Genomic DNA, 56322 nt, shown 5'->3' with positions numbered 1-56322 from the left:
GCCGAGCGAGATCCAGTCCTGGTGTCGAGGAAGGGCGAAGCGCTTTCGCAATCGCCATGGGACGAATTCGCGTTCGCCGCAGTTCAAGGGGGAGTTGTCGCTGGCGGCGATCGGCCGGCGCCCGTTCGCAACAGAAAATTGGGCAGAACCTGCCGGAACCCGGGCTTTTCAGCCCGTCGGACGTGGTCGGAGTGGAGAGATTCGAACTCCCGACCCTCTGGTCCCAAACCAGATGCGCTACCAGACTGCGCTACACTCCGTCCGTCCCGGCGATGGGGAGATACACGCATCCGCCCTCTGCCGCAACAGGAAATGGGCGTCTTCAAGCGCTTGTCGCGGGAAATGGCGGGCTACTGCGCCTTGCGCAGGGAATCCATCAGCGCGTTCTCGACGCGGTTGCCCGCGCGGATGCCGAGACGCCGGACGGTGCCGCCGTTCAGTTCCAGCACGTAGTCGATCGGCCCTTGCGAATCGATGATCGATTCGGAATGCGGCTCGGCGTTCTCCTTGATCGCGCGCACCTTGCCGTCCCTGGCGATGAACAGCATGTCGAGCGGCAGATAGGTGTTCTTCATCCACATGAAAACCTGCCGCGTCTCGCCGAAGGCGAAGAGCATGCCGTGGTCCGGCGCCATCTCGCGGCGGTGCATCAGCCCCTGCTCGCGCTGGCGCGGCGTGATGGCGAGCTCCACCGTGAAGGCGTGGCGCTTGCCGTCCTTCGTGACGATCGTCAGCGGCTGCGTGTCGAACGTCTCCGCCGCAAGGACCGAAAGGGAAAAACAGAAGAAAAGCGCCAGGGCGGCGCTTGCGAGGCGCGCGAAACCGGCCGCCCGCGCGAAAAGGCCCATTAGTGGGCCCTGTTGCCGGGAACCGGCATGTCCGGATGGATCTCCGCCGCCATCAGGCCCTTCTCGCCGTCGCCGAAGCGCACGAGAACGACCTGGCCGGGGCGCAGCTCCGTCAGGCCGAAGCGGCGCAGCGTCTCCATATGGATGAAGATGTCCTCCGTGCCCTCGCCGCGCGTCAGGAAGCCGAAGCCCTTGGTGCGGTTGAACCACTTGACCAGCACGCGCTCCAGCCCGCTCGACGGGGTGACCTGCACATGGGTCTTGACCGGCGGCATCTGCGAGGGATGCACGGCCGTCGTCTGGTCCATGGAAAGGATGCGGAAGGCCTGGTAGCCGCGGTCGCGCTTCTGGATCAGCGCGACGACGCGCGTGCCCTCCAGGACCGTCTGGTAGCCGTCGCGGCGCAGGCACGTGACGTGCAGCAGCACGTCCTGCATGCCATTGTCGGGCACGATGAAGCCGAACCCCTTGGCAACGTCGAACCACTTGATGACCCCGGTGATCTCGATCAGATCGACGGCGTCATTGCTCTGGTCATCACGGCCCGTGATTTCCTTTGAAGACACCCTATCCGCCATGACCTGCCAGCCCCTCGTTTACGCGTCACATGAGTTACGGTTAACTGATTCTTGATAACCAGAATAACATTGTCCCGATGCGAATGCGCAAGCCCCTTTGAAAGTTTTGCCGGTCCCATTGGTAGGCTGCAAGGCTTGCCTGAGGCTGACAAAACCCTACTCTTTCGGACGATTCCACATTCAGAGGATATTCCAATGCGTTATCTCCACACGATGGTCCGCGTCAAAGACGTCGACACGTCCCTGCACTTCTATTCGACGCTGTTCGGCCTCAAGGAAGTGCGCCGCTACGAGAACGAAAAGGGCCGCTTCACGCTGATCTTCCTCGCCGCGCCCGAGGATATCGAGGCCGCGCGGGCGAACGCCGCGCCCTGCCTCGAGCTCACCTACAACTGGGACAGCGAGGATTATACCGGCGGGCGCAATTTCGGCCACCTCGCCTACGAGGTCGACGACATCTATGCGACCTGCCAGAAGCTGATGGACAACGGCGTCACCATCAACCGCCCGCCGCGCGACGGCCACATGGCCTTCGTGCGCTCGCCGGACGGTATTTCCATCGAGATCCTGCAGAAGGGCGAAAGCCTGCCGCCGGCCGAGCCCTGGGCCTCCATGGGCAATACCGGCGCCTGGTAGGCGAGAGCCGGACGCAAGCTCCGGGCAAAGCTTGCGCCCTATCATCCGTGCAACGATCATCGTTCCGCCGTATTTGACCGGAAATCTCTTGCCCATCCGGTCGATCGCCAGCGAGAGGGGTGCTTTGGCCGATTCGGGCCGGACAGCTTCCCGTTCTGCGTTTCACGGCTTTACGCGCTTTCGGCCTTTACACCACCGGCCGAAACGTTAACATCGCAGCAACCGCAACCTGGCCTATGGCTTTTCTCGATTGCGGTTGCGACTGTTTGAAGAAACGGCCCCATCGGCGGCAAGACCGAGGGCACGAACGTCGAAAGCGGGGGAAAGCCTTTGCAGGACATGCAGGGAAAGTGGCCAGGCCTGAAGGCGCTGCGGTATGGATTGCTGCTGGCCGTTTCGGTCGCCACGCTCTCGGGCTGCGTTTCCGCAGTCTCCACGGATATGCGCGCGGACAGCATGGGCGCGCAGGAAAGCGAAGATACGGTTGCCGAAGGCAGCACGGACGAGACCACCACGCCCGTGGTGAGCGCGGGCGCTGCCGGCCGGACGACCGGGGACATCCCTGTCGATGTCGCCGCGGCGGTTGCGGCGGACCAGCAGGTCGCGGGCGATGCCGCCGCCGAGCGGGCGGGCCTCGTCCTGCAGCCGACGACGCTGAATGCCGGCAGGGCCAGCATCTACGGCAACGGCAGCGAGGCGGTCGCGACCGGCAATGCCTATGCGACGCAGACCGCGGGCGCCAATGCCGCCGTCAACAGCCTCTATGCCACGACCGGCGCCGCACAGGCGGCCGACCAGTCCGGCCGCCTGCCGGTCGAGGACATGCCGCCGGTCGGATCGACCGGCCAGCAGCCGCTCGCCACGCTCGGCGACGAGCAGGCGGAGATCACGCTGCCGGAAAACGGGCCGATCCCCAAGACCGCGCGAACGGCCCTCACCGCGGAAGCCGCCGCGGGCAACGCGGCCGACCTCGCGCTTGCGCCGGCGGACGACGGCGCCGCCGGCCAGGCGACCGCGACCGACATCAAGAAGGACGAGCCGCGAAAGACCGTGACGCTCGCCTCGCTCTTCGCCAACAAGCGCGAGGCCAAGCCGCAGTTCGACGGCGATCGTTTTGCCGAACAGCCGCGCCGCGTGCTCAACCGGGAAAGCGCGAACGCCACCCGCAAGGCCTCGCTCGGCACGCTGCCCGGCGTTTCGGTGGCCAGTTCCATGTTCTCGACGGATCATTCGGAGGCCGAGGAGGTCGAGGACGACGGTCCGCAGTTCAAGGAAGTCGCCTCGCTCGCCGGCCTCGCCCGGCTTGCGCCGAACGGCCTGTGGCTGCAGACGGAGAAGGTGCGCACCGGCTGTTTCAAGCCGGAACTGCTGCAGGTGCTGAAGACGATCGAGAAGCATTACGACAAGCCGATCATCGTGACATCGGGCCTGCGCGACCTGAAGGTCAACCGCGCCAAGCAGTCGCTGCACACGCGCTGCGAGGCGGCCGATATCCAGATTTCCGGCGTCAGCAAATGGGAGCTTGCGGAATATCTACGCAGCATGCCGGGCCGCGGCGGCGTCGGCACCTATTGCCACACCGAATCCGTGCATATCGACGTCGGCCCGGAGCGGGACTGGAACTGGCGCTGCCGGCGGCGCAAGTAGGCGGCGCCCTAACCCTCTGTGATCGATGCCTTTTCGCATGAAGAGCCGCCCCCGGGCGGCTTTTCATTTTTTTGTCACAACGGCTTTTTTCCGGCTTGCAGAAGGCCAAACGCCCTTCTATAAGACGCCCACCGCACGCGCCCTTCGTCTATCGGTTAGGACGTCAGATTTTCATTCTGAAAAGAGGGGTTCGACTCCCCTAGGGCGTGCCACCCCCTCCCCCTGAAATGAATTGCCGCCGATTGTTCGACGCTCAAGGCACCGTGGTGCCCGCAGGGCGTGCGGAACGAAGCATGGCCAGGAACGTTTACGATCCACGGCTGCGATCTTACGCGGCCGGGCGAGAGGCCCCGTCGAGCTTGGCCCAGCGCTCCGGGGTCTCGAACCGCGCGGGGTCGCGCCGCCCGCCCGGCCCAGCTGCCGGACGAGCGGCTGCGTGTTGCCCACGGGGCAACGGGGCTGAGCCAGCGGGCGCCACCGGGAGGGTCGAACGGCGGCAGCCTCAGGTCCTCAGCACACAGATATATGGGAAGGCGCCCGCCGGATTGCCAGTCGTCAAATCGGGATGCCGGCAAGCCGCGCCGGCAGGCCGGCCCCTGCCCCTCGGGCGGGCTGGCCCGCATGGAAACGACGGCCCCCGTCTGCGTCTTTCCTGCCCTGTGAAAAAGTTGCCGCCGACGCGATTTTCCGTCTTGCGAATCCGGTCGGGCCCGACTAGATAACGCCCACCGCACGCGCCCTTCGTCTATCGGTTAGGACGTCAGATTTTCATTCTGAAAAGAGGGGTTCGACTCCCCTAGGGCGTGCCACCCTCCTTTGAGACATATCGATCAAAGTCCCGAAGTGCTTGCGGGGGGCAGCGCGACGACCGGCGGCCATGTTTCTTCAAGCCGCGGGAAAAATTGAAAATTCCTGCATTTGGGGCTTGCGCAAATCAGCGGCCCCGACTAGATAACGCCCACCGCACGCGCCCTTCGTCTATCGGTTAGGACGTCAGATTTTCATTCTGAAAAGAGGGGTTCGACTCCCCTAGGGCGTGCCACCCCTCCTCGTTATTCGACAATCGAGACCGTCCCGTCAGAACGCCTTTGCGGCGTCCAGAACGCGGAACTGTATGCGCCGGCTGCCCTGCCAGCTATCGGCGGAAAGCGTGCCGGCGATGTGCACCGCCTGCCCGCGCTGCTGCATCAGGAAAAGGCCGAGATCGGTTTCCGCCGCGCGGAAGGCCATGGCGCCGAGGCGCCCGCCATCGGGCCCTTCGAGCTCCAGGCGCAGGTGATTGACGCCGACGGGCCTGACGTCGCGCACCCGGTGCGCCGGCAGCGCGAAGATCGGCTGGGGATGGCCGGAGCCATAGGGGCCGGCCTGCTCCAGTTGGTCGGCGAGCGCCAGCGTCGCGCCGCCGGCGCTCAGCGCCCCGTCGATCTTCAGCGTTTCCACGGCCACCAGGTCGCGCACGGTCCGCTCGGCGCGTTCTTCGAAGAAGGCGCGCAGACGGCCGAGCTTTTCCCGCTCCACCGTCAGCCCCGCCGCCATGGCATGGCCGCCGCCCTTGACGAGGATGCCCTCCTCCACGGCGGCGCGCACCATGCGGCCGAGATCGAAGCCGCTGATCGAGCGGCCGGAGCCGGTGCCCTTGCCGGAGGGATCGAAGGCGATGGCGAAGGCGGGGCGGCGGAATCGGTCCTTGAGGCGCGAGGCGAGCAGGCCGACCACGCCCGGATGCCAGCCCTCGCGGGCCGTCAGGATGACGGAGGCGCTTTCGCCGGTGCCGTATTCCGCCTGCGCCTCGGCCTCCGCCTCGGCCAGCATGGCGGCCTCCATGGCCTGGCGCTCGCGGTTGAGGTCGTCGAGCTGCTTTGCGATTCGCTCGGCCTCGCCCGGCTCGTCGATGGTGAGAAGCCGGCTGCCGAGCGCCGCATCGCCGATGCGCCCGCCGGCATTGATGCGCGGGCCGACGAGGAAGCCGAGATGATACGGCGTCACCGGCCCGCCGATGCCCGCCTGCTTCAGGAGCGCCGTCAGCCCGGCATTGCCGAGATGGCGCGCGGCGACGAGGCCCTTGACCACATAGGCGCGGTTGAGCCCCTTCAGGGGAACGACGTCGCAGACGGTGGAGAGCGCCACGAGGTCGAGCATGGCGAGGAGATCGAAGGTCTTCGCCCGCGCATCGCCCCTTTCCCGCATGACGCGCTGCAGCGCCACCAGGACGAGGAAGACGACGCCGGCGGCCGACAGGTGCCCCTGCCCCGACAGGTCGTCCTCGCGGTTCGGATTGACCAGTGCATGGGCCGGCGGCAGCGCCTCGCCCACCTGGTGGTGGTCGATGACGACCACGTCGACGCCGCGCGCCTTCGCTACGGCAAGCGATTCGTGGCTGGTCGAGCCGCAGTCGACCGTGACGATCAGCTCGGCGCCGCGCTCGATGAGCTGGGCGATGGCATTGGGGTTCGGGCCGTAGCCCTCGAAGATGCGGTCGGGGATGTAGATTTCCGCCTGCACGCCGAAATGCGCGAGGAAACGATAGAGGAGCGCCGAGGAGGATGCGCCGTCGACGTCATAGTCGCCGAAGATCGCGACGCGCTGGCGCCTTTCGATGGCCAGCGCCAGCCGCTCCGTGGCCGCCTCGCAGTCCATCAGGCTGTAGGGTTCGGGCATCAGGCGGCGCAGCGTCGGGTCGAGGAACTCGACGGCGCCTTCGAAGGGCACGCCCCGCCCCGCCAGCACGCGCGCGATGAGATCCGGCAGGCCATGGCTCTGGCTCATCGCCAGCGCCCGGTTCTCCCCCGCCTGGTCGAGCCGCGCCACCCAGCGCTGGCCGGTCACCGAGCGCTCGACATTCAGGAAGGCCCGGCTGACGGGGTCGGCGTTTTCCAGCATGCTCATGGCGGCTCCGGCAACGAGAGCTTTTCCGCTTTTCTCCGGTTCGCGAAAACGCTCTATCTCCTTGTTTTGCCGCATTTCCGGACGCAAAACCGCTTCGCACTTTTGCTGGAAATGCTCTGGACTGCAGACAAGTCGCGAAGACCTTTCCCTCGAAAACCTCTCCTCCGTCATCCTCGGGTCAAGCCCGAGGATGACGGAGCGTGTGGCACAGGTTACCGAAAACCATTGCCGAGGTCTTCGATAATCTTGTGCCGCGTCAAGAGGATCCCAAATCAGGCCGTCTTCGGCCGCTCGATGCGGATCACCTGCGGCTCGCCGACAAGATAGCCCTCGCCCTTGACGGACCCCACAGCCTTGCGGACGGAATCCTCCATCGTCGCGTGGGTGACGAGGATGATGGTCTTCGGATCGGTCGATTCGGTCGTCGACTGCGCGCGCTGCACGATGGATTCCAGCGATATGCCGTTTTCCGCCATATGCTTGGCGATGCTGGCGAAGACGCCGGTGCGGTCTTCCACCGAAAGGCGGATGAAGTAGCCGCCGTGGTGCTTGCGGATCTGCGCGCGCTTGTAGGGGGCAAGCGAGGCGGCCGGGCGACCGAGCGCCGGCACGGTCTGCGCGCCCGGGCGGCTCTTGGCGATGTCGGCAATGTCGCCGAGCACGGCCGAGGCCGTCGCATTGCCCCCGGCGCCGGGACCGACCATCAGCAGCTCGCCGAGAATGTCCGATTCGATCGCCACGGCATTCGTCACGCCGTCCACCTGCGCGATGACGCTGTCGAGCGGCACCATGGTCGGGTGCACGCGCTGTTCGACGCCCGTATCCGTCTTCTGCGCAACGCCGAGCAGCTTGATGCGGTAGCCGAGATCGGCGGCGGCGCGGATGTCGTCGATGGAGATGTTGGTGATGCCTTCGAGATAGATGTCGTCGGCCGAAATCTTCGTGCCGAAGGCGAGCGTCGTCAGGATCGACAGCTTGTGCGCCGTGTCGTTGCCTTCGATGTCGAAGGCGGGATCGGCCTCGGCATAACCGAGGCGCTGGGCTTCCTTGAGGCACGCCTCGAAGCTGAGGCCCTCCTTCTCCATCTTGGTCAGGATGTAGTTGCAGGTGCCGTTCATGATGCCGTAGACGCGGGAAATCGTGTTGCCCGTCAGCGACTCGCGCAGCGCCTTGATGACCGGAATGCCGCCGGCGACGGCCGCCTCGTAGTTGAGGATGCAGCCGTTCTCCTCGGCGATGCCGGCAAGCTCCACGCCATGGGCGGCGAGCAGCGCCTTGTTGGCCGTCACGACATGCACGCCGCGCGAAAGCGCCGCCTTGACCGCGGCATGGGCCGGATCGCCGGCCCCGCCCATCAGTTCCACGAAGACGTCGATCCTTGCCTCGCGGGCGAGCGCGACCGGATCGTCGAACCATTCGGCGGCCGAAAGATCGACGCCGCGGTCGCGGCCCTTGCTGCGGGCCGTCACGGCGGCGATCTCGATCGGCCGGCCGCACGTCGTCTGAAGCATGTCCCTGCGTTCGACGAGAATCTTCGCGAGCGAGGCACCAACGGTTCCCAAGCCCGCAATGCCGATCTTCAGGGCATCAGCCATGGTCATGTCCTATAACGTTTTGGAAGAAAGCCCTCCGCAGAGACGCGGAGGGCGGATTTTTCAGCGATGGGCGTTCAGCGAGATGACGTTGTGCATCGTCTCGTCCGCCGTGGAGAGGAACTTCTTGATGTTGCGCGCCGCCTGGCGGATGCGGTGCTCGTTCTCGACCAGCGCGAGGCGGACGTAATCGTCGCCCTGCTCGCCGAAACCGACGCCCGGCGCCACGGCGACATCCGCCTTCTCGACGAGCAGCTTGGAGAATTCCAGCGAGCCGAGATGGCGGAACTTTTCCGGGATCTTCGCCCAGGCGAACATGGTGGCGGCCGGCGGCGGCACCTCGAATCCGGCCTTGCCGAAGGTGTCGACCATCACGTCGCGGCGGCGCTTGTAGACGTTGCGCACTTCCGCGATATCCGAGCCGTCGCCGTTCAGCGCATGGGTCGCGGCCACCTGGATCGGCGTGAAGGCGCCGTAGTCGAGGTAGGACTTGACGCGGGTCAGCGCGGCGATCAGCCGCTCGTTGCCGACGGCAAAGCCCATGCGCCAGCCGGGCATGGAGAAGGTCTTCGACATGGAGGTGAACTCCACCGCGATATCGATGGCGCCGGGCACTTCCAGAACGGAGGGCGGCGGCGCGTTGTCGTCGAAGTAGATTTCCGAATAGGCAAGGTCGGAAAGCACGATGATGTCGTGCTTCTTCGCAAACGCGATGACGTCCTTGTAGAAATCGAGCGAGGCGACATGCGCCGTCGGGTTCGAGGGATAGTTGATGATCAGCGCCAGCGGCTTGGGGATCGAGTGGCGCACGGCCCTTTCGAGCGGCGGGAAGAAGCTCTCGTCCGGCTCGACCGACATGGAGCGGATCACGCCGCCGGCCATCAGGAAGCCGAAGGCGTGGATCGGATAGGTCGGGTTCGGGCAGAGGATGACGTCACCCGGCGCGGTGATCGCCTGCGCCATGTTGGCAAAGCCCTCCTTGGAGCCGAGGGTCGCGACGACCTGCGTCTCCGGGTTCAGCTTCACGCCGAAGCGACGGGCGTAATAGGCGGCCTGGGCGCGGCGCAGGCCCGGAATGCCCTTGGACGAGGAATAGCGGTGCGTGCGCGGGTCCTGGACCACCTCGCAGAGCTTGTCGACGATGGCCTTGGGGGTCGGCAGGTCGGGGTTGCCCATGCCAAGGTCGATGATATCGGCGCCACCCGCTCGCGCGCTTGCCTTCAAACGGTTGACCTGTTCGAAAACATACGGCGGCAGACGCCGGACCTTGTGAAACTCTTCCATCTTCAACCCCGTTAGGCACGAAGCCCCTCCGGCGGCCTTGCCGGACGGCGCAAAACTCCGTGCGAATCAAGAAATCGGATACGGACGAAAGCGTTCGAAATGAAGGCGCTCCGCCCGGCCGACGGCCAATTGGCCGTCATCCGCTTTGCTGCCAAACGGCAAGAAACGCAAGCGCTAATTCGTCTTCTCGATTTGCGAAAGCGCCGCCTTGCCATGGCCGTCGCGCAGCGCCTGCAATTCGGCGAGCTGACGGCGGTATTCGGCTTCCGAGATCGCGCCCGAGCGGCGGCTGCCCGAGAGCGCCGTCAGGCGCGCGCTGTAGCTGGCCGCCTCCTCGTCGCTCATCTGCTGCGTCTCGGCGCTGACGATCGCCGTGATGTCGGGATAGACGTCGGCCCGGTTCGCGCCGGCATTCACCGTCGCGGTCGACGTCGTCTCGCTCGAGGCGCAGGAGGCGAGCGCCGCCGCGGCGGCGGCCATGAGAAGAGCGGCGCGCAAGCGCCTGATTTCGAACGCCATGTGGCTGTATGCTCCTGTCGAAACGACCGGTTCCCGATATTGCCTTGTGCGGCTGTCAGGCCCTTGTAATCTGTTTCGTAGAGAATGTAAAAATACAAAAGTAACAATAAAATCGGGAGGGAACCATGGCCGACGAACGCAAGGCGAATGAACGCGATGCGGCCGGAAACAAACCCGGTTTCCAGCCCTTCGACCCCGCGACGATCGAGCCCTACATCGTCAAGGATCCCGAGGCGCTGACGGTCAACTTCGCGCGCACCATCGAACAGCTCGGCAAGGCCGCCTCCGCCTGGCTTGCCCCGCGCGAAAGCGGCGAGAAGGTCGACACGGTTTCCGAGCCGATGGTCGACATGGTGAAAACCCTCTCCAAAGTCTCCGAATACTGGCTGACGGACCCGCGCCGCACGCTGGAGGCGCAGACGCTGCTGCTCGGCAGCTATTTCAACATCTGGTCGCGCACGCTGGGGCGCCTTTCCGGCGAGGCGCAGGACGCCGCGCCCGATCCGCACGGCAAGGACAAGCGCTTTGCCGACGAGGACTGGGTGAAGAACCCCTTCTTCGATTTCCTGCGCCAGGCCTATTTCGTCACCTCCGACTGGGCGGAGAAGCTGGTCACGGATGCCGAAGGGCTCGACGAGCACACGCGCCACAAGGCGGGCTTCTATGTGAAGCAGATCGCCAGCGCGATCTCGCCGAGCAATTTCGTCACCACCAATCCGCAGCTCTACCGCGAGACGGTGGCTTCCAACGGCGCCAACCTGGTGCGGGGCATGAAGATGCTGGCCGAGGACATCGCCGCCGGCCGCGGCGACCTGAAGCTGCGCCAGACCGACACGAGCAAGTTCGCGATCGGCGAGAACATGGCGCTGACGCCGGGCAAGGTGCTGGCGCAGAGCGATGTCTGCCAGGTCATCCAGTACGACGCGACGACGGAAAAGGTGCTGAAGCGCCCGCTGCTCATCTGCCCGCCCTGGATCAACAAGTTCTACATCCTCGACCTCAACCCGGCGAAGTCCTTCATCAAGTGGGCGGTCGACCAGGGCCACACGGTCTTCGTCATCTCCTGGGTGAACCCGGACGAGCGGCATGCGACCAAGGACTGGGAATCCTATGCCCGCGAGGGCATCGGCTTCGCGCTCGACACGATCAGCCAGGCAACCGGCGAGGACGAGGTGAACGCCATCGGCTATTGCGTCGGCGGCACGCTGCTTGCGGCCACCCTCGCCTTGCACGGCCAGGAGGGCGACAAGCGCATCCGCACGGCAACGCTCTTCACCACGCAGGTCGACTTCACCCATGCCGGCGACCTGAAGGTCTTCGCCGACGAGGAGCAGATCGACCTCATCGAGCGCGGCATGAAGACGACCGGCTATCTCGACGGCTCGAAGATGGCGACCGCCTTCAACATGCTGCGCGCCTCCGAGCTGATCTGGCCCTATTTCGTCAACAACTACCTGAAGGGCCAGGATCCCATGCCCTTCGACCTGCTCTACTGGAATTCGGATTCCACGCGAATGCCCGCCGCCAACCACTCGTTTTACCTGAGGAATTGTTATCTCAACAACACCCTTGCCAAGGGCGAGATGACGCTTGCCGGCAAGACGCTGTCGCTGAAGGACGTCAAGATCCCGATCTACAACCTCGCCACCAGGGAGGACCATATCGCGCCGGCGAAATCGGTCTTCGTCGGCAGCAAGTTCTTCGGCGGCAAGGTGACCTATGTGATGGCCGGCTCCGGCCACATCGCCGGCGTCGTCAATCCGCCGGACAAGATGAAATACCAGTACTGGACCGGCGGGCCGGTGAAGGGCGAATTCGAGGACTGGGTGGAAAAGGCGAAGGAAACGCCCGGCTCCTGGTGGCCGCACTGGCACGACTGGATCAAGGCGCAGGACGACCGCATGGTGCCGGCACGCAAGACCGGCGGCACGATGAACTCGATCGAGGAGGCGCCCGGCTCCTACGTGCGCGTGCGCGCCTGATCGTCGACGCCCCATGAAGTTCGATCCGCCGCTCGTTTCCGGCACCCTTGTGCAGCGCTACAAGCGCTTCCTGTTCGACGCCATCCTCGACGACGGCTCGGCGATCACCGGCTCCTGCCCCAATACCGGCTCGATGCGCGGCCTGACGGCGCCGGGCTCGCGCATCTGGATGTCGCAGAGCGACAGCCCGACGCGCAAGCACCGCCATCGCCTCGAACTGGTGGAGGCGGATAACACCGTCGTCGGCATCAATACGGGCCTGCCGAACCGGCTGGCGGAGGAGGCGATCCGCGCCGGCCTGGTCGCCGATCTCGGCACCTATCCCGTCCTCGAGCGGGAGAGGAAATACGGCCGCAATTCGCGCATCGACATCCTCCTGTCCGGGCCGGACCGGCCCCTTGCCTATGTCGAGGTGAAGAACGTGCATTTCCGCCGCGCCGCCGGCCTTGCGGAATTTCCCGACACGGTGACGGCGCGCGGCGCAAAGCACCTCGAAGAACTCGGCGACATGGCCGAGGCCGGTTTCCGTGCGGTCATGCTCTATCTCGTCCAGCGGGAGGATTGTTCGCGGTTCCGCATCTGCGCCGATCTCGACCCCGTCTATGCGGCCGGCTTCCGCCGGGCGCTTTCGCGCGGCGTCGAGGCCTATGCGGTCAAATGCGCCGTTACATCCCAGCAAATCCGGCCCGTGGCGTCGATCGCCATGGACGAACCCGGTCTGGCTGATCTATGAACATGCGGACAGACTAGCGAAAGTTCGACCATGGTGACCTATATCGACGCGACCTCCGCGCCGCTGAAGAATACGGGCGTGATCCGCCTTTACGACGCCGAGGCCTTTGCCGGCATGCGCAAGGCCTGCCAGCTCACGGCGCGCTGCCTCGACGAGCTCTACCCGCTGGTCAAGCCGGGCGTTCCCACCGATGTCATCGATCGCTTCGTCTTCGAATTCGGCATGGACCACGGCGCCCTGCCCGCGACGCTGAACTACCGCGGCTACACCAGGTCGAGCTGCACCTCGATCAACCACGTCGTCTGTCACGGCATCCCCAACGAGAAGCCGCTGCGCGAGGGCGATGTCGTCAATATCGACGTCACCTTCATCCTCGACGGCTGGCACGGCGATTCGAGCCGCATGTATCCCGTCGGCGAGATCAAGCGCGCCGCCGAGCGCCTGCTCGAAGTCACGCACGAATGCCTGATGCGCGGCATCGCCGCCGTCAGGCCCGGCGCGCGCACCGGCGCCATCGGCGAGGCGATCCAGGCCTATGCCGAGGCCGAGCGCTGCTCGGTGGTGCGCGATTTCTGCGGCCACGGCGTCGGCCGCCTCTTCCACGACGCGCCGAACATCCTGCATTACGGCCGCGCCAACGAAGGGCCGGAAATGAAGGAGGGCATGATCTTCACCATCGAGCCGATGATCAATCTCGGCCGCCCGCATGTGAAGGTGCTCTCCGACGGCTGGACGGCGGTGACGCGCGACCGCTCGCTCTCCGCCCAGTACGAGCACACGGTGGGCGTGACGGCGGATGGCTGCGAGATCTTCACGCTTTCGCCCGGCGGCCTCGACCGCCCCGGCCTTTCCGCTTAAGGCCGCCCATGACGGGATCGCGCGGACGCACGGACTCGACACACCCCGATGGGACGGGGAACGCCCCGACGACCGCCGACGACCTTTTCGATGCGCTCGACGAGCGGGGCCACTTCTTCGAACGCCCCACCCATGCGACGCCCGCCAAGGCCCTTCCGGCAGCGGAAGACAAGCACTATCACGGCCACCGCGAGCGGCTGCGCCTGCGCTTCCGCGACAGCGGCGACGGGGCGCTCGCCGATTACGAGATCCTCGAACTCCTCCTCTTCCGCCTCATCCCCCGCCGCGACACGAAGCCGGTGGCAAAGGCCCTGCTCGACCGCTTCGGCACGCTGGCCGGCGTCTTTGGCGCGACGCCCGCCCTGCTGCAGGAGGTGAAGGGCATCGGCGAGGCGGTGGCGCTGGACCTGAAGCTCGTCTCGGCCGTCGCCCAGCGCACGCTGAAGAGCGAGATCCGCAACAAGACCGTGCTCGCCTCCTGGTCCTCGGTCATTCAATATTGCCACGCCGCCATGGCGCACGAGCCGCGCGAGCAGTTCCGCATCCTCTTCCTCGACAAGCGCAACACGCTGATCGCCGACGAAGTGCAGGGCCACGGCACGGTGGACCACACGCCGGTCTATCCGCGCGAGGTGGTGCGCCGCGCGCTGGAACTGTCGTCGACGGCGATCATCCTCGTCCACAACCACCCGTCCGGCGACCCGACGCCGTCGCGCGCGGACATCGATATGACGAAGACGATCGTGGAGACCGCCCGGCCGCTTGGTATCACGGTGCATGACCACATCATCATCGGCAAGGACGGGCATGCCAGCCTCAAAGGGCTGAGACTGATCTGAAAGGAAAGGCGGCGCCCTGTGGGGAACCGCCGAATCGCGTTACAAAACAACGAAATCGGGTGAGCGTTCCTTCATCCGATTGAAACGGTTTGCTGCCACATTCGGTTGACGAAAATTTGCACGGCGAAGACAATTGCTGCATCGCAATATGATTCTTCCCGCAAAAGGCTGGGGCCATCTTACATGCAGGAATATGATCTCGTCGTCGTGGGCAGCGGCCCCGCAGGCCGCCGTGGCGCCATCCAGGCGGCAAAGCTCGGGCGCAAAGTCCTCGTCATCGAACAGGGAAAACGCGTCGGCGGCGTTTCGGTGCACACCGGCACGATCCCCTCGAAGACGCTGCGCGAGACCGCGCTGAACCTGTCCGGCTGGCGCGAGCGCGGCTTCTACGGCCGCGCCTACCGCGTCAAGCAGGAGATCAGCGCCGACGACCTGCGCCGCCGCCTGCTCATCACGCTCGACCACGAGGTGGAGGTGCTGGAGCACCAGTTCGCCCGCAACCGCGTGCAGCACATGCGCGGCAAGGCGAAGTTCGTCACGCCGGAGACGATGGAGATCACCAGGGACGACGGCGAGACCGTTCACGTCCAGGCCAAGAGCATCATGCTGGCCGTCGGCACCAAGCCGTACCGCCCGGAAAGCATCCCCTTCGACGGCGTCAGCGTTCTCGACAGCGACGAGCTCCTTGATATCAAGGACCTGCCGCGCTCCATGGCCGTCATCGGCGCCGGCGTCATCGGCATCGAATATGCCACGATCTTCTCCGCGCTCGACACGCAGGTCACCGTCATCGATCCCAAGCCGACGATCCTCGATTTCATCGACAGGGAGATCGTCGAGGAATTCATCCACGATCTGCGCGACCGCAACATGAAGCTCATCCTCGGCCAGAAGGCCGACAAGGTGGAGAAGCTGGAAAACGGCAAATGCGAGATCACGCTGGACAACGGCCGCCACGTCACCTGCGACATGGTGCTTTATGCCGCCGGCCGCGTCGGCGCGACGGACAGCCTGAACCTCGCCGCAGCGGGCCTGACGGCCGATTCGCGCGGCCGCCTCAGCGTGAACCCGGAAACCTTCCAGACCGACGTGCCGCATATCTACGCCGCCGGCGACGTCGTCGGCTTCCCGAGCCTTGCCTCCACCTCCATGGAACAGGGCCGCATCGCCGCCCGTGTCGCCGTCGGCGCCATCGCCAAGGAGCCGCCGAAATATTTCCCCTACGGCATCTACGCCGTGCCGGAAATCTCGACCTGCGGCCTGACGGAGGAAGAGGTGAAGGAACGCGGCATCCCCTATGAATGCGGCATGGCGCGTTTCCGCGAGACCTCGCGCGGCCACATCATGGGCCTCAATTCCGGCCTGTTGAAGATGATCTTCTCGCTGAAGACGCGGCGCCTGCTCGGCGTGCACATCGTCGGCGAAGGCGCGACGGAGCTCGTCCATATCGGCCAGGCCGTCTTGAACCTGAAGGGCACCGTCGAATATTTCGTCGAGAACACCTTCAACTATCCGACGCTCGCCGAAGCCTACAAGATCGCCGGCCTCGACGCCTGGAACCGCATGGGCGACCTGTCGCAGGCGAAGTGATCCTTCGCCGGCCAAGACGATCGGTTCACATGCCGATGCGGACCCGCATCATGCGTCCGGGTTCGCAGGAAACGCGCGGGAGGAGCGGCACGCATGAGGATCCTGTCGCTGAACGTCTGGGGCGGCATGCTGCACGCGTCGCTCATCGACTATCTCAGGGCCGTCGATGCCGATGTCTATTGCCTGCAGGAGGTCCCGCGGGCCATCGCCGCGCGGTCGGCATGGCTGACCTATCGCGATGGCGCGGTGGAACTCCAGCAGCGCGCCAATCTCTACCGGGATATCGCCGCCGCCCTGCCCGGCCATGACGGCTTCTTCGCGCCGGCCATGCGGGGCGAGCTGACGGATGACGACCGTCCTTGCTGGCAGGAATTCGGCCTCGCCACCTTCATCCGCCAGGATATCGCCGTGATCGGCCAGGCGCTCGATTTCGTGCACGGCGCGTTCTCCCCGCACGGTTTCGGCCCCCACCCCCGTCCCCGCAATGCCCACGCCTTCCGCCTCTACGACTATGCCGCGGACCGCGCGCTCACCGTCGCGCAGCTCCACGGCCTTCGAACCGTCGACGGCAAGGGCGACACGCCGGAGCGCGCGGCGCAGGCCGAAGCCCTCGCCGCCCTCATCGCGCGCCTGCAGCACCAGGACGAAGGCCTCGTCCTCTGCGGTGATTTCAACCTGCTGCCGCAGAGCCATACCTTCAAGACACTCGCACAGATCGGCCTCACCGACCTCGTCACCACCCGCGGCTTCACCGACACGCGGACCTCGCTCTACACGAAGCCCGGCCGCTATGCGGACTACATGCTGGTGAACGCGATGGTCCGCGTTGCCGATTTCACGGTGGTGGAATCGCCGGAGGTATCGGATCATCGGGCGCTGCTTCTCAGCACCGGCTGAAACCATGTCCCGGTTTCCTCCTGGAGGCGCCGGTACCGTGGCAACTGTGTTCAGGCGAAGTCTGTCTTGTCGCGCTGCTCTCATCGAACACACATCGAGAAACACTTTCGCAAAAACCGATGATCCGCTACACCTCCTGCCAACGATTGCAGGAGGTTACAGCATGGCAAAGGTTGCATTCATCGGTCTCGGCGTCATGGGCTATCCCATGGCGGGGCACCTCAAGGTCAAGGGCGGCCATGAGGTCGCGGTCTACAACCGCACCTTCGCCAAGGCGGAGACATGGGCCGCCCAATTCGGCGGCAAGGCCTTCCGCACCCCGGCGCAAGCCGCGGAGGGTGCCGATTTCGTCTTCACCTGCGTCGGCAATGACGACGACCTGCGCTCCGTCACCACCGCCGAGGGCGGCGTCTTCGACGGCATGAAGCCCGGCGCCGTCCTCATCGACAACACCACCGCCTCCGCGGAGGTCGCGCGCGAACTCGACGCCGCGGCCCGCGAAAAGGGTTTCGCCTTCCTCGACGCGCCCGTCTCCGGCGGCCAGGCCGGCGCGGAAAACGGCGTCCTGACGGTCATGTGCGGCGGCGATAAGGACACGTTCGACAAGGCGCGGCCGGTCATCGACGCCTATGCCCGCATGGTCGGCCTGATGGGCCCGGCAGGCGCCGGCCAGCTTGCCAAGATGGTCAACCAGATCTGCGTCGCCGGCGTCGTGCAGGGGCTCGCCGAGGGCATCCATTTCGGCATGAAGGCCGGGCTCGACATGGAGGCGGTCATCGAGGTCATCTCCAAGGGCGCGGCCGGCTCCTGGCAGATGGACAATCGCCACAAGACGATGATCGCCGGCAAGTACGACTTCGGCTTCGCCATCGACTGGATGCGCAAGGACCTCGGCATCGTGCTTTCGGAAGCCCGCCTCAACGGCGCGAAACTGCCCGTCACCGCGCTGATCGACCAGTTCTACGGCGACGTGCAGGACATGGGCGGCAATCGCTGGGACACGTCCTCGCTGCTCGCGCGCCTTCAGAGGAAATGACGTGGCGCTCCGCCGCGCCCTCGTCTCCCTGATCGCCGGGGCCGCGCTTGCCGCCCCGGCGCTGGCGGACGATGCGGGCCGGCAGGCGCTCGCCGCCGCCCTGCATGGCAAGATCGCCGCGTGCTGGGTGCTGCCCGCGGACCTGCCGGACCATGTGCAGGCGATCCGGGTGAAGTTCTCGCTGACGGAAGCGGGCGCGCTCGACGGCTCGCCGGAAATCGACGGCCCGGTCGGCGGCGATGCGGCGACAAAAACCTTCGCCGCCAGCGCGGTGCGCGCGGTCGTGCGCTGCGCGCCCTTTGCCGGGCTGGCGGAGCTTGCGCCCTATGACTCGTGGAAGACGGTGGTCGTGACCTTCAGGCGGCCGGATTCCTGAAAGCCCGGCCGCAGCGGCGCAAAGCGCCTATTCCTCGCCGCTCTTCTGGTTGTCCACGACCATGTAGTCGAGCGGCAGCTCGGTCGTGTACTTGATCTGCTCCATCGCGAAGGCCGAGGAGACGTCGCGGATCTCGATGCGGGCGATCATGCGCTTGTAGAAGGCGTCATAGGCGGCGATGTCGGGCACGACGACGCGCAGCAGGTAATCCACCTCGCCGCTCATGCGGTAGAATTCCACCACTTCGGGGAATTCGACGATCACCTCGGAAAAGCGCTTCAGCCATTCCGTCGAATGGGCGTTGGTGCGGATCGACACGAAGACCGTGACCTTGGTGTTGATCTTGACCGGATCGAGCAGCGCGACGCGCTTGCGGATCACGCCGTCCTCTTCCATCTTCTGGATGCGCCGCCAGCAGGGCGTGGTCGAGAGCCCCACCTTCTTGGCGAGATCGGCCACGGCGAGCGTGGAATCTTCCTGCAAGAGGCGCAGGATTTTGCGGTCCAGACGGTCCATTGACTTCCCCTAAGAAATTTAATTCCCTCATATACCGCGATGGCGACAAATTGAAAGAATTGCATTTCATTCCGTAAGGGTTTTCACCCGCTTTCGCAACTCGGGCAGAACCTCCGCCTCGAACCACGGATTGCGCTTCAGCCAGCCGGTGTTGCGCCAGCTCGGATGGGGCAGCGGCAGCACGGCAGGCCCCGCATTGCGGTGGAGGTGCCGGCGCCAGTCGCGCACCGTCTCCGTCATGCTGGCGGCCTTCGCCGCCCCCAGATGCCAGGCCTGGGCATACTGGCCGATCGCCAGCACCAGTTCGATCTGCGGCATGGCGGCGATCGCCCGGGCGCGCCAGAGCGGCGCGCATTCGCGCCGCGGCGGCAGGTCGCTGCCATGGGCGTCGTAGCCCGGGAAACAGAGGCCCATCGGCACGATGGCGAATTTCCGCGGATCGTAGAACGCTTCGCGCGTCACACCGAGCCAGTCGCGCAGCCGGTCGCCGGAGGCATCGTTGAACGGCAGGCCGCTTTCATGCACCCGCAGCCCCGGCGCCTGGCCGGCGATCAGGATGCGCGCGGCCTCGGAGAGGACGGCGACGGGCCGCGGCTCGTGCGGCAGCCGGTCCTCGGGCCCCTTCGCCGGCGCGTCGCGACAGAGCCGACAGGCCGCCATCGCTGCGCGCAGGGCGGCAATCGCGCCGTCGGGTTCCGCATCGTCCATCATGCCTCCGTTCTAAAGCAAATCCTGCAAAGGTGCGAAGCGGTTTAAAGCCCGAACACGCGCAGGATCCCGTCGAGGATGCCCGGCTCCGCGTCATGGGCGTCCTCCTGCGGCCGGCCGTTCGTCCTGCGCCATTGCTGCGGCATGTCGAATTCCGCCCCCCACAGGCCCTTGCGCTCCGCCCGCGCGAACTGCTCCTCGTCCTCGTAGCCGCCATAGGCGACCGCGAGCCCTTCCCGCACCATGCGCGCGCCAAGATCGCCCGCAGCATTCTCGCAGCGCGCCAGCCAGCGGTCGTATTTGTCCGTGCCCTGCGTCCGGCAGGTGATCGGTCCGGCGCGCAGCAGCTCGGCAAGGCGCGAGCGCGCGGCGACGCCGCAGCGCCAGTCCGCGCCGTCGCGCCGGCAGACCTGCGTCAGCTCCGGCGAGTCCATGCCGACGAGCCGGATGCGGTGGCCGTCGAGCGTCAGCGTGTCGCCGTCCGCCGCCCGCGCCGCACCGGTGAAGGTCTCGCCGCCCTCTCCGCCGACGCGCGCCACGACCAGCGCCGTCAGCGCCAGGATCGCCACCGCCACGCCGACATCGCGCGCCCGCCTGGTAAGCCCCATGGAATTCCGTTCCTTGCGAAGAACAGTTCCAGCGGAAGCGCGCGGGCAGCCTGCCTCCGGAACTGCGAAAGATGAAAGAGATAGGGTGTTTTCGCGATTCGGAGAAAGGCGCAAATACCCCGGCGTCATGCCGTTACGGCACGATGGTGGCGCGCTGCCGGCGGACTGTTCCGGAAAATGCCGGAATGGTTCGCAAATGGTTTATGCGCGGCAGCATCTTCTTAAGGATTCCCCCCTAGACTTCAATGCCGTCCGCAACAGTTGCAATCGTGATGAGTACCGGCGTCAGTACATCGACCGACAAGATCATCGTCGACAAGTCGCGCAGCCATAGAAACAAGGCTGTTTCGCGCACCGTCCGCGCGACCCGGGAACGCCTGCAGACCGCCACGGGCATCGCGCCCGGCTTCGAGCGCGAGATGCTGCAACTGCATGTCGCCTCCGCCGCCCAGAGCGCGCTCGCCATTCCCGTCGTGGTCATGCTGATTGCCGCCGTCGGCGTCTACCTCACGCAGGAGATCGGCCTTCTCGCCTGGGCGATCCTGGCGCTCAGCGTGCATGCGCTCGGCATGATCGTCGCCCGCCGCGCGCACAAGCAGGAGATCACCGCCGACAACACCCGCCGCTGGCAGCGCGTCTTCCTGGCCGCGCAGGTTGCCATGGGCCTCACCTGGGCCGCCTTCTCCCTGCAGACCTGCGGCCCCTGCGGCGAGGTCACCTTCGATTTCTACAAGGGGTCCGCCCTGCTCGTGGCGCTGGCCGTCACCGCCATCAGCACGCTGATGCTGCGCCATGCGGTGCTCTATGCCTTCCTGCCGACGGTCGTCGCGCTCTCCGTCTCGGTCCTGCTGCGCCCCGACCCCGCGACCTTCGGCATGGCGGCCATCATCTCCGCCGCGCTGATCTTCCTCATCTTCATGACGAACCGCCTGCACCGCACCAGCGCGCAACTGCTCTCCTCGCAATCGGAGAAGGACGACCTGATCGCCGAGCTGGAAGTGGCCAAGTCCATGTCGGACGAGGCCCGCCGGCGCGCCGAAGAGGCGAACCTTGCCAAATCCCGCTTCCTCGCCTCCATGTCGCATGAGCTGCGCACGCCGCTGAACGCCATCCTCGGCTTCTCCGAGGTCATGTCGACGGAAGTGCTCGGGCCGCTCAACAACCCGGTCTACAAGGAATACACCTCCGACATCCACCGCTCCGGCCAGCACCTGCTCAACCTCATCAACGAGATCCTCGACCTCTCGCGCATCGAGGCGGGCAAATACGACCTGTCGGAGGACAGCGTGCATCTCGTCGACATCGCCGAGGACTGCATCGGCATGGTGCAGTTGCGCGCCCGGGCGAAGAACATCGCCATTTCCGAGCAGGTCGAAGGCGACATGCCGGCCGTCTGGGCGGACGAGAAGGCGCTGCGCCAGGTCATCCTGAACCTCCTGTCGAATGCCGTGAAATTCACGCCCCAGGGCGGCGAGATCTTCGTCAAGGCCGGCTGGACCGCCGGCGGCGGCCAGTACATCTCGATCAAGGACAACGGCCCCGGCATCCCCGAGGAAGAGATCCCCGTCGTGCTCTCGGCCTTCGGCCAGGGCTCCATCGCCATCAAGAGCGCCGAACAAGGCACCGGCCTCGGCCTGCCGATCGTCCAGGCGATCCTCGCCAAGCACAATGGCGAGTTCATCCTGAAATCCAAGCTGCGCGAGGGCACCGAGGCCATCGCCATCCTGCCGGCCAAGCGCGTGCTGCAGAGCCTGCCCGCCGTCACCGAGACCCAGGCCGTCGCCCCGCGCCGGAAGAGTTTTGCCTGAGACGATCGCTGCGATCCTCGGGGATCCGGGCCTCCATCGCGCCCTCTTCTCATCCCCGTTCCCGCCGAACATTTTCCCCGCCCCCGCCACCCATGCCTATAATCCTCCATCCCGCCGCGGATACACCGCGAGGCGTCGTGGCGAGGCGGGGTCGGCGCGGGGCGTGGGGGGAAGACGCAGAACCCCACGCACCGGGCTTGCGGAAAATGGTCTCCCTCCGGCGACACGGGGGAAGCGGCGGGCGTCGGACCGAGCCTTCCGTTTCACGCCCCGAACGGCGCGCCGGGCGTGCCTGTGCGGCACACAAGGGGGCTGGTCTGGCGGATGCGTCGGCATCGTCCGCCGGGATGAAGACCGTCCGGAAAGGCTTGCCTTTCCGTCCCCCGTCGCCAAGGCGCGCGATGGCGGATGCAAAAACGGAAAACGGCCTTCTCCCGGAAACCGACGGGAAACGTCCGCCCGGCCCGGCCTTTGCAGAGGGACCCAAGTCGCGGGCAAAAACCGCCGAACGGGGCGCTGAAAGGCGCCATACATATATATTCAGACACGGCCCCTTCCAGCGCGCCGTCCGATGCTCTTTGAAAACCCACGGGCGGAAACCGCTGCGTGGACGGTGGTGCGAGAACAGCAGGGACGCGGCCTTAACCGCGCCAAACAAAAAGGCCGCCCCGAAGGACGGCCTCTTCGCATGATATCCGGTCGGACCGATTATTCGGCGTCGCCTTCGGCGGCCTTCTTCTTGGCCGGGGCCTTCTTCTTCGGGGCGGCGTCTTCACCGTCCTGGGCTTCGGCCTTGGCGGCAGCCTTCTTCTTCGGCGCGGCCTTCTTGGTTTCCTTCTCGGAACCTTCGGCCTCGTCGTCCGCCATCAGCTCGTCCTTGGAGACGGTCTTGTCCGTCACCTTGATCTCGCCGAGCAGGTGGTCGACGACCTTCTCTTCGAAGATCGGCGCGCGCAGCGATGCGGCAGCGCCCGGGGTCTTCTGGAAGTATTCGAGGATCTGCTTTTCCTGGCCCGGGAACTGGCGGAGCTGCTGGTAGAGCGACTGCTGCATTTCCTCGTCGCTCACCTGGACGCCGGCCTTCTCGCCGATTTCCGAGAGAACGAGGCCGAGGCGGACGCGGCGTTCGGCAAGCTTGCGATATTCTTCGCGCGCAGCCTCTTCCGTCGTGTCCTCGTCAGCGAAGGTCTTGCCGGACTGCTGGAGGTCCGTGTTGATCTGGCGCCAGATGTTCTCGAACTCGGCTTCGACCAGGCGCTCCGGCGTGTCGAACTTGTACATCTCGTCGAGCTGGTCGAGAATCTGGCGCTTGACCTTCTGGCGGGTGACAGAGCCGTACTGGCTCTCGATCTGGCCGCGGACGATCTCGCGCAGCTTGTCGGCCGATTCGAGGCCGAGCTTCTTGGCAAGCTCGTCGTTGATCTCGACGTCTGCCGGGGCGGCGACATCCTTGACGTTGATGTCGAAGGTGGCTTCCTTGCCGGCGAGGTTGGCGGCCGGGTAGTCAGCGGGGAAAGTGACCGTGATGACCTTCTCGTCGCCGGCCTTCAGGCCGACGAGCTGCTCCTCGAAGCCGGGGATGAAACGGTTGGAGCCGAGAACGAGTTCCGCGTCCTCGTCCTTGCCGCCGTCGAACGGCACGCCGTCGACCTTGCCGAGATAGTCGATGGTGACGCGGTCGCCGTCGGCGGCCTTGCCCTTCTTCGTCTCGTAGGAACGGGCGCTTTCGGCGATCTTGAGGATCTGCTCGTCGACTTCGGCGGCGTCGACTTCGACCACTTCGCGCGTGACGGCAATGCCGGAATTGTCCTTGAGGTCGATGGCCGGGATCACTTCATAGGAGAGCGTGAATTCGAAATCGGCCTGGCCGGCGAGGATCTTCTCAGCCTCGGCCTGGTCCTCGGTCATCGCGATTTCCGGCTGCGTCGCGGACTTTTCGCCGCGCTCGGAAAGGATGGCCGACGGACGGTCGCGGACGATCTCGTTGACGAGTTCGGCCATGATGGACTTGCCGTACATCTTCTTGAGATGGGCGAAGGGCACCTTGCCCGGACGGAAGCCGTTGATGCGGACACGGCCCTTGGCGTCTTCAAGACGCTCGTTCATCTGAGCTTCCATGTCCTTGGCCGGGATGACGACCTTGATTTCGCGCTTCAGCCCTTCAGCGAGCGTTTCGATAACCTGCATGTTCAAACCTTCATTTCGAGTTGGCGGTGCTCAAACCGGCCTGCCGGTTATGGCGAACACCCCGCCGGTCCATTTGCCGGCAGTGGCTTTACTGAATTCGGTGGCCTTTTGGCAAGCAAAATGGCGCTCTCGACAGCGCCGCGCGCCATTCACTGCGTGCAAAGAACGCTGTCATACTCTAGAATCTGCTGCATTATCCCTTAAATCCCAGGCGATTTAAGGGATAATGCAGCGGTCACCAACAGCCGCGGAAACCTCCATTTCCACGTCTGGTGGCTCTGGTGCGGGTAGAGAGACTTGAACTCCCACGCCTTGCGGCACCAGAACCTAAATCTGGCGTGTCTACCAATTTCACCATACCCGCGTCTCAGAAACCGCTATGCCACGGGCAGCGTAACCGCGCACCGTGGCGCCTTCCGAGCGCGGCGTCTCTATATCACCCGTTTCCGGCGGATCAAAGGAAAAATGCGGGGTTTTTCGGGCGCCGCGCTCAATAGAGCGGTTCATCGTAGACGGGCTCGCCCCGAAGAACCAGCCTGGCGATCTGCGGCGTGCCGTCCTTCGCGACGCGCGCCTCCACCTCCAGTTCCTCCTGGTTGCGGGCGTCCTCCAGCACCCTGCCCTCGCCCTCCGGCACATAGTAGCGCTCCAGGCCATAGCTGACGAAGAGGGTTTCCGGCAGGCCGCCGTCGCCGGCGGAATAGTAGTCGAAGGGCAGCGTGCGCAGGATGACGCTGCCCGCCTCCGGCGCAAGGTCGCCGAAGCCCGCCTCGCTCGCCGTCCACAGGCCGTCCGCGCCGGGCTTCAGCCGCACGGCGAGGCGCTGGCGGCCGCTTGCCTTCGGCACCTCGCCGGTGACGATGGCCTTCGGGATGGTCGAGATCGGGTAGGACAGGATGACGTAGTCACCGCGCAGGAGATCGCGCGGATCGACCGGCAGTGTCTTCAGCCTGATGTCGGCGCCGCTGCGCAGGATCGAGGCGCGGCTTTCGACCATGTAGCCGAGCACGGCGGTCTGCAGCGCGGCGGCGAGGATGCCGGCGACGAGCGGAGGGACGCGGAAAAAGCGGGATGTCGTCATGGTCAGGCCTCCGCCTTGGTTTCAGCCCTGGAAAAGCGCCGCTCCAGCGCGATCACGGCCCAGGCGACCAGCGCCACCACCAGGCCGGACACCAGGAAGAAGCCGGACGTGCCGATGATCGAGCCGATCGTCTCGGAGGCGAGATAGAGCGTCTCGGCGGCGAAGGTCGCATAGCCGAGGTAACGCACGGCGCCGTTCTCCTTGCCGGACAGCGCGATGCCGGCAATGGCGGCGGCGAGCGTGACGATGCCGAGGAACAGCCGGTTCGCCATGTCGTCGAATTCGGCATGCAGCACGAGAAGGCCGACCACCAGCACCAGGTAGGAATAGAAGGCCGGCGCGGCGCCGGCGCTGCGGGCGAGCGCATGGAGCGGCGATTGCGGCACGGCGGCAAGGAGATAGGCGACCGCGCCAAACCCCGCGATCGCGATGGCGGTCTCGGGCGTCTGGTATTCGCCATAGATAAAGGCAAGCCAGGTGACGAGCAGCAGATAGGCGAGATGCCGCACCCGCGCCGCGCCGGTATGACGCACCAGAAGGATGATGATCACCGCCATCAGCGGCATCAGCCAGAGCAGCACCGTCTCGTCGACATTATAAGACGACGTCCAGTCCGCGCCGGACACGACGAAGGCGAGGAACCCGGCAACGGCCGTGACGGCGCCGGAGCGGAAGAGCGCGGCGGCGGCGACCGCGCCGGCGAACCAGACGAGCATCGCCTGGAACGTGTCGCCGGAGAGATGGTACATCTGCCCGACGAGCGCGATCGCGCCGCCGAAGGCGAGCGTGCCGAAGACGAGGAAGGCGGCCGCCAGCCGCTCCGCGCCGCGAGCGATCAGAACCGCGCCGCCGAGATAGGCGCCCCAGATCAGGCCGACGATGCCGACGAGCCGCACGATCCGCGGGATGGCCTCCCAGTTGGCCGCGACGAGCAGCAGCACCGCAGCGGCGACGAGCAGCGCCGCGATGATCATCAGCACGCGGCCGAGGCTGAAGGAACTGGGGCGAGAATCATACTCCTGCAGCAGGCGCCCGGCCGTCGGGGCGTCGAGCAGGCCCTGTGCCGTCCAGTGTTTGAGGTCGCGCTCCAGCCTGCCTCTGTACATCCGTTCCCGCTCCGTTCGGAAAATGCCCGTGGTTCACGCCGATTCGGGCTTTGTCAACAGGAACGATACAGATCAGCCGGAAATTCGCAATCGGAGCAAAAATTCGCAAAAAGGGCATTTATTCGCTCTTCTCGCCCTTGAAGACGGGCCTGCGGCCACCAAGATTAACGGAAAACAAGGAAAGGCCTGATAAAAATGGCCTCGAAAGGCCGTTCGGCCCGGTGATTTCGGACATGCAGATGGCGCATATCATCCATGCTCATATTGCACTGCACAAAATCGACGGCCGGGTCTATAGTTCAGACATCGGATCAGAAGCGATCCGGCCCGCACATCAAGGCGCCGCGTAACGTAAGGCGACAGAGAAACGGGAAAGGCGGACTGGTCGAACGCCCGGCATGATGCCGAATGACCCGAGCCCCGGAAACGGGATCGACAGGAATTCGGAACGACGCACTCCTCCTCCCAGTGTCGTTTCGATACGATTGGCAACACTCCTCCTCCCAGTTGCCAATCAATCTTAGTGACGCCCGCTGGACCTCCTCCCCCAGCGGGCGTTATTATTTGCGCAAGACGCATGGCAGGCCGCGCCAAAGCGGCCAAACACCCCAGATGATCCGCCATTCTGCCCAAAGCCTGGGCAAAGAACCCTGTTGCGCCGCATGACGCATGCACTATACGCATGGGTGCCATTCCCATCCTGCGCTTCCGCGCACGGCTCTCACGGTCTATATAGATCCCATCGGTCGGGCGACGATCTCCTCCTCCCAACGTCCCCGACAGGATTGGCGGCCCTCCCTCCTCCCAGGCTGCCAATCGATATCAGCAACGCCCGCCGGATCTCCTCCCCCTGCGGGCGTTGTTTCTTTTGCACCGCACCCAACCAGTGATGCATAGCGGCCTTAACCTTTGTGGCCGAACGCCCGGAATTTGGCCTGAATTTTGTCAAAATTTCTGCTTGACATGCTCAAAACGCATAGGTGCCGTGCTGTAACAGCGCTGTTCTTTTCGGCAGCGCAGCGTATATTTCAAATCATCAGATCGGGGCGGCGCCAAGGACGAGCGGCCGCCCAGCAGGAAGCCCAAGAAAGGGGTAAGAACATGAACCTGGCACGCTCTTTCAACAACTGGCGCAAGTACCGTCAGACCGTCAACGAACTCGGCCGCATGAGCGACCGTGAACTGCGCGACCTCGGCATCGGCCGCAGCGATATCCCGTACATCGCCCGCAAGGCCACCAACTAAGCCGAACGACCTTTAACGGTCCCGTTTCGAACGCCCTCCGGTTCCCATCGGAGGGCGTTTTCGTTTGCGCGTCTTTTTGCGCCGCACAATGTCGCGATTTTCCTTCCGCGACATGAAGGGCCGCCCCTCCGCCGACAAGTGTTTTTTCTATCTGCCTGGAATGGCGGCATTTTCTGCCCATTTTGCCTGCAGGCGATCCATCTGCCCGATTGGTGATCGTCTTATTGCACAAATGCATAGCAGCTGCATTTTCTTTGCACTGCACATTAACAAGGGCATCGCCTATATAGAGCTCACACACCGGTGAGACAGACCTCCCGGCCAACCCTTCGAGGAGATGACCATGAACCCGATCCGCATTGCAAAGAACTGGATTTCCTACCGCCGCACGATGAACGAACTGGGCAACCTGTCGAACCACACGCTGTCCGACATCGGCCTGACCCGTTACGACATCCGCGACATCGCAGCCCGTTCCTTCCGCTAAGACATAGCCGGTTTCCGCCGCTGCGGCCGGAAACGGCGACGCGCGAGGGACGCTTCAAACGGCACCATCCGGTGCCGTTTTTGATTCGGGCTTTTGCATCTCCGTGATGGAAAGCAGCCCGCGGGCATGGTAACGAACCGCCCATGACACAGACCTCCTCCCTCGCTCCCATCCACGTCATCGGCGGCGGCCTTGCCGGCTCGGAAGCCGCCTGGCAGATCGCCGAAAACGGCGTCCCCGTCATCCTGCATGAAATGCGCGGCGTGCGCGGCACGGATGCCCACAAGACGGACGGCCTTGCCGAGCTCGTCTGTTCCAACTCCTTCCGCTCGGACGACGCGACCAGCAATGCCGTCGGCGTGCTGCACGCCGAAATGCGGCTCGCCGGTTCGCTGATCATGCGCGCGGCCGATGCCAGCCAGGTGCCGGCCGGCGGCGCGCTCGCCGTCGACCGCGACGGTTTTTCCGCCGCCGTCACCGCCGCGCTCGAAAGCCACCCGCTGATCACCATCACGCGCGAGGAAGTCACCGGCCTGCCGCCCGATGCTTGGGACCAGGCGATCATCGCCACCGGGCCGCTCACCGCCCCCTCGCTCGCCGCGGCGATCCAGGAACGCACCGGCGCCGATTCGCTCGCCTTCTTCGATGCCATCGCGCCGATCGTGCACACGGCCAGCGTCGACATGGACATCTGCTGGTTCCAGTCGCGCTACGACAAGGTCGGCCCCGGCGGCACGGGCAAGGACTACATCAACTGCCCGATGGACGAGGCGCAGTACAATGCCTTCATCGACGCCCTGATTGCCGGCGACACGACGGGCTTCAAGGAATGGGAAGGCACGCCCTATTTCGACGGCTGCCTGCCGATCGAGGTGATGGCGGAGCGCGGCCGCGAGACGCTGCGCCACGGGCCGATGAAGCCGATGGGCCTCACCAATGCGCACAATCCGACGGTCAAGCCCTATGCCGTCGTGCAGTTGCGGCAGGACAATGCGCTCGGCACGCTCTACAACATGGTCGGCTTCCAGACGAAGCTGAAATACGGCGCGCAGGCAGAGATCTTCCGCCTGATCCCCGGCCTCCAGAATGCGGAATTCGCCCGCCTCGGCGGCCTGCACCGCAACACCTACATCAACTCGCCGACGCTGCTTGACCGCTCGCTGACGCTGAAGGGCCGCCCGGGCCTGCGTTTCGCCGGTCAGATCACCGGTTGCGAGGGCTATGTGGAGAGCGCCAGCATCGGCCTGCTCGCCGGCCGCTTCGCGGTTGCCGAACGGCGCGGCGAAACGCCGTCGCTGCCGCCGGAAACCACGGCCTTCGGCTCGCTGCTCGGCCACATCACCGGCGGCCACATCGTTTCGGACGACGAGCCGGGCAAACGCTCCTTCCAGCCGATGAACATCAATTTCGGCCTGTTCCCGCCGCTGGAGCCGGGCACGGTGACGAAGCCGGAAGGCATGAAGCGGTTCCGCGGCAAGGACAAGGCCCTCGCCAAGAAGCAGGCGACGGCCGCCCGCGCGCTCGAAGACTGCGCCCGCTGGCTCGGCCGCTGATTCCCGGCCGGGCGTGGCTGCCGCCTCACCTTCGAGATCAGGATATGCATATAAGGCCCGGAGCGCGCCTCCTGCCCCTCCCGCGCGGGCAGAACATCGCGGCAGTGGCGAAAGATGGCACGCGCTCCCTCATCCGGCCCTTCGGGCCGCCTTCTCCCCGCGGGGAGAAGGCAAAACCGCAACGACGTGCCATATGCGATTGCCCTGCCTTCAAACCGGTCGGCCTGCGGCCTCCGGTCCAAGCCCGGCCACCGCCGGCATGAAGCTGCCGAGCAGCCAGAGGGAAACCTCCGCGGCCTCCCGCTCGTCGCGGAACTCGAAGACGCCGCCCTCGAAGGCGGCATTGGCGAATTTCACGGTGAGGCGCTTCGGGCCGGCGCTTTCGACGCGCACGGTGCCGGGTTCGATCCGGTGGCAGGAATAGTGGTGGCCATGAGCATGCATGCAGCCGGCCTTGCCGTCGTGCAGGCGCAGGAACACCGTGCGGCCGTCCGCCGTGGTGATGACCTCGCGGATCGCCTCGTCGGGGAAGGCCCGGCCGAATTCGAGGATCGCAAGCCCGGCATCCTCGCCGGCCATCTCCTGCTCCTCCTCCCGGCGAAACACCTGGCGGAAGACGAGGCCGGCCAAAAGCAGGCAGACGATGGTGATGGTCCAGAGCATCGGCGCGACTCCTCCCGAAAAACGTCCTGTCGCTGTAGCGGACAAGGCTTGCGCCAGTTTTGCGTCCTGCCAGGTGCCTGAGCGGGCAACAAGTCCGAAGGATCGCGACGCGCCTTAGAACGGGCCGCGGCGCAGCGCCCGCCACATCCACCACTGCCGCCGCCACTGGGCGGGCTGGAGGGAACGCTCCAGTGCCGCCGCGCCGGCCTTCTCCACTGCATCCAGTATAGGCGAAACGAGGGCGACCGGCAAAAAGGCCGGTCGATTGGCCGGTGAAATGCCGCCTGCGGCCCGCGCCTTGGCGAGATGCTCCCGGCCGAGGCCGACGAAGGCATCCACCGCGCGCGCGGCCGCGGCCGCGTCGTTGCCGGCGAGCAGGGCTTCCGGCGTCAGGCCCGTGGCGGCGAGAAGATCGGCCGGCAGGTAGACCTGGCCGCGCCGCCGGTGGATCGGCAGCATCAGGAGGGTGCCCGCAACGGTCTGCGCCACGCCGGCATGGCCGGCGGCCTCGGCCGATGCAGGCGCCCCTGCCGGATCGAGGATGAGGCTTGCGAGCTGGATCAGCGCCGAGGCGGTTTCGCCGGCATAACCTTCGAATGCCGCCCGGCTTTCCATCGGATCGTTGTAGACGTCGAAGATGCGCGCCTCGGTCATGTCCGTCAGCACGGCGACGGGCAACCGATGCTCCTCGACGCAGGCCATCAGGCCCGCGGCGAGCGGGTTGGCCATGGCGTCGCCCTCGGCGGTGCCGTCCAGCACGTCGCGCCACCATTGCAGGCGGATCTCGCCGGGCAGCGCCTCGCGCACCACGTCGCGCACGCGGGCGATCTCGGCATTGAAGGCGTAGAGCGCGGCGAGCGCGCCACGCTTTTCCGCCGGGGCCAGCAGGCAGGCGAGATAGCGGTCGCGATCGGTCTCGCGAAGCATCGTCAGACAGTGCGCGTAATGGGCTTGCCGCGTATCGGTCACGTCGAGAATACCGTTTTCCGTATCATACCGCGATGAGCGCGGCGGCGACGGCCCGGCTCTCGGCGAGCATGACATTGAACGTGCGCACGGCGGCGCCCGTGCTCATCGGGTCGGAGCGGACCTTGCGCTCCGTGAGGGCCGCCTTGATCTCGGCCGAGAGCGGACGGATCTCCCTGCCGGTGCCGACGAGCAGCACCTCGATCTCGCCGGCCTCGTCCAGCACGCGCTGGAGGTCGGCCACCGTCAGCGGCGTGCCCTCCTCCTTGTCCCAGCCGTGGATGCCCGAGGGCAGGCAGAGGATGGAACCGCGATGCGACATGTCGGCGAAGCGGAAACCGCCATTGCCATATGCGTCGATCGGCGCACGCCCGGGGAAATGCGCCTCCCGGATTTCGATGCCTTTAGCCATTGGCTCCCGTCGCCTCCGTGACCGGCCCCTTGCCGCCCTTGCCCGGGCGGTAGCGCTCCGGCTGCAGGCGGAACAGGATGAGGATCGGTCCGGCAATGTAGATAGAGGATATGGTGCCGATCGCCACCCCAAAGAGCAGCGTCAGCGCGAAGGTGCCGATCGCCTCGCCGCCGAAGAGCGCGAGCGCGGCCAGCGCGATCAGCGTGGTCGCCGATGTCAGCACGGTGCGCGACAGCGTGCGGTTGATCGCGTCGTCGATCAGGATCGGCAGCGGCATCTGCTTGAAATGCCGGAGATTCTCGCGGATGCGATCGTAGACGACCATCGTGTCGTTCAGCGAATAGCCGGCGACCGTCAGCAGCGCGGCGACGGCGGTCACGTTGAACTCGATCTTGGCCAGCGCCAGGAAGCCGAGCGTGAAGAACACGTCATGCGCCAGCGCGATGATCGCGCCGATGGCGAAATGCCATTCGAAGCGGATCCAGATATAGGCGACCAGCGCAAGCAGGCCGACGACGAAGCCGAGCGTCGCCGTGTCGATCAGTTCGCCGGAAATCGCCGGGCCGACCACCTCGACGCGGCGGAAGTCGTAATCGTCCTCCAGCTCGCCGCGGGCGACCAGCACGGAGGTCTGCTCGGCGTTCTCGCCCTCGCCCGCCGATGTCAGCCGCACCAGCGCATGGCGCGCGTCGCGTCGTTTCGTGACGGTCAGCACGTCCACGCCGGCATCGTTCAGGCGGGCGGTGATGTCGTCGAGATCGGCATTGCCGGCCTTCGCCTGCACTTCCAGCGCCGCGCCGCCGGTAAAATCGATGCCGAGCTTGAGCTTGCCGGCGACGAGCAGGCCGGCAATGGCGAGCGAAAGCACCGCCGTCAGCAGGAAGACGCCGTTGCGCACCGCCATGAAGCGCAGGTTGAGGCGGTCGAAGAGGCCGGTGCGCACGCCCTTCGGCAGGTGCGTCGCGTGGCTGCGGTTGAGCCAGACGGTGACAAGGCGGCGCGTCAGCGTGAAGGTGGTGATGAGCGTCGCGAAAAGGCCGATGCCGACGGCAAGCGCGAAGGCGCGCACGGGAGCTGCCGAAAGCAGGAAGAGCACCGCGATGGCGATGAACATGGTGACGGAGGCATCGAGCACCGTGGCACGGGCACGGCGGAAGCCGATCAAGACCGACCGGGAGAGCTCCCGTCCGCCCTTAACCTCCTCGCGGATGCGCTCGAAGATCAGTACGCTGGCATCGACCGTGATGCCGACGGTCAGCACCATGCCTGCGATCATCGACAGCGAGACCGGCGCGCCGACAAGCGCCAGCACCGCGAAGGAGAGGACCATGGCGAAGGCCAGCGACAAGGAGGCGATGACGCCGAGCACGCCGTAGAAGAAGGTCATGAAGGCAACGACGGCGACGATGGCGACGGTGAGCGCGATGATGACCGTCGTGCCGGAGGTCGTGCCGAGCGCCGGCTCGATCGAGCGCTCCTCGATGATGGTGAGCGGGGCGGGCAGCGGGCCGCTGGCGATGATGCGCGCGAGGTTCGCCGCCCCTTGCGCGTCGAAATCGCCGGAAAGGCGGCCGACGCCGTCGGTGATGGCGCCCTGGATGCGCGAGGTCGAGATCACCTGGCCGTCGAGCAGGATGGCGATGGTGCGCCCGCTGTTCTCCCGCGTGAAGGCGGCAAGCCGTTCGGCGGCATCCGCCTTCAGCACGAATTCGATGAAGGGCTCGTCATTGGCCGCAGGCTCGGCCGAGGCGACATCCACGGCGGTGAAGAGATCGTCCTGCCGCACGACATAGCCGACCGGCGGCTCGCCGGTGGAGTAGAGCACTTCGGAGCCTGCCGGCACGCCGTCCTCGATGGCCGTGTCGACCGGCACGCCGTCGTCGACGAGGCGGGCGGAAAGCTTGCCGACCGTCGCCAGCATGTCCTTGACGCGCTGCGGGTCGGTGAGGCCCGGCATGGCGACGACGATGCGGTCATGCTCGCCGCGCCCGACGAGGAGTTCGGGAATGTCGAGGCTCTCGACGCGGCGACGCACCGCATCGACGGCGCCGAGCGAAGCCGCGCTTGCGGCGCTGTCCACGGCATCGGCGGCAAGCACGATGCGGAACTTGCCGCTTTCCGGCTCGCTGAGCGCGCCGAGGCCGAGGCCGGTGAGCGCGGTGCGGGCCGCGTCGAGACGGTCGGGCGCCGTCACGGTGACGTCGATCGTGTCTTCCGCGCCGTTGAGGTCGCTGTGGGGAATGCGCGCGGCGCGCAGGGTGTTGCCGATGGTCTCGACGGCGGCGCGCAGGTGCTCGGCGGCGATGTCGCTGCGCGAGATCTCCAGCACGAGGCGGGAGCCGCCGGTGAGGTCGAGGCCGGGAACGAGGCGGTGGTCCGTCATCCAGCCGGGAAGGCCTGCGGTGAGGCGGGCAGGCAGAAGGCTCGGCAGAAGGACAAGAAGGCTCGCCGCAAGGACGAGCCAGAGGGAAAAGGTCTTCCAGCGGGCGGATGGCTGCATCGCGATCTCGACTAATCCGGCGCGCCGCCGGCTGAAAACCAGTCGGGCCGTCCGGCCGGGGATCAGCCCGGCCAGGCGGCAGGCCAAGTCATTCCTTGACGGGCTCGCCCTTGACGCGGACTTCGCTGACGCCGCTGCGCACGACGCGGATCTTGATGCCTTCGGCGATCTCGACTTCGAGTTCGTTGTCGTCGACGACCTTGGTGACCTTGCCGACGATGCCGCCGCCGGTGACGACCTGGTCGCCGCGGCGGATGTTCTTCAGAAGCTCATCGCGACGCTTCATGGCAGCGCGCTGCGGGCGGATGATGAGGAAATACATCACCACGAAGATCAACAGGAACGGCAGGACCGACATGAGAATGTCTGCGCCGCCTGCCCCGCCGGGTGCCGTCTGCGCGAAGGCCTCGGTAATGAACATCAACTACTCCTTGAAATCGTGAATTCGTGCGGCCTGCGGGGCCGTTTCGGTTGCCGGAATATAGGCAAGCGGGCCTTGAATGCAACACACGACCTTGCGAAGCGGCCTGTTTTCAAGCGCTTTCCCCCTTTTCGCGACCCGGCGCCGCATGCTACCCGGCAGGGACGCATGAGGAGAAAGAAATTGCAGGAAGATCACGTCAAGCTCTTGCTCGCCGAAATCGGCCGCATCAACGCCGCGCTGGAACGCCTCGCCGGCCCCGCCCCCGCCGTCAACGACTGGAATGCCGCGGAGGTGTTCGTCTGGTCGCCGGCCCGCCAGCACCTCCAGCCGGTCAGGCGGCCGAACCGCATCGAGATCGACCTGATCCGCGGCGTCGACCATGTCCGCGACATCCTCGTCGACAACACGCTGCGCTTTGCCCGCGGCCTGCCCGCCAACAACGTGCTGCTGTGGGGCGCGCGCGGCATGGGCAAGTCGTCGCTGGTCAAATCCGTCCACGCGCTGGCCGCCAAGGAGGCGGGAAGCGGGCTGAAGCTGGTGGAGGTGCACCGCGAGGACATTGCCACGCTGCCGGCCTTGATGGACATCCTCAAGGAAGCACCCTGCCCGGTCATCATCTTCTGCGACGACCTGTCCTTCGACCATGATGACACGTCCTACAAGTCGCTGAAGGCGGCGCTCGACGGGGGCGTGGAAGGCCGTCCGGACAATGTGCTGCTCTACGCCACCTCCAACCGCCGGCATCTCCTGCCGCGCGACATGATGGAGAACGAGCAGTCGACGGCGATCAACCCGTCGGAGGCGGTGGAGGAGAAGGTCTCGCTCTCCGACCGCTTCGGCCTCTGGCTCGGCTTCTACAAGTGCAGCCAGGCCGACTATCTCGAAATGATCGACGGCTATGCGCGGCATTTCGACCTCGACATCCCGGCAGAGCAGTTGCACGCCGAGGCGCTGGAATGGTCGACGACCCGCGGCTCCCGCTCCGGCCGCGTCGCCTGGCAATATGTGCAGGACCTTGCAGGCAGGCTGGGCAAGCCGCTCGTCAAATGAGAAAGGCAGCGAGCCGGGCCTCCGTCTGCCGCTCATCCTCGACCGTCACCCTCGGCCTTCGCCAAGGATCAACCGACGTGCCTGCGGCATGGATGGTCGGGTCAAGCCCGACCATGACGAAGGAGCGGTTCCGTGCCTTTGTCGGCAACCCGAGGCGCCCCACCCCCAACGTCATCCTCGGCCTTGAGCCGAGGGTCCACATCCGCGACTTACCCTTGGGCGGATGGTCGGCAGGCCCGAACGTGACGGAGGAGAGGTCGGACGGCATTGTCGGAAACAGAAAGGCCCGGTCGAGCCGGGCCTTTCTGTTTTTCTCGCGGACGATCGTCCCTATTCCAGGAAGGTCATCGGGTTGACCGGGGTGGCGTTCTTGCGCACTTCGAAGTGAACCTTCGGACGGGTGGCGTTGCCGCTCATGCCGGAGGTGGCGACGGTCTGGCCGCGCTGGATCTTCTGGCCGCGCTGGACGTTGAGTTCGCCGGCATGGCCGTAGACCGTGACCGTGCCGTCGTCATGGCGCACGAGGACGGCGTTGCCGAGTTCCTTCAGGCTGGAGCCGGCATAGATGACCACGCCGTTCTCTGCGGCCTTGATCGGCGTGCCCTCGGGGACGGAAATGTCGATGCCGTCGTTGCGGTTGCCTTCGACATTCGCGCCGTAGCCGGCGATGACCGCGCCGCGCACCGGCCAGCGATACTTGCCGATGCCGGTCGATTCGGGCGCTTCGTCCGTGACATCGGACTTTTCCGCCACTTCCGTGACCGAGACGGTCTTCACCGGCGCCTTGTAGGCTTCCGGCTTCTTCTCCGCCGTCTCGACGGCCTTTTCCTTCTTGGCCGGAACCGATGCGGTCACCGTCTTGTCGGTCGTCGTCTCAGCCGCGGCCACGCTGCCGCCGGCCGGGATGACGAGGTTCTGGCCGATGCGGATCGATGCGGTCGTCAGCCCGTTCGCCTTCTTCAGCGCATCGACGGAGACGCCGTTGCTGCGGGCGATCTTGGCGAGCGAATCGCCCGGCTGCACTTCATAGCTGCCCTTGCCCTTGCCTTCGCCGGCATCGGCGACGTTCGAACTCGTCTGGCCGCTTTCCGACTTCAGCTTCTCACGGCTGGACGTGGTGGGCAGGATGGCGACATTCTGCTCGCCCTTGCGCTCGGGCGTCGGCAGCTTGTTGTCGACCTTGAGCGTGCTGTCGGTCGAGGCCTTGGCGGCGCTTGCCGTGGTGCTGAAGGTCGGGATGACGATCTTCTGGCCGGGCTCGGCATCCGACGCGCGCTTGAGGTTGTTGGCAGCGAGGATTTCCTTTTCCGGCACGCCATAACGGTTGGCGAGCGTCTTCACGCTTTCGCCCTGGCGCAGCATGACGACCGGCGCATTCGCCGTCGACCAGCCGGCCTTACCCTTGTTGACGGTCGACGTCGTCAGGGTGTCGGCACCCTCCGCGATGGCCTTCGCCTTGCGTTCGGGAAGCTGCTGGCCGAGGGCGACCTCGCGCTCGGCGGCCTGGCGGGCGCCGGCGGTCGGGTCGGCAAGCTCGCCGCGCTGCACGCTCATCGGCGTCGTCGCCAGCCGCGTGCCGGAGCCGCCGGTGGTCGCGGTGTTGATCGGATCGTAGGAAACGGCGCCCTGATCGGGGAACGGCTGGTTGAGCGCTTCCTCGCGCGACCCGAGCTGGTCGGCCGTCGCGAACTGCTGGCCGTTGCCGACATTGCCGCGCGGGACCGGATTGCCGCCGAGCAGCGTGCGGCGCGGGACCGAGCTCGTCGTGATGTTATCCTGACCGGAGGAGGAGAAGAGGCCGCCAAAGCGGGACACGTCCGAGCTGCACCCGGTCGCGACGCTGGCCAGCAAGGCGGCAACCACGAGGCGGGTCGCGGTCCTGGCAAAACTCGGCGATACACTCTTACGCATGTGACTACCCAATCGGTACGCTACTTGATGAGGACCGATTAAAGCGCGTTAGAGTTACTGCCCGGTTAAAGCAGGCCTATCCGCATTGTTTTTTTGATGAATTGATAACCATGGCGCATCCGCACCGTGGCGGAAGAGGCATGGAGGCGGCTCAGAAGCCGGTCGCGTACATGGTGTCGGCGCGCGAGATGCGGCTGGTGACGACGCGGGCGGCGTTCTCGAAATCCGCCTGGCTCGGCTGGAAGATCGCGGAGATGGGCGTCGCACGCCGGGTCGCCCTGTCGTCGGCGGCCGTCACGTTTTCGAGGGCGGCGTCGGGCGCCGTCATGTCGAGGGCGCTCTCATTGTAGGCGATGGCGCGGAGCGCGGCGACGGCAGGCTCGCGCGTGCCGGCATAGCGGGCGCTGCGCTGGTCCTCGGCCGACATGCTGTCGAAATATTCGATATAGGCACGGTAATAGGCCTTGCGGTCGCCCTCCTCCAGGAAGTGGCCGAAGGCCGTATATTCGCGCTTTTCCAGCGCTGCCGTATCAAGGTTCGCGCGCTCGGCCTCGGTAAGCGCCGGCTGACTGTAAGCCGTCTCTTCCTTGGCGACGCTGAGGACGAGCAGGGCATCGACCGAAAGACCGACATGGGCGGAGGGATCGTAGCTGCCGCCGGCCAACTGCGCGGTCGAGCCGGTCTCCGCATTGTCTTCGGCAACCTTGCCCGCAGCCTTGGTCGCGAGATAGGCGAGGCTGTCGCTGGTCGAGCTGCTGGCGATCCTGTTCGAGACGTGCATTTCCCTCTCCATCGGAACGGCCGCACCCTTGGAAAACCGGCGTCCTGCGTGGAAGTTTCTGCTTCGCTACCGGCCTACGCCCCGAAGCTTGCGCGAAGCTTGCGCTGGTTAACAAAAGGTTAACGCGCTGTATTCACATGAGGAATTCGCGCGAAACGAGCAGCCGCGCAGGACGGATGCGCTGGTTTTCCGGCAAAAATGCCGAAAGACTCAGCGGGCGTTCGCCTGGCGGACGAGAAGAAACGGTTTATGGAAGTGGATCAGAGGGCCTGCGCCATCTGGGGAACGATCGGCAGGTAGGGCACCTCGAAAAGGTCCTCACGATCGAAGCGGCTGCCGGTCTTGACCAGCTTCAGCATGCGACATTCGGTTTCGCTGACCATCACGGGGGCGATCAGCATGCCGCCGGACACCAGTTGCTCGGCGAAGAAGCGCGGCAGGGCCGGAAAGGCGGCGGTGACGAGGATGCGGTCGAAGGTGCCCTCGCCCGGCATGCCGTTGCTGCCATCGGCCTGGCGCACGATGACATTGCGGATGCCGGCCTTCTCGATGGATTGCTGCGCATTGGTGGCGAGCGTGCGGTAGCGGTCTACGGTGAGCACGCGCTCCGTCAGGCGTCCCATGACCGCGGCGGTGAAGCCGGAGCCGGTGCCGACCTCGAGGATGCGCTGGCCGGCCTTGAGGTTCAGGAGGTGCAGGAGCCGCACGGAAAGGTCGATCCCCTCCATGAAGGACCCGCAGTCGAGCGGCAGGACCCGGCGCGAATAGGCCTCGCCGGCAAATTGCGGCGGCACGAAAAGCGTGCGCGGCGTCTGCTCCACGGCGGTCAGCAGGTCGAGATTGTTGATGCCCTGGCCGCGCAGGCGCAGGGCCAGCGCGGCAAAACCCTCTTTCTCGATCACCCGTCCCGTGTTCAATCCGCATCCTCGCCGTTGAGCACGCGCTGCACGCGGTCCAGCACCGTATAGTCCGTGAGGTCGAGCTTGAGCGGCGTCACGGAGATCTTGTGGTTCTTCACTGCATGGATATCCGTTCCGGCGCGGAAATCGCCCTTCCGCTCGCCGAAGCGCAGCCAGTAATAGGGGTAGCCGCGGCCGTCCATGCGCTCGTCGATCGTCAGGCCGAAATCGAGCTTGCCCTGGCTGGTGACCTCGACGCCGTTGAGCTCCGCAGGCGCGCAGTTCGGGAAATTGATGTTGAAGAAGGTCCAGTCCGGCAGCTCGACATCCATCAACTGGCGGATCAGCTTCGGCGCGAAGCTTTCGGCGACCTCCCACGGCACGACGCGGCCGCCGGCATGGTTGTAGGCCTGGCTCAGCGCCATGGACTTGATGCCCTGCAGCGTGCCCTCGATCGCGCCGGCGATCGTGCCCGAATAGGTGACGTCGTCGGCCATGTTGGCCCCGACATTGACGCCCGACAGCACGAGGTCCGGCTTCTCGTCGAGCACTTCGCGCACGCCCATGATGACGCAGTCCGTCGGCGTGCCGCGCAGCGCGTAGCGCTTGTCGTCGATCTTCCTGAGGCGCAGCGGCTCGGAGAGCGTCAGCGAATGGGCAAGGCCGCTCTGGTCCGTCTCGGGCGCGACGATCCAGACGTCGTCCGTCAGTTCGCGCGCGATCCGTTCGAGGGCCGCGAGGCCCTCGGCGTGGATACCATCGTCGTTCGTCAGAAGAATGCGCATCTCGTCTCCGCCTTCCGCCTCAGGCGGCCTTCTCGATCTTCTTCAGGCCGCCCATATAGGGCAGCAGCACGTCCGGCACGGTGACCGAGCCGTCCTCGTTGAGGTAGTTCTCCATGACGGCGATCAGCGCGCGGCCGACGGCCGTTCCCGAGCCGTTCAGCGTGTGCACGAACTTCGTCGCCTTGTCGTCCTTGCCGCGGTAGCGCGCGTTCATGCGGCGCGCCTGGAAATCGCCGCAGACCGAGCAGGATGAGATCTCGCGGAACGTGTCCTGTCCCGGCAGCCAGACTTCGAGGTCGTAGGTCTTGCGGGCGCCGAACCCCATGTCGCCGGTGCACAGCGTCATGATGCGATAGTGCAGGCCGAGGCGCTTCAGGATCTCCTCGGCGCAGGCCGTCATGCGCTCGTGCTCGTCGATCGAGCTTTCCGCATCGGTGATCGAGACGAGCTCGCACTTCATGAACTGGTGCTGGCGCAGCATGCCGCGCGTGTCGCGGCCGGCCGAACCGGCTTCCGAGCGGAAGCACGGCGTCAGCGCGGTAAAGCGCAGCGGCAGCTTCTCCTGGTCGAGGATATCCTCGCGCACGAGGTTGGTGAGCGAGACCTCCGCGGTCGGGATCAGCCAGCGGCCGTCCGTGGTGCGGAACAGGTCCTCGGAGAATTTCGGCAACTGGCCGGTGCCGAACATGGCGTCGTCGCGCACCAGCAGCGGCGCATGCACTTCCGTATAGCCATGCTCGCCGGTATGCACGTCGATCATGAACTGGCCGAGGGCGCGTTCGAGGCGCGCGAGCTGGCCCTTCAGCACAGTGAAGCGCGAGCCGGCGATCTTCGCCGCGGCCTCGAAATCCATGTAGCCGAGGGCTTCGCCGATCTCGTAGTGCTCCAGCGCCTTGTGGTTCCAGCCGGGCTTTTCGCCCCATTTCAGCTTTTCCACATTGCCGGTCTCGTCCGTACCGACCGGCACGTCGTCGAGCGGGATGTTCGGGATGCGCGACAGGGCGTCGTTGAGCTCGGCGGTGACCTGGCGCTCTTCCTCTTCCGCCGCGGGAAGCTGGTCCTTGATGGCCGAGACCTCGGCCTTCAGCCTGTCGGCAAGTTCGCTGTTCTTCGCCGCCATCGCCGCGCCGATCTCCTTGGAGGCGGCGTTGCGGCGCGACTGCATGTCCTGCGCCTTCTGGATGACGCTGCGGCGCTTCTCGTCGAGATCGATGAGGGCCTGGGCCAGGGGGCTGGCGCCGCGCTTTGCCAGGGCGGCGTCGAGAGCGGCGGCGTTGTCGCGGATCCATTTGATATCAAGCATTGTCGTTCCAGGCGTTCCGTGGATTGAGGCCCACCCGCGCCCGGCAGCACAGTGCGGCAACGCCGAAGATCAGGCCTTGTCGGCCTCTTCCGGCGTTGCAACGACCTCGTTCTCCGCATCCTGCGCGTTCGAGGCGCTCGCCCGCTGCCGTTCGATGAGTCGGGCCGTATAGATGGAAATCTCGTAGAGAAGGATGGCCGGCAGTGCAAGGCCGATCTGGGAAACCGGATCGGGCGGCGTCAGCACGGCGGCGACCACGAAGGCGATGACGATCGCGTATTTGCGCTTGTCGGCAAGCACCTTCGAATCGATGAAGCCGGCCCGCACCAGGAGCGAGGAAACCACCGGGAGCTGGAAGACGAGGCCGAAGGCGAAGATCAGCGACATGATGAGGCTGAGATATTCGGACACCTTCGGCAGGAGCTGGATCGAGACCTGTCCCTCGCCGCCGCCCTGCTCCATGGCCAGGAAGAACCACATGACCATGGGCGTGAAGAAGAAATAGACCAGCGCGGCGCCGATGAGGAAGAGGATCGGCGAGGCGATCAGGAACGGCAGGAAGGCGGCGCGCTCGTTCTTGTAGAGGCCGGGCGCGACGAACTTGTAGACCTGCTGGGCGATGACCGGAAACGCGATGACCAGCGCGCCGAACATGGCGACCTTGATCTGCGTGAAGAAGAATTCCTGCGGCGCCGTATAGATCAGCTCGACATTGCGGTGCGAGAGCCCCGCCCATTCCACCGACCATTTGAACGGCAGGACGAGCAGGTTGAACAGCTGCTTGGCGAAATAGAAGCAGACGAGGAAGGCGACGAAGAACGCCCCGACGGCCCACAGCAGGCGCTGGCGAAGCTCGATCAGGTGCTCGATGAGCGGCTGGGGCTTGTCTTCGATGTCGCCGCTCATGCGTCGCCCTTCTTGGTCTTTGCAGTCCTGGCCCTGGCGGGCGCGGCCTTCTTCTCGCCGGCGGCCTTGACGCCGCCCTCGGCCTTGGCGGGCGCCTTGCGCGGCTTTGCCGCCTTGTCAGTGCCCTCGGCAGGCTTTTTCGTCGCCGTCTTCCTGGTCGGCCCCGCCTTCAGCGGAACGGCGGCAACGGGCTCGGCCGAGGGAGGCTTCTGCGCTTCGGAAGGTACGGCGACCGGCGTGCTGCCGGTGACGCTTTCGGCCGGCACGGCCGCGGGCGTTGCCGAGGAGACGGAACTCGTCGACTTCTGCAGGTCCGCCTTGATCTCGTCGCCCATCTGGCGCAGCGGATTGACCGCCTCGCGAATGGTGTTCAGCGGATTGAGCTTCTGCGCCTCGCCGATCGTCTTCTTGACGTCCTCGAGGTCCGCTTCGCGCAGCGCCTCGTCGAACTGCTGGCGGAAATCGCTCGCCATGCCGCGCATCTTCGACATCATGCGGCCGAACGTGCGCAGCATCTGCGGCAGGTCCTTCGGACCGACCACGATGATCAGGACGATCGCGATGACGAGTATTTCGGTCCAGCCGACATCAAGCATAGGGTACTGTCCTCATGGGCCGCGAACCACCGTCCGCGGCCGAGCGCCGGTCACTTGACCTCGTCAGCCTTGTGGTCGACGGTCTTGGCCTTGTCGGCGGCGGCGGCTTCCTCGTCGGACATGCCCTTCTTGAAATTCTTGATGCCCTTGGCGACATCGCCCATCAGTTCCGGAATCTTGCCGCGGCCGAACAGCAGCAGCACCACCACCAGAACGATCAGCCAATGCCAGATGCTGAAAGAACCCATAATCTCGACTCCCTTTCGAACTCGTACCCCGATGTAAGACGTTCAGCCGTCTTTTTCAAACACTAGAATGTCGCGGTGGTTAGCCGAAAGCGTGACGTCGCGCAATCCGGAAGCCAATTGATCGGCCCTGACGCGCGCCCGGATCGGCCGGTCGGTGCCGGGCACGGCCAGATCGAGGAGCTCGACCACCCCGAGAAAGCGCCGCGACAATATGCGCGCGGGGATTTCGCCGCCCCGTTCCATCACGCGCAGCCCCGAAAGGCGCACCGCGACATGGACCTTCTGGCCATCGGAAAACCGCGTGCCGTCGACATTGCCGAGCGGCGTTTCGACCACGCCGCCGCGCACACGGCCGGGAAATTCGTTGATTTCGGAGAAAAAGGCGGCGGCGAAGATGTTTTTCGGGTGCAGATAGAGCTCTTCCGCCGTGCCCACCTGCACGAGCCGGCCGTTCTTCAGAAGCGCGATCCGGTCGCCCATGCGCATCGCCTCCTCCGCATCGTGCGTCACCACGATGGCGCTGGCGCGCGACTGGCGCAGGATCGCCAGCGTATCGGCACGGATCGAATCCTTGAGGCGCGAATCGAGCCCGGAGAACGGCTCGTCCATCAAAAGCACCGAAGGGCGCGGAGCGAGCGCCCTGGCGAGCGCCACGCGCTGCTGCTCGCCGCCCGAAAGAACATGTGGAAACTTCTGGGCGTAGTGCAACAGACCGACGCGTTCGAGCGCGACGCGCGCCTCCGCCTCGGCCTCGGCGCGCGGCAGGGCCGTCAGGCCGAAGCGCACATTGTCGAGCACCGTCATGTGGGGGAAGAGCGCGAAATCCTGGAACATCAGGCCGACGCCGCGCCGCTCGGGCGGCAGGAAGACGGCGGGGCCGGCAATCTCGCGGTCGTTCAGGAGCACGCGGCCGGCCGTCTGTGCCTCGATGCCGGCGGCAATGCGCAGCAGCGTCGTCTTGCCGGAACCGGATGGGCCGAGCAGGCAGAGGACCGCGCCGGGCTCCGCCGTCAGCGAAATGCCGCGGATCGTCTCCTTGTTGTGGTAGCTGTGGTGGATATCCTCGAAGGACAGGCGCGCCGCGAAGGTCACCGCCGATGCCCGCCTCGTCTCGATACCGTTGGAGCCTGACGGATCCAAAACCATGGGCCGAAGTCTTTCCCTGTCGCCGGCCGCGGCCGACGATGCAGTCCTGCGGGCGCATCCTGCGCGCCTTCGAAGCGCGAAAATGCTCCAACCGTTTGTTCTGGCACGGCTGCGCGCGCAAAACCGCGACGCGCTTTGCCGGAACCGCTCTATAAGCTTCGTCTATTCGTCTTCTTTTCCGCCCGGTGTCAAGAGACCGAGTTCTTCGAGGTCGAACTGGGTGATCGGGTCCTCGTCCTCCGCCAGTTCGTCCTCGCGCAGCGGCATGGGAACCTGGAAATTGGAGGGGATGCGGCCGGACAGGAGGCCGGCGCCCTTGAGCTCTTCGAGGCCCGGCAGGTCGCGTAGGTCTTCGAGGCCGAAATGATCGAGGAAATCGCGCGTCGTGCCGAAGGTCACCGGGCGGCCCGGCGAGCGGCGGCGGCCGCGGAAACGCACCCAGCCCGCTTCCATCAGCACGTCGAGCGTGCCCTTGGACGTCTGCACGCCGCGGATATCCTCGATCTCGGCGCGCGTGACGGGCTGGTGATAGGCGATGATCGACAGGACCTCCAGCGCGGCGCGCGACAATTTGCGCACCTCCGTCTCGTCGGTACGGATGGCGAAGGAGAGGTCCGGCGCCGTGCGGAAGGCCCAGCTATCGTCGAGCTGGACGAGATTGACGCCGCGGCCGGCATAGAGCGCCTTCAGCTCGCGCATGACATGCAGCACGTCGACGCCGCGCGGCAGGCGCTCGGCGATATAGGCTTGCGACACAGGCCCGGCGGAGGCGAAGACCAGCGCCTCGGCGATGCGCGCCGCCTCGTGCAGCCGGCGCGGATCGACGATCGTGCCGCCGTCCGTCTCGCGCGGTGCGTCGTCCCCCGGTTCAGCCACGCCCGTCGCCCCCGTCATCGTCGCCCTCGGGCTTCGGCCCGCGGCGCAGGTAGATCGGCTGGAAGGCGCCGTCCTGGCGCAGTTCCAGGCGCCCTTCCCGGACCAGCTCCAGCGTCGCCGCGAAGGCACTGGCGATCGCCGTGGTGCGTTCCGCGGGGTCGCTGAGGTAACGCAGGATGAAACTGTCGAGCGCCGCCCAATCGTCCTCGAAGCCGCCGATGAGCAGCGACAGGATCTCGCGCGCATCGGAAAGCGACCAGACCGTGCGCTTCTCGATGGTGACCTGGGTCACCGCGTGGCGCTGGCGCAGCGAAGAATAGGCGCTGAGCAGGTCGTAGAGCGAGGCCTCGAAGGACGAGCGTCGCTCGGTCGGAATGTGCTCCGGCATGCCGCGGGCAAAGACGTCGCGGCCGAGGCGGTTGCGGTTGACGAGGCGCGTCGCCGCATCGCGCATCGCCTCCAGCCGCTTCAGGCGGAAGGCGAGGCTGGCCGCCATCTCCTCGCCGGAGGGGCCGTCGTCCTTCGCCTGCCTGGGAATGAGCAGGCGCGACTTGAGATAGGCAAGCCAGGCCGCCATGACGAGATAGTCGGCGGCAAGCTCGATGCGGATCTTGCGCGCCCGCTCGATGAAGACGAGATATTGTTCGGCGAGCGCCAGCACGGAGATGCGGGTGAGATCCACCTTCTGCGTGCGGGCGAGATGCAGGAGAAGGTCGAGCGGGCCTTCGAAGCCGGCGAGATCGACGACGAGGCTTTCCTCGGAAAGGCCCCGCGCCTCGGCGTCCTGCCACAGGTCGGCCATCGGCGCCCCTGCGCCGCGTCCCTTCTTCGGTGGCTTCGACCCCGTTCCCTGCACGTCGCCCCTTTCTTCGTCCCGCGCGCCTGCGACCGAGGGACCCCGCTTGCGGCGACCGTCAGGCCACCGCGATCATGGCGTTGAATTCCTCGCGCAGCGCCGCCTCGTCCGCCCCGTCCGGCGCCGGGAAGCCCGCGCGCACCGCATTCGCCCGCCGCAGGCTGTCGCCGGTGAGCGGCGGAACGTTCTCGGTCACCGCGATCATTTCCTCCATGATGCCATGGCAATGCAACACCATGTCGAGGCCGGCGGCAATGATTCCCCGGCTTCTTGCGGCAATATCGCCCTTCAGCGCGTTCATCGACACGTCGTCGGACATCAGCAGCCCGTCGAAGCCGATATGACCGCGGATGATCTCGCTCACCACCGTCGCCGAAGTGGTCGCCGGGTTGTCGGCATCGATGGCGGTGAAGACGATGTGGGCGGACATCGCCATCAGCTCGTCCTTCATGCGCCGGAAGGGCACGAAATCGCAGGCCTCCAGCTCGGCGCGGCTCGCATGCACCACCGGCAGGTCATGGTGCGAATCGACCATGGTGCGGCCGTGACCGGGCATGTGCTTCATGATCGGCAGCAGGCCGCCGGCCTTGAGGCCCTCGGCCGCGGCCCCGCCCATGGCCGAGACGATCTCAGGCTCCTGCCCATAGGCACGGTTGCCGATGACGTCGTGCACGCCCGGCACGGCAACGTCGAGCACCGGCAGGCAATCGACATTGATGCCGAGGCGCAGGAGATCGAAGGCGTGCAGGCGCGACATCAGCCAGGCGGCGCGCAGCCCCTTCTCCACGTCGGCGCGGTAGATGGCGCCGAGCGCGGCGGCATTCGGATATTGCTGCACATGCGGCGGCCTGATGCGCTGGACACGGCCGCCCTCCTGGTCGATCAGCACCGGAATGTCCGCCCCGCCGCCGAGGCAGTCGCGCATCTCCGCGGTGAGGTCCGCCACCTGCGCCGGCTCGCCGATGTTGCGGCCGAACAGGATGAAGCCCCAGGGCCGCTCGCTGCGGAAGAAGGCTTTTTCGTCGGCGGTCAGGCTGAGGCCCTTACAGCCGGAAAGGAAGGATTTCGATTCGCTCATGTCCGCAATCTTAAAGGTTCGGTGGGGAAAACGAAGGGTGCGCCCTGCCCGCCCATGCGGCAGCGGCCGGTCGGAATCGAAGAGGCGCGGACCATGCCCGCGCCTCTCCAGGAAATCGGTGTCCCCTCAGCGGGTGACGAGGCAGCTGCCGCCGGCGCTCTTGTAGCGGTTGCAGAGCGCATTGGCCTCCTCGCGCGAGCCGGCCGGGATGCGGACGCGGAAGTAGGTGCCCTTGTTCGGGATCTCCGCCTTCCTGATGTCCACGCCGCGCCCGCCGATGACGGAGGAGAACTTCGAGGAGAGCGAATTGTAGCTCTTCTGCGCTTCCGCCTCCGAGGGCAGCGAGGCGATCTGGATGACGTAGCTTCCCGGCGCGACGGCCGCGACCTGGGTCTGTTCCGCCGTCTGCGTCGGCCTGGCTTCGGCGGTCTGGGTGCCCGAGACATTGCCGTTTTCGGTGACGGTGCCGACCACGGTGACCGGCTGGTCGATCGGGCGGGTGCCCGGAACCGGCGCATTGCCGTCCGTCGAACCGGTCGTGGCGCCGATCGTCGTCGTCTTCACGGTGCGCACCGGCGCGGTGTCTTCGACCTCGGCATCGGCGACTTCCGCCAGCACGGAGCGCGGCTGGCCCTCGCTCGCCGCCTGCTCGGCGCTGAGCGAGGCATTGGTGTCGACCGTCGCATTGGCCGTGGCGGCGGCCTCGCCCGAGGCGCTGCCGGTGGTGGCGGTCGCCTTGGCGTCGAGGCCGGCGACTTCCGTCGCTGCTTCGCCGACCGTCTCTTCGCGGGCGACGAGCGTGCCGTCCGGCTTGACGATCATCGTCTTGACCTTGCGCGGCGAGACGAGCGGCTTGTTGCCGCCTTCGGCCGTCGCCGTTTCCGGCTCGTCGACGCCCGGCAGGACGCGGTTTTCGTTTTCCGCCGCGATGACCGCCTCGACGCCGTCTTCCGGGCCGTCGAACGGCAGGGTTTCCGGCGTCAGCGTGCGCTGCACGACGTCGATGGGCTCTTCCGTCGAGGTGACGAGCTGTTCCTGCTGCGGCGTTGCGGCCGTATCGCCGGCAACGCGGTCATAGACCGCCTTGTCCTGGTTCGGCACGGTCTTGCCGCCCTTCTCCTCGGGCACGATCTTGACCGGGTCCTTGTCGGCAAGGATGACGCGCGGCTCGCCGGAGCCGGCCGTGCCGCCGGTAAAGGCCGTCCAGGCATAGACGCCCCCGCCGCCGACCAGAAGCAGGGCCGCGATGGAGGCGGCGATCAGCAGGCCGCGCCGCGGGCGGGACTGTTCATCATCATAGCCGTCGCCGGCATAGAGCGTGTTGGCCTGGCCCGGATCGACGGGGATCGCCATGCGCTCGGGCTGGTTCAGCGAGCGGCGGAAATCCTCTTCCAGGGCGCGTTCGAAATCGTCGACATCGTTGATCTGCGCCACCGGCTGGCTGGCGGCCGCGGCAACCGCGCCGACGGCAACGCCGGCCGACAGGTCCTCGCCGCGCGTCTTGGCGGCCGGCTCGGTGAAGAGCTGCGCCATTTCCGCGTCGATATCGAAATCGTAGTCGGGCTGGTAGGCCGGCGGCTTTTCCTTCTCGATGACGGGAAGCTGCGGCACGTCGAGTTCGGTGACCGGGGAAACGCCCTCGTCCGTCTCGGCGATCATCGTCGGATCGAACGGCAGCGCGCCATCGGCCGTCTCGGCGATCACGGGCTGCGGCGCGGTGTAGGTCGAGACGGGAACGGCGACGGCCGGCTCGCGGCGCACGGGCGTCGGCATCTCGACGGACCTTGCGGCCTCGATACGAGGCTCCGGACGGGCTTCAAGGCGCGTCTCCGGCACCTTGGCCTCCTGGCGCACCGGCTCCTCGTCGAGCGAAAAATCGGAAAGATCGAGGTCGATATCGGAGAGGTCGAATTCCAGATTGTCGAAATCGGGCTCCGGCTCGGCTGCCGCCGGGGTCGACACGGCAACGGGCTCGCGGCGGGCTTCGACGACCGGCTCGCGATAGGCTTCCACCGCCGGGCTCTGGACGGGCTCGATCGCCGGTTCACGCGCGGTTTCGACCACGGGCGTGCGGGCCGTCTCGACGGACGGCTGGCGGTGCGCGACGGGCGTTGCGCGGCCGAAGATCGAGGAAACGTTGGCCATGCCGCTGCGCGGCGTCGCGCTCACGGCGGCGAGCGAGGCAGCAGCGAGCGTGGCCGTCCCGAGCGGAGAGCGGCTGTCGGGAACGGGATAGCGCTCGACCTCGGCCAAAAGGGAATCCGCATCGTAATTGCGGCCCGGCTCGACCGATTCCAGCCGGTAGTCCGGCGCGGCATCGTGTACCGGCTCGGCGTCCTGCCACTGCGTCTCGGCCTCGGCCACGGCGCGGGCGCGGTCCTCCGGCGTCTCGAACGGCATTTCGGCGACGAAGTGCGGCTCGTCCCGGGCATAGGCCGGCTCGGCATGGAAAGGCTCGGAAACAGCGTGGCTCGCCGCGTCGGACATCCAGTCCTGCAGGGTCGGCTCGTTGCCGGCCTGCGCGGCGTCTGTGCCGTGGACTTCGGAGAGCAGGTCGTCGGCAAAGCCGTCACCGATCGAAAGCTCCAGTTCTCGTTCCAGATCGAGGCCGATCTCGTCGATCGGGTTTTCCTCCGGGGCGAGCGGCTGGAAGCCGAGGACGACGGGCTGGCGCTCGTCGGCGCTGGCGGCAAGCGGGGTCTCGACGATGGGTTCGCTGCGCACGGGCGGCTCGAAGCGCGGCTCCAGCCGGTCGACGAACTGCCGGCCGGCATGCACCGTCGGCTCGGCATCGACGGCAGGCACGTCGTGTACGGCCGCTTCGAGCTCGTCGGCAAGAAGCAGGGCCGGATCGAACTCCAGCTCCGGCTCGGCCTCGACGGGCGCCGCATCGGCGGCGACCTCTTCCACGTAGGACCGTTCGGCGTAGGACTGTTCGGCCACGGGCTCTTCGAACGCCGGCGCACGATCGGCATCGCTCACGGCGACAGCCGGCTGCTCCACCTCGACCGGGCGCTCCTCCTCGAAGGACGGCTCGGCGCCGAAGAACTGCTCCTCGAAGGAGGGTTCGCGATGAGCGGCATCACGCGGCGTCGTATCACGCGTCGGCACCTCGTCGAGAATGGCGTCGCGCTCCTCGGCGACCGGCTCGGGCATATCGAAGACGGGCTCGACATGGCGCGGCGCGGCGCGCTCGGCGACGACCGGCTCGACGCTCTCGCGGCGCGGCGCATCGTATTGCTCGAAGGCCCGCATCAGCTCGTCCTCGAGGGCGAGCACGGGATTGTCCATCCACGGGACCGCGTGAGCGGGCTCGGAGGAAGACTTGCTGACGTCCTGGACCGGACGCGGTTCGTAGCCGACGAGACGGGTAAGCTCGGCCAACGGGTCGTCGTCCGCCAGGAGATCCGTGTCAGCGGTTCCGCTTCGCGCGAAGTTCTTGTCTGCCATACTGCTTCCCACTCACAAGCTACAAAAACGCGTTTGCCAGCTTATTGTGGGCAAATGGTGACGTTACCGCATTTCGTTCGGCGCAGCCGTGCCTGTAATGGACAGGCCCGACTTAAGAACAGAGGCGACAGCGTGCACCAGCCCAAGTCTGGCGATACTCAATTCTCTATTTTTATCGTTAACAAACCGTAATTCCGGCTGCTCTTTGCCTTTGTTCCAGTGCGCATGGAATGCACTGGCAAGATCATAGAGGTAAAAAGCGATGCGATGCGGCTCGTGCGCCAGTGCAGCGCCCTCCACCACACGCGGATATTCTGCGAGCTTCGCAAGAAGCTGCAATTCGGCCGGATCTGCGATATTGCCCTCGATCGCGGCGGCGAGATCGAGCCCGGCGAGATCGAGGTCCGCAAACGCCTCGGCCGCCTGGCGGAACACCGACATGCAGCGCGCATGGGCATATTGCACATAGAAGACCGGGTTGTCCTTGGACTGCTCCGTTACCTTGGCGAAGTCGAAGTCGAGCGGCTCGCTGTTCTTGCGGTAGAGCATCATGAAGCGCACCGGATCGCGGCCGACCTCGTCGACCACGTCCCGGAGCGTGACGAAGTCGCCGGAGCGCTTCGACATCTTCACGGGCTCGCCGTTGCGGAACAGCTTGACCAACTGGCAGAGCAGAACGGTCAGCTTCGACTTCCCTTCGGAGACGGCGCGCGCGACGGCCTCCAGGCGCTTGACGTAGCCGCCATGGTCGGCGCCGAGCACATAGATCATCTCGTCGAAGCCGCGGTCGAACTTGTCCTTGAAGTAGGCGACGTCGGCCGCGAAATAGGTATAGGAGCCGTCCGACTTGATCAGCGGGCGGTCGATGTCGTCGCCGACCTCCGTCGAGCGGAAGAGCGTCTGCTCGCGGTCTTCCCAGTCTTCCGGCAACTGGCCCTTCGGCGGCGGCAGCACGCCCTTGTAGACATGGCCCTTGAAGGTGAGGTCGTTGATCGCGGTGCGGATCGGCGCGCCGTTGCCGGCATGCAGCGAGCGTTCGGAGAAGAAGACGTCGTGCGTGACGTTGAGGGCGGCCAGGTCCTCGCGGATCATCGCCATCATCGCGTCGATCGTCTTTTCCTTGACGATCGGCATCCACTGGTGCTCCGGCATGGCGCGCAGCGTCGTGCCGAACTCCTCGGCCAGCGCCTCGCCGACCGGCACCAGGTAGTCCCCCGGATAAAGACCCGACGGGATGTCGCCGATCGTCTCGCCGAGCGCCTCGCGGTAGCGCAGGAAGGCCGAGCGCGCGAGCACGTCGATCTGCGAGCCCGCATCGTTGATGTAATATTCCTTGGTCACGGCATAGCCGGCAAAGGCGAGCAGGTTAGCCAGCGCATCGCCGACGACGGCGCCGCGGCAATGGCCGACATGCATCGGGCCGGTCGGGTTGGCCGAGACATATTCCACATTGACCTTGCGGCCGGCACCCTGCGCACCCCGGCCGTAATCGGTGCCGGCCCGGACGATCGCGGCCAGCAGCTTCTGCCAATAGGGAACGGAGAGGCGGACATTGATGAAGCCGGGGCCGGCGACGCCGACATCAGCCACTTCCGGATCCTTCTTCAGCTCGGCGACGATGAGGTCGGCCAGCGCCCGCGGGTTGAGGCCGAGCGGCTTTGCCAGCACCATCGCGGCATTGGTCGCGACATCGCCATGGCTCGCATCGCGCGGCGGTTCGACGCTGATACGGCCGAAGTCGAGGTCGGCGCGCTTTTCACGGACGATCTCAAGTCCTTCGAGTACGTTTTTGATTCTGCTGTCGAAGTCTGTAAAAAGGTTCATCTCATCCATCCGCGCGCAGCAAGCCCTTCCGGGCCATTCCTGCGAAGAAGTTCAGGTGGCCGGCTGACTATCGCAAATCGGGGGTATGGTCAAACAGCCGACGGTGCGTGTTGACCGCGTAATTGTCGGTCATGCCGGCGAGATAGTCGCCGACATGGCGGGCGCGGGCCGATTCCGGCATGGTCGCGATGCGGTCCACCCAGTAGTGTCCCTGCATGAGCTGCGGGTCGTCCATATAGGCGTGGTAGAGGTCCGTGAGGATCGAGGCGGCGTTCGCCCGCACCCGCATCACCTCCGGATGCCGGTAGATGCGCGAGAACAGCAGCTTCTTGATCTGCTTGTCGGTGACCGCCATCTCCGCAGAGAAGGTCGCAAGGCAGCGGCGTGCCCTGCGCACGTCCTCGGCGCTTTCCGGCCGCTCCTCGCGGATCGCCTGCTGGGCATAGCCGATCACGTCCTCCACCATGGCGGTGATCTGGCGGCGCATGATCTCGTGGGTGAAGCGCGAGGCTTCGAGGCCTGGGTAGCGCGCGCGCACGTCGTGCATCAGCCTGGCGAGGAACGGCACCTCCTCCAGCATCTCGAAGGTGAGATAGCCCGAACGCAGGCCGTCGTCGATGTCATGGGTGTTGTAGGCGATGTCGTCGGCGATCGCCGCGACCTGCGCCTCCATGCTGGCGAAACTGCCGAGTTCGAGGTCGTGCGTGGCGCAATAGTCGAGGATCGGCCGTGGCACCTCGTCGCCATGGGTGCATTCGCCCGTCGGGCCGATCAGCGGCCCGTTGTGCTTGACGAGGCCTTCGAGGCTTTCCCAGGTGAGGTTCAGCCCGTCGAACTCGGCATAGCGCCGCTCCAGCTTGGTGACGATGCGCAGCGACTGGGCGTTGTGGTCGAAGCCGCCGAAGGGTTTCAGCACCTCGTGCAGCGCGTCCTCGCCGGTATGGCCGAAGGGCGTGTGGCCGAAATCGTGCACCAGCGCCACGCCCTCGGCGAGGTCCTCGTCGAGCTTCAGGGCGCGGGCCAGCGCGCGGGCGATCTGCGCCACCTCGATCGTGTGGGTCAGGCGCGTGCGGTAATGGTCGCCGTCGGCGGCGATGAAGACCTGCGTCTTGTGCTTGAGGCGGCGGAAGGCCGTGGTGTGCACGATGCGGTCGCGGTCGCGCTGGAAATCCGACCGCGTCGGGCTTTCCGCTTCGGGATGGAGCCGTCCACGGGTCGCCCAGGGGTCGGAGGCATAGATGGCGCGTTGCCCCGCGCCGAAACCCAGCGCATGTCTGTCGAACGTCATTCTTCACCTGCATTCACGCCGCCCATTGACGCGGCCGCAATGCCTTCATACCTATAGTGTGCACAGCGGCAAGTCCGGCTGCAAGCCGAGCTTGAAATACAAGCCTTTTCAAGGATTTGTGTGAGACGGTTCGCAGCAGGCCGCGCCGGGGACGGCAAAGTCGCCGTTCGTGCAGGATAGCGATTCTCTCCGGATCTTGACCCCGGCAGGAGGCAGACATGACCGACAAGTCCGTTACCATTTCCGACGCCGCCGCCCGGCGTATCGCGTCGATCCTCACGGCCTCGCCCGAAAAACAGGCGCTGCGCGTCTCCGTCGAGGGTGGCGGCTGTTCCGGTTTTTCCTACAAATTCGACCTCGTCGAGAACCAGCAGGACGACGACCTGGTGCTCGAACGGGACAATGCCAAGGTGCTGATCGACCAGCTCTCCCTCGTCTACATGGACGGATCCGAGATCGATTTCGTCGACAACCTGCTCGGCCAGTCCTTCCAGATCAAGAACCCGAACGCCGTCGCCAGTTGCGGCTGCGGCACCAGCTTCTCGATCTAATCAATCAAAATCACGGGAACCCGCATGCCGATCAAGATTGCCACCTGGAACATCAACGGCGTGCGGGCGCGCATCGACAATCTCGTCGCCTGGCTGAAAGATTCCAATCCCGACATCGTCGGGCTCCAGGAAATCAAGACGATCGACGAAGGGTTTCCGCGCGGCGAGATCGAGGCGCTCGGCTATCATGTCGAGACGCACGGCCAGAAGGGCTTCAACGGCGTCGCCCTCCTCTCGAAGATCCGGCCGGACGAGGTGAACCGGGGCCTGCCCGGCGGCGACGGCGACGAGCAGTCCCGCTTCATCGAGGGCGTGTTCTCCGTAAAGGGCGGCGCAATCCGCTTCTGCTCCATCTACCTGCCTAACGGCAATCCGGCGGACGACCCGGTCAAGTATCCCTACAAGCTTTCCTGGATGGACCGGCTGATCGCCTTTGCCGAGGACCGGCTGGCGCTCGAGGAGCCGCTGATCCTTGCCGGCGATTACAATGTCATTCCCGAGCCGCACGACTGCTGGGACGTGAAGGTCTGGGAGCGGGACGCGCTCTACCTGCCGCCGACCCGCCAGGCCTTCCGACGCCTGGAAAACCTCGGCCTCACGGACGCCGTGCGCGCCTCCACCGATGCCGTGCCGCATTATACGTTCTGGGACTACCAGGGCGGCTGCTGGCCGAAGAATTTCGGTATCCGCATCGACCATCTCATGCTGTCGGCCGAAGCCTCGGACCGCCTCGTCTCGACGGCGGTCGAAAAGCATGTGCGCAACTGGGAGAAGCCGTCCGACCATGTGCCGGTCGTGGCGGTGCTGGATTACGCGGCGTAAGGGACAGAGCCGCCCCCCTCATCCCGCTGCCGCGACCTTCTCCCCGCAGGCGGGGAGAAGGAAGATGGCGCACGGCCTTGCCACAAGTCCCTTCTCCCCGCCTGCGGGGAGAAGGTGGCCGGCAGGCCGGATGAGGGGCTGTTATCCTGCCGCTATTCTTCCGGGCTGAACCGGATGCTCTGGGCGAGTGCCACGCCCTTGCGGCGGTCGGCCTCGCTGGCGACGGAGAAGGCCTCTTCCTGCGTGGCCTGCAGCCAGCCGCAGTCCTTCGGCGGGCAATGGTCGAGCGCGGCGGTCATGAAGGCCAGGCCGCGGGCCGTCTGGCCTTCCTGGAAGAGGATGTTGCCGAAAAGGCCCATGGCGCCGGCATGACCGTTGTTGCGCGCACGGTTCAGCCATTTCTTGGCCTGGTGCACGCTGACGCCGCCGCCCTCGCCCGAGAGCATCATGCGGCCGAGCTGGAACTGGGCTTCGGGAATGCCGAAGGCGGAGGCAGCCTGGAAATAGAGCTGGCGGGCCTGCGTCATGTCGACCTTGACGGGGCTGTCCGGAATGCCGCGGCGATAGTAGCTGGCAAGCGCGATCAGCGCATTGGCGAAGTAACCCGTATCCTCCGAGCCCGGCTCCACGCCGGCCCGGGCGATCTCGCTGTACATCTTGAAGGCTTCGAGGTCGTTCTCCGGCACGCCGTCGCCATCGGCATACATGTTGGCGAGCGCCCAGCGCGAGCCCGTATGGCCCTTTTCGGCGGCATAGCGATAGGCCTCGACGGCATCGCTCTTGCGCCCCTCCTTGTAGGAGAAGAAGCCGAACTTGAAGAGATCGAAGGGCCCGCTTTCCTTGCTGACGCCGGACTGGGGATCGAATGCGAGAGCCTGGGACGCCGCTCCGAAGGAGAGCGAAAGACAAAGACCCAATACCACTACTTTCATCGGCATCAACTCGGACTTCGGCATCACTTCTACTATTCCGCGCCGAACCTTCGTCCTTGCGCCAAACCGGGAACGCACGATCTTCGTGCGGATTTCCGGCAGTTCCGGCGGCAATGACATCGGCTGGCTCATCGTTTCCTTGGCGCGGTTCCACGCGTCTACATGTCCGTATCGCTGCGCCCCGTTTGTGGCGGGAAATGGACATTTCGTCGCTTCCCCGAATGTGTAGCAAACTCTGGGAAAAAAAGTGTTGCGATTCCGTCACATATTTTCAGGCGTCGCTGTGCTCTTTCCATCAAGCCTGCCGTGAAGCAACGAAGTGTTAACCAAGAAAAAGGGCCCGGTGATGACACCGGGCCCGATTCTGTCCGTTTGCTGGTCGGAAAGATCAGAACTTGATCTTCAGCGACGTGGAGATCGCCGTCACCAGGTCGTTGTCGAAATCATAGGAGACA

The 56322-nt window shown here is 65.8% G+C and carries 51 protein-coding genes, 5 tRNA genes and 1 pseudogene (1 of these 57 only partly in view); 21 read left to right on the top strand and 36 right to left on the bottom strand.

Translation table 11 applies throughout. From position 1 onward, the window contains the following. Positions 1 to 183: 183 nt before the first annotated feature. From EV665_RS19760 to EV665_RS19750, 3 genes are all read right to left on the bottom strand, one after another. A tRNA-Pro gene (locus tag EV665_RS19760) sits at positions 184 to 260 on the bottom strand. Positions 261 to 350: 90 nt separating this feature from the next. Continuing rightward, positions 351 to 848: a DUF192 domain-containing protein gene (locus tag EV665_RS19755; protein ID WP_133035385.1), complete on the bottom strand. Its 498-nt coding sequence runs from the start codon at positions 846 to 848 to the stop codon at positions 351 to 353. Continuing rightward, positions 848 to 1426 carry a cold-shock protein gene (locus EV665_RS19750; protein ID WP_064329966.1) on the bottom strand — a complete coding sequence of 193 codons (579 nt, stop codon included), beginning with the start codon at positions 1424 to 1426 and terminating at the stop codon, positions 848 to 850. Before EV665_RS19750 ends, EV665_RS19755 begins: the two co-directional genes overlap by 1 nt. Positions 1427 to 1621: 195 nt before the next feature. Here EV665_RS19750 and gloA point away from each other — a divergent pair, with 195 nt between their 5' ends. The 5 genes from gloA (at position 1622) to EV665_RS19725 (ending at position 4751) form a co-directional block, all read left to right on the top strand. Beyond that, entirely contained in the window at positions 1622 to 2062 is a 441-nt protein-coding gene (gene gloA, locus EV665_RS19745; RefSeq protein WP_064329965.1) for a lactoylglutathione lyase, read from the top strand. 339 nt (positions 2063 to 2401) lie between these two features. Beyond that, the gene (locus EV665_RS19740) at positions 2402 to 3709 is read left to right on the top strand and encodes a YcbK family protein (protein WP_245507773.1); all 1308 of its coding nucleotides are present in this window, start codon (positions 2402 to 2404) and stop codon (positions 3707 to 3709) included. A gap of 137 nt (positions 3710 to 3846) precedes the next feature. Next, positions 3847 to 3921: transfer RNA gene (locus tag EV665_RS19735), tRNA-Glu, on the top strand. Positions 3922 to 4443: 522 nt separating this feature from the next. After that, positions 4444 to 4518: transfer RNA gene (locus tag EV665_RS19730), tRNA-Glu, on the top strand. 158 nt (positions 4519 to 4676) lie between these two features. Beyond that, positions 4677 to 4751: transfer RNA gene (locus tag EV665_RS19725), tRNA-Glu, on the top strand. Positions 4752 to 4786: 35 nt separating this feature from the next. Here the strand turns inward: EV665_RS19725 and recJ are convergent. The 4 genes from recJ to EV665_RS19705 all read right to left on the bottom strand — a co-directional run bounded on the left by recJ (position 4787) and on the right by EV665_RS19705 (position 9990). Beyond that, positions 4787 to 6589, bottom strand: a complete 1803-nt coding sequence (recJ, locus tag EV665_RS19720) for a single-stranded-DNA-specific exonuclease RecJ (RefSeq protein WP_162853111.1) — start codon at positions 6587 to 6589, stop codon at positions 4787 to 4789. Between the two features lie 278 nt (positions 6590 to 6867). Further along, positions 6868 to 8190 carry a homoserine dehydrogenase gene (locus tag EV665_RS19715; RefSeq protein WP_133035383.1) on the bottom strand — a complete coding sequence of 441 codons (1323 nt, stop codon included), beginning with the start codon at positions 8188 to 8190 and terminating at the stop codon, positions 6868 to 6870. Between the two features lie 60 nt (positions 8191 to 8250). Continuing rightward, the gene (locus tag EV665_RS19710) at positions 8251 to 9471 is read right to left on the bottom strand and encodes an LL-diaminopimelate aminotransferase (protein ID WP_064329964.1); all 1221 of its coding nucleotides are present in this window, start codon (positions 9469 to 9471) and stop codon (positions 8251 to 8253) included. Positions 9472 to 9645: 174 nt separating this feature from the next. After that, complete coding sequence (locus tag EV665_RS19705; protein ID WP_245337378.1) at positions 9646 to 9990, bottom strand: hypothetical protein; 345 nt, start codon at positions 9988 to 9990, stop codon at positions 9646 to 9648. Positions 9991 to 10115: 125 nt separating this feature from the next. Between EV665_RS19705 and EV665_RS19700 the strand changes: the two genes are divergently transcribed. From EV665_RS19700 to EV665_RS19665, 8 genes and pseudogenes are all read left to right on the top strand, one after another. Then, complete coding sequence (locus EV665_RS19700) at positions 10116 to 11972, top strand: PHA/PHB synthase family protein (RefSeq protein WP_133035382.1); 1857 nt, start codon at positions 10116 to 10118, stop codon at positions 11970 to 11972. Positions 11973 to 11985: 13 nt separating this feature from the next. Next, complete coding sequence (gene sfsA / locus EV665_RS19695) at positions 11986 to 12705, top strand: DNA/RNA nuclease SfsA (protein WP_133035381.1); 720 nt, start codon at positions 11986 to 11988, stop codon at positions 12703 to 12705. Positions 12706 to 12735: 30 nt separating this feature from the next. Beyond that, positions 12736 to 13563, top strand: coding sequence for a type I methionyl aminopeptidase (map, locus tag EV665_RS19690; protein WP_064329961.1), 828 nt, complete (start codon positions 12736 to 12738; stop codon positions 13561 to 13563). Between the two features lie 80 nt (positions 13564 to 13643). After that, positions 13644 to 14402: pseudogene (gene radC, locus EV665_RS19685) on the top strand (RadC family protein); the annotation flags it as partial. Positions 14403 to 14585: 183 nt separating this feature from the next. Continuing rightward, positions 14586 to 15992 (top strand): Si-specific NAD(P)(+) transhydrogenase, encoded by a 1407-nt coding sequence (gene sthA / locus EV665_RS19680; RefSeq protein WP_064329941.1) that lies wholly within the window; start codon positions 14586 to 14588, stop codon positions 15990 to 15992. A gap of 93 nt (positions 15993 to 16085) precedes the next feature. Beyond that, entirely contained in the window at positions 16086 to 16889 is an 804-nt protein-coding gene (locus EV665_RS19675; RefSeq protein WP_133035379.1) for an endonuclease/exonuclease/phosphatase family protein, read from the top strand. 145 nt (positions 16890 to 17034) lie between these two features. After that, positions 17035 to 17925 carry an NAD(P)-dependent oxidoreductase gene (locus tag EV665_RS19670; RefSeq protein WP_380687039.1) on the top strand — a complete coding sequence of 297 codons (891 nt, stop codon included), beginning with the start codon at positions 17035 to 17037 and terminating at the stop codon, positions 17923 to 17925. Position 17926: 1 nt separating this feature from the next. Then, positions 17927 to 18301 (top strand): hypothetical protein, encoded by a 375-nt coding sequence (locus EV665_RS19665; protein ID WP_133035377.1) that lies wholly within the window; start codon positions 17927 to 17929, stop codon positions 18299 to 18301. A gap of 27 nt (positions 18302 to 18328) precedes the next feature. Here EV665_RS19665 and EV665_RS19660 read toward each other — a convergent pair whose 3' ends face one another. The 3 genes from EV665_RS19660 to EV665_RS19650 form a co-directional block, all read right to left on the bottom strand. Continuing rightward, positions 18329 to 18817: an Lrp/AsnC family transcriptional regulator gene (locus EV665_RS19660; RefSeq protein ID WP_064329937.1), complete on the bottom strand. Its 489-nt coding sequence runs from the start codon at positions 18815 to 18817 to the stop codon at positions 18329 to 18331. A 66-nt stretch (positions 18818 to 18883) separates the two neighbouring features. Next, entirely contained in the window at positions 18884 to 19528 is a 645-nt protein-coding gene (locus EV665_RS19655; RefSeq protein WP_133035376.1) for a uracil-DNA glycosylase family protein, read from the bottom strand. A 41-nt stretch (positions 19529 to 19569) separates the two neighbouring features. After that, the gene (locus EV665_RS19650; RefSeq protein WP_162853107.1) at positions 19570 to 20133 is read right to left on the bottom strand and encodes a thermonuclease family protein; all 564 of its coding nucleotides are present in this window, start codon (positions 20131 to 20133) and stop codon (positions 19570 to 19572) included. A 272-nt stretch (positions 20134 to 20405) separates the two neighbouring features. On the opposite strand from EV665_RS19650, the gene EV665_RS19645 reads away from it, so the two are divergent. Further along, positions 20406 to 21941, top strand: coding sequence for a sensor histidine kinase (locus EV665_RS19645; protein ID WP_133035374.1), 1536 nt, complete (start codon positions 20406 to 20408; stop codon positions 21939 to 21941). Between the two features lie 708 nt (positions 21942 to 22649). On the opposite strand, the gene tig is transcribed toward EV665_RS19645, so the two are convergent. The 4 genes from tig to EV665_RS19625 form a co-directional block, all read right to left on the bottom strand. Beyond that, the gene (gene tig / locus EV665_RS19640; protein WP_064329933.1) at positions 22650 to 24128 is read right to left on the bottom strand and encodes a trigger factor; all 1479 of its coding nucleotides are present in this window, start codon (positions 24126 to 24128) and stop codon (positions 22650 to 22652) included. 279 nt (positions 24129 to 24407) lie between these two features. Further along, positions 24408 to 24492 (bottom strand) — tRNA-Leu (locus EV665_RS19635). Positions 24493 to 24618: 126 nt separating this feature from the next. Continuing rightward, positions 24619 to 25209, bottom strand: a complete 591-nt coding sequence (locus EV665_RS19630) for a GDYXXLXY domain-containing protein (RefSeq protein WP_133035373.1) — start codon at positions 25207 to 25209, stop codon at positions 24619 to 24621. A gap of 2 nt (positions 25210 to 25211) precedes the next feature. Then, complete coding sequence (locus EV665_RS19625; RefSeq protein ID WP_133035372.1) at positions 25212 to 26315, bottom strand: DUF2157 domain-containing protein; 1104 nt, start codon at positions 26313 to 26315, stop codon at positions 25212 to 25214. Between the two features lie 50 nt (positions 26316 to 26365). Here EV665_RS19625 and EV665_RS19620 point away from each other — a divergent pair, with 50 nt between their 5' ends. The 4 genes from EV665_RS19620 to trmFO all read left to right on the top strand — a co-directional run bounded on the left by EV665_RS19620 (position 26366) and on the right by trmFO (position 29600). Continuing rightward, the gene (locus tag EV665_RS19620) at positions 26366 to 26665 is read left to right on the top strand and encodes a hypothetical protein (protein WP_133035371.1); all 300 of its coding nucleotides are present in this window, start codon (positions 26366 to 26368) and stop codon (positions 26663 to 26665) included. Between the two features lie 751 nt (positions 26666 to 27416). Further along, positions 27417 to 27560, top strand: a complete 144-nt coding sequence (locus tag EV665_RS19615; protein WP_064496054.1) for a DUF1127 domain-containing protein — start codon at positions 27417 to 27419, stop codon at positions 27558 to 27560. A gap of 343 nt (positions 27561 to 27903) precedes the next feature. After that, positions 27904 to 28047: a DUF1127 domain-containing protein gene (locus EV665_RS19610; protein WP_023511883.1), complete on the top strand. Its 144-nt coding sequence runs from the start codon at positions 27904 to 27906 to the stop codon at positions 28045 to 28047. Positions 28048 to 28190: 143 nt separating this feature from the next. Further along, a complete protein-coding gene (trmFO, locus tag EV665_RS19605; protein WP_133035370.1) occupies positions 28191 to 29600 on the top strand; it encodes a methylenetetrahydrofolate--tRNA-(uracil(54)-C(5))-methyltransferase (FADH(2)-oxidizing) TrmFO in 1410 nt (469 codons plus the stop codon). Positions 29601 to 29810: 210 nt separating this feature from the next. Here trmFO and EV665_RS19600 read toward each other — a convergent pair whose 3' ends face one another. The 5 genes from EV665_RS19600 to yajC all read right to left on the bottom strand — a co-directional run bounded on the left by EV665_RS19600 (position 29811) and on the right by yajC (position 34562). Further along, positions 29811 to 30263 (bottom strand): hypothetical protein, encoded by a 453-nt coding sequence (locus EV665_RS19600; RefSeq protein ID WP_064329929.1) that lies wholly within the window; start codon positions 30261 to 30263, stop codon positions 29811 to 29813. Positions 30264 to 30377: 114 nt separating this feature from the next. Further along, positions 30378 to 31190, bottom strand: a complete 813-nt coding sequence (locus EV665_RS19595) for a phytoene/squalene synthase family protein (RefSeq protein WP_133035430.1) — start codon at positions 31188 to 31190, stop codon at positions 30378 to 30380. Between the two features lie 64 nt (positions 31191 to 31254). Continuing rightward, positions 31255 to 31641 (bottom strand): Mth938-like domain-containing protein, encoded by a 387-nt coding sequence (locus EV665_RS19590; RefSeq protein ID WP_133035369.1) that lies wholly within the window; start codon positions 31639 to 31641, stop codon positions 31255 to 31257. Then, on the bottom strand, positions 31634 to 34141 hold the full coding sequence (gene secD, locus EV665_RS19585; RefSeq protein WP_133035368.1) for a protein translocase subunit SecD: 2508 nt from the start codon (positions 34139 to 34141) through the stop codon (positions 31634 to 31636). Before secD ends, EV665_RS19590 begins: the two co-directional genes overlap by 8 nt. Before the next feature lie 88 nt (positions 34142 to 34229). Next, complete coding sequence (yajC, locus tag EV665_RS19580) at positions 34230 to 34562, bottom strand: preprotein translocase subunit YajC (RefSeq protein ID WP_064329927.1); 333 nt, start codon at positions 34560 to 34562, stop codon at positions 34230 to 34232. A 183-nt stretch (positions 34563 to 34745) separates the two neighbouring features. On the opposite strand from yajC, the gene EV665_RS19575 reads away from it, so the two are divergent. Further along, positions 34746 to 35615: an ATP-binding protein gene (locus tag EV665_RS19575; protein WP_133035367.1), complete on the top strand. Its 870-nt coding sequence runs from the start codon at positions 34746 to 34748 to the stop codon at positions 35613 to 35615. 330 nt (positions 35616 to 35945) lie between these two features. Here EV665_RS19575 and EV665_RS19570 read toward each other — a convergent pair whose 3' ends face one another. The 15 genes from EV665_RS19570 to EV665_RS19500 all read right to left on the bottom strand — a co-directional run bounded on the left by EV665_RS19570 (position 35946) and on the right by EV665_RS19500 (position 53562). Next, on the bottom strand, positions 35946 to 37526 hold the full coding sequence (locus EV665_RS19570) for a peptidoglycan DD-metalloendopeptidase family protein (protein WP_064329925.1): 1581 nt from the start codon (positions 37524 to 37526) through the stop codon (positions 35946 to 35948). Positions 37527 to 37677: 151 nt separating this feature from the next. Next, complete coding sequence (locus EV665_RS19565; RefSeq protein ID WP_064329924.1) at positions 37678 to 38307, bottom strand: hypothetical protein; 630 nt, start codon at positions 38305 to 38307, stop codon at positions 37678 to 37680. 260 nt (positions 38308 to 38567) lie between these two features. Next, on the bottom strand, positions 38568 to 39224 hold the full coding sequence (locus tag EV665_RS19560) for a protein-L-isoaspartate(D-aspartate) O-methyltransferase (RefSeq protein ID WP_064329923.1): 657 nt from the start codon (positions 39222 to 39224) through the stop codon (positions 38568 to 38570). After that, positions 39221 to 39991: a 5'/3'-nucleotidase SurE gene (gene surE / locus EV665_RS19555; protein ID WP_064329922.1), complete on the bottom strand. Its 771-nt coding sequence runs from the start codon at positions 39989 to 39991 to the stop codon at positions 39221 to 39223. Before surE ends, EV665_RS19560 begins: the two co-directional genes overlap by 4 nt. A gap of 19 nt (positions 39992 to 40010) precedes the next feature. After that, complete coding sequence (gene serS / locus EV665_RS19550) at positions 40011 to 41294, bottom strand: serine--tRNA ligase (protein WP_064329921.1); 1284 nt, start codon at positions 41292 to 41294, stop codon at positions 40011 to 40013. A gap of 69 nt (positions 41295 to 41363) precedes the next feature. After that, positions 41364 to 42200, bottom strand: a complete 837-nt coding sequence (gene tatC, locus EV665_RS19545) for a twin-arginine translocase subunit TatC (RefSeq protein WP_064329920.1) — start codon at positions 42198 to 42200, stop codon at positions 41364 to 41366. After that, positions 42197 to 42796: a Sec-independent protein translocase protein TatB gene (tatB, locus tag EV665_RS19540; RefSeq protein WP_133035366.1), complete on the bottom strand. Its 600-nt coding sequence runs from the start codon at positions 42794 to 42796 to the stop codon at positions 42197 to 42199. The genes tatC and tatB overlap by 4 nt, the downstream gene beginning before the upstream one ends. 50 nt (positions 42797 to 42846) lie before the next feature. Further along, entirely contained in the window at positions 42847 to 43044 is a 198-nt protein-coding gene (locus tag EV665_RS19535) for a twin-arginine translocase TatA/TatE family subunit (protein ID WP_023511864.1), read from the bottom strand. Between the two features lie 42 nt (positions 43045 to 43086). Beyond that, positions 43087 to 44190, bottom strand: coding sequence for an ABC transporter ATP-binding protein (locus EV665_RS19530; RefSeq protein ID WP_133035365.1), 1104 nt, complete (start codon positions 44188 to 44190; stop codon positions 43087 to 43089). Between the two features lie 162 nt (positions 44191 to 44352). Then, a complete protein-coding gene (gene scpB, locus EV665_RS19525) occupies positions 44353 to 45084 on the bottom strand; it encodes an SMC-Scp complex subunit ScpB (RefSeq protein ID WP_084437839.1) in 732 nt (243 codons plus the stop codon). Beyond that, a complete protein-coding gene (locus tag EV665_RS19520) occupies positions 45059 to 45868 on the bottom strand; it encodes a segregation and condensation protein A (protein ID WP_064329917.1) in 810 nt (269 codons plus the stop codon). The genes scpB and EV665_RS19520 overlap by 26 nt, the downstream gene beginning before the upstream one ends. Positions 45869 to 45980: 112 nt before the next feature. Further along, on the bottom strand, positions 45981 to 47000 hold the full coding sequence (nagZ, locus tag EV665_RS19515; protein ID WP_133035364.1) for a beta-N-acetylhexosaminidase: 1020 nt from the start codon (positions 46998 to 47000) through the stop codon (positions 45981 to 45983). A gap of 126 nt (positions 47001 to 47126) precedes the next feature. Next, positions 47127 to 50450, bottom strand: coding sequence for an SPOR domain-containing protein (locus tag EV665_RS19510; RefSeq protein WP_133035363.1), 3324 nt, complete (start codon positions 50448 to 50450; stop codon positions 47127 to 47129). A gap of 63 nt (positions 50451 to 50513) precedes the next feature. After that, entirely contained in the window at positions 50514 to 52274 is a 1761-nt protein-coding gene (gene argS / locus EV665_RS19505) for an arginine--tRNA ligase (RefSeq protein ID WP_064332486.1), read from the bottom strand. Positions 52275 to 52341: 67 nt separating this feature from the next. Further along, positions 52342 to 53562, bottom strand: a complete 1221-nt coding sequence (locus EV665_RS19500; protein ID WP_133035362.1) for a deoxyguanosinetriphosphate triphosphohydrolase — start codon at positions 53560 to 53562, stop codon at positions 52342 to 52344. A gap of 218 nt (positions 53563 to 53780) precedes the next feature. Here EV665_RS19500 and erpA point away from each other — a divergent pair, with 218 nt between their 5' ends. Then, a complete protein-coding gene (gene erpA, locus EV665_RS19495; RefSeq protein ID WP_133035361.1) occupies positions 53781 to 54113 on the top strand; it encodes an iron-sulfur cluster insertion protein ErpA in 333 nt (110 codons plus the stop codon). 30 nt (positions 54114 to 54143) lie between these two features. Beyond that, a complete protein-coding gene (gene xth, locus EV665_RS19490) occupies positions 54144 to 54935 on the top strand; it encodes an exodeoxyribonuclease III (protein WP_133035429.1) in 792 nt (263 codons plus the stop codon). A gap of 152 nt (positions 54936 to 55087) precedes the next feature. Here the strand turns inward: xth and exoR are convergent, their stop codons facing one another. Together exoR and EV665_RS19480 are read right to left on the bottom strand one after the other, a co-directional pair. Then, positions 55088 to 55891: an exopolysaccharide production regulator ExoR gene (exoR, locus tag EV665_RS19485; protein ID WP_064329912.1), complete on the bottom strand. Its 804-nt coding sequence runs from the start codon at positions 55889 to 55891 to the stop codon at positions 55088 to 55090. Positions 55892 to 56255: 364 nt separating this feature from the next. Then, a protein-coding gene (locus tag EV665_RS19480; protein WP_133035360.1) for an OmpP1/FadL family transporter crosses the window boundary here: on the bottom strand, positions 56256 to 56322 show its end. The gene runs 1184 nt beyond the window's last position; the window shows 67 of its 1251 coding nt (coding positions 1185-1251); the start codon falls outside the window, past its right edge; it ends in the stop codon at positions 56256 to 56258.

It is taken from the genome of Shinella granuli (assembly GCF_004341885.1).
In the GTDB taxonomy this organism is placed as follows: domain Bacteria; phylum Pseudomonadota; class Alphaproteobacteria; order Rhizobiales; family Rhizobiaceae; genus Shinella; species Shinella granuli.
This window is presented reverse-complemented; position numbering and strand designations above follow the sequence as displayed.

What these genes read in the sequence shown, in the direction of transcription:
- EV665_RS19660 (WP_064329937.1), bottom strand. Translation starts at nt 18,817, where the DNA reads ATGGACCGTCTGGACCGCAAAATCCTGCGCCTCTTGCAGGAAGATTCC.
- secD (WP_133035368.1), bottom strand. Translation starts at nt 34,141, where the DNA reads ATGCAGCCATCCGCCCGCTGGAAGACCTTTTCCCTCTGGCTCGTCCTT.
- EV665_RS19645 (WP_133035374.1), top strand. Translation starts at nt 20,406, where the DNA reads ATGAGTACCGGCGTCAGTACATCGACCGACAAGATCATCGTCGACAAG.
- EV665_RS19565 (WP_064329924.1), bottom strand. Translation starts at nt 38,307, where the DNA reads ATGCACGTCTCGAACAGGATCGCCAGCAGCTCGACCAGCGACAGCCTC.
- EV665_RS19755 (WP_133035385.1), bottom strand. Translation starts at nt 848, where the DNA reads ATGGGCCTTTTCGCGCGGGCGGCCGGTTTCGCGCGCCTCGCAAGCGCC.
- EV665_RS19530 (WP_133035365.1), bottom strand. Translation starts at nt 44,190, where the DNA reads ATGGTTTTGGATCCGTCAGGCTCCAACGGTATCGAGACGAGGCGGGCA.
- trmFO (WP_133035370.1), top strand. Translation starts at nt 28,191, where the DNA reads ATGACACAGACCTCCTCCCTCGCTCCCATCCACGTCATCGGCGGCGGC.
- yajC (WP_064329927.1), bottom strand. Translation starts at nt 34,562, where the DNA reads ATGTTCATTACCGAGGCCTTCGCGCAGACGGCACCCGGCGGGGCAGGC.
- EV665_RS19700 (WP_133035382.1), top strand. Translation starts at nt 10,116, where the DNA reads ATGGCCGACGAACGCAAGGCGAATGAACGCGATGCGGCCGGAAACAAA.
- erpA (WP_133035361.1), top strand. Translation starts at nt 53,781, where the DNA reads ATGACCGACAAGTCCGTTACCATTTCCGACGCCGCCGCCCGGCGTATC.
- EV665_RS19615 (WP_064496054.1), top strand. Translation starts at nt 27,417, where the DNA reads ATGAACCTGGCACGCTCTTTCAACAACTGGCGCAAGTACCGTCAGACC.
- EV665_RS19715 (WP_133035383.1), bottom strand. Translation starts at nt 8,190, where the DNA reads ATGGCTGATGCCCTGAAGATCGGCATTGCGGGCTTGGGAACCGTTGGT.
- EV665_RS19675 (WP_133035379.1), top strand. Translation starts at nt 16,086, where the DNA reads ATGAGGATCCTGTCGCTGAACGTCTGGGGCGGCATGCTGCACGCGTCG.
- nagZ (WP_133035364.1), bottom strand. Translation starts at nt 47,000, where the DNA reads ATGAGCGAATCGAAATCCTTCCTTTCCGGCTGTAAGGGCCTCAGCCTG.
- tatC (WP_064329920.1), bottom strand. Translation starts at nt 42,200, where the DNA reads ATGAGCGGCGACATCGAAGACAAGCCCCAGCCGCTCATCGAGCACCTG.
- EV665_RS19510 (WP_133035363.1), bottom strand. Translation starts at nt 50,450, where the DNA reads ATGGCAGACAAGAACTTCGCGCGAAGCGGAACCGCTGACACGGATCTC.
- argS (WP_064332486.1), bottom strand. Translation starts at nt 52,274, where the DNA reads ATGAACCTTTTTACAGACTTCGACAGCAGAATCAAAAACGTACTCGAA.
- EV665_RS19750 (WP_064329966.1), bottom strand. Translation starts at nt 1,426, where the DNA reads ATGGCGGATAGGGTGTCTTCAAAGGAAATCACGGGCCGTGATGACCAG.
- EV665_RS19570 (WP_064329925.1), bottom strand. Translation starts at nt 37,526, where the DNA reads ATGCGTAAGAGTGTATCGCCGAGTTTTGCCAGGACCGCGACCCGCCTC.
- EV665_RS19595 (WP_133035430.1), bottom strand. Translation starts at nt 31,190, where the DNA reads ATGCTTCGCGAGACCGATCGCGACCGCTATCTCGCCTGCCTGCTGGCC.
- EV665_RS19705 (WP_245337378.1), bottom strand. Translation starts at nt 9,990, where the DNA reads ATGGCGTTCGAAATCAGGCGCTTGCGCGCCGCTCTTCTCATGGCCGCC.
- exoR (WP_064329912.1), bottom strand. Translation starts at nt 55,891, where the DNA reads ATGCCGAAGTCCGAGTTGATGCCGATGAAAGTAGTGGTATTGGGTCTT.
- EV665_RS19500 (WP_133035362.1), bottom strand. Translation starts at nt 53,562, where the DNA reads ATGACGTTCGACAGACATGCGCTGGGTTTCGGCGCGGGGCAACGCGCC.
- EV665_RS19630 (WP_133035373.1), bottom strand. Translation starts at nt 25,209, where the DNA reads ATGACGACATCCCGCTTTTTCCGCGTCCCTCCGCTCGTCGCCGGCATC.
- EV665_RS19590 (WP_133035369.1), bottom strand. Translation starts at nt 31,641, where the DNA reads ATGGCTAAAGGCATCGAAATCCGGGAGGCGCATTTCCCCGGGCGTGCG.
- scpB (WP_084437839.1), bottom strand. Translation starts at nt 45,084, where the DNA reads ATGACGGGGGCGACGGGCGTGGCTGAACCGGGGGACGACGCACCGCGC.
- tatB (WP_133035366.1), bottom strand. Translation starts at nt 42,796, where the DNA reads ATGCTTGATGTCGGCTGGACCGAAATACTCGTCATCGCGATCGTCCTG.
- EV665_RS19520 (WP_064329917.1), bottom strand. Translation starts at nt 45,868, where the DNA reads ATGGCCGACCTGTGGCAGGACGCCGAGGCGCGGGGCCTTTCCGAGGAA.
- EV665_RS19535 (WP_023511864.1), bottom strand. Translation starts at nt 43,044, where the DNA reads ATGGGTTCTTTCAGCATCTGGCATTGGCTGATCGTTCTGGTGGTGGTG.
- tig (WP_064329933.1), bottom strand. Translation starts at nt 24,128, where the DNA reads ATGCAGGTTATCGAAACGCTCGCTGAAGGGCTGAAGCGCGAAATCAAG.
- map (WP_064329961.1), top strand. Translation starts at nt 12,736, where the DNA reads ATGGTGACCTATATCGACGCGACCTCCGCGCCGCTGAAGAATACGGGC.
- surE (WP_064329922.1), bottom strand. Translation starts at nt 39,991, where the DNA reads ATGCGCATTCTTCTGACGAACGACGATGGTATCCACGCCGAGGGCCTC.
- recJ (WP_162853111.1), bottom strand. Translation starts at nt 6,589, where the DNA reads ATGCTGGAAAACGCCGACCCCGTCAGCCGGGCCTTCCTGAATGTCGAG.
- EV665_RS19655 (WP_133035376.1), bottom strand. Translation starts at nt 19,528, where the DNA reads ATGATGGACGATGCGGAACCCGACGGCGCGATTGCCGCCCTGCGCGCA.
- EV665_RS19740 (WP_245507773.1), top strand. Translation starts at nt 2,402, where the DNA reads ATGCAGGGAAAGTGGCCAGGCCTGAAGGCGCTGCGGTATGGATTGCTG.
- serS (WP_064329921.1), bottom strand. Translation starts at nt 41,294, where the DNA reads ATGCTTGATATCAAATGGATCCGCGACAACGCCGCCGCTCTCGACGCC.
- sthA (WP_064329941.1), top strand. Translation starts at nt 14,586, where the DNA reads ATGCAGGAATATGATCTCGTCGTCGTGGGCAGCGGCCCCGCAGGCCGC.
- EV665_RS19650 (WP_162853107.1), bottom strand. Translation starts at nt 20,133, where the DNA reads ATGGGGCTTACCAGGCGGGCGCGCGATGTCGGCGTGGCGGTGGCGATC.
- EV665_RS19710 (WP_064329964.1), bottom strand. Translation starts at nt 9,471, where the DNA reads ATGGAAGAGTTTCACAAGGTCCGGCGTCTGCCGCCGTATGTTTTCGAA.
- EV665_RS19610 (WP_023511883.1), top strand. Translation starts at nt 27,904, where the DNA reads ATGAACCCGATCCGCATTGCAAAGAACTGGATTTCCTACCGCCGCACG.
- EV665_RS19600 (WP_064329929.1), bottom strand. Translation starts at nt 30,263, where the DNA reads ATGCTCTGGACCATCACCATCGTCTGCCTGCTTTTGGCCGGCCTCGTC.
- sfsA (WP_133035381.1), top strand. Translation starts at nt 11,986, where the DNA reads ATGAAGTTCGATCCGCCGCTCGTTTCCGGCACCCTTGTGCAGCGCTAC.
- EV665_RS19625 (WP_133035372.1), bottom strand. Translation starts at nt 26,315, where the DNA reads ATGTACAGAGGCAGGCTGGAGCGCGACCTCAAACACTGGACGGCACAG.
- gloA (WP_064329965.1), top strand. Translation starts at nt 1,622, where the DNA reads ATGCGTTATCTCCACACGATGGTCCGCGTCAAAGACGTCGACACGTCC.